Below are 57,491 nucleotides of genomic sequence, written 5' to 3'. Positions count from 1 at the left end.
CGTAAACGGGCTGGTAACGCAGCCCGTTTATCGCATCGGTTTAAAAAGGATAGTTGTGATAGCCCATTTGCTCAGAGACAGCACGTGCGGCACGATGCAGCATGGCAACATATTCGTTTTTGCCTTCTTCCGAGAAACGAATCGTCGGGAATGAGATGCTCAGACCGGCAATGACGACGCCAAAGCGGTCAAACACCGGCACCGCAATGCAACGCAACCCCTCTTCCTGCTCCTCGTTATCTTCACCAAAGCCCTGCACCTTCACCTGGTCGAGCACCTTCAGTAATGCCTCAGCGCTGACGATAGTATTGGCGGTGCTGCGACGAAATTCCACTTCACGCAGGATCTCCTGCACCTCGCTACGATCGCGCCACGCCAGCAAGACTTTGCCAATTGCCGTGGTGTGCAGCGGATTACGGCGTCCAATCCGCGAATACATGCGCAGGTTGTAGAGCGAATCAATTTTGTGAATATAAACGATGCTGTCTTCTTCCAGCGCCCCGAGATGGATGGTCTCTTTGGTCAGACGTGACAGCTCACGCATCTGCACATCAGCGCTGCGAATCAGGTCAACATTTTGCAGCGCCTTGGCACCCAACTCGAATAACTTGAGCGTCAGCGAGTATTTTTCCGTTTCACCTTCCTGTGCCACATAGCCCAGCGACTTCATAGTCTGTAAAAAGCGATAGACGGTGCTTTTTGACATCATCACGCGCTGAGACAGCTCGGTAATGCCATGATCGCGCTCTTCCCCCAGCGCCTGCAAAATACCAAACACCTTCATCACCGAAGAAACGGAATCGGGCTGTTTATCGTTATCAGCGTTCGCCATCGCGTATCCTTTTTTAAGGTTGTTTCAAAAAAAACGGAACAGAAGCGCCAGTATATGCGTTTCAGGCCACAGGCGGCAATGCACAGCACTAAGCGACACATTCACAGATACTTTTTGTCATGTAATACGATGCTTTCCGGCACAGAATTGATTAGCATGATGATATTCACTTACTTCACTTATTCCTTCTATGTCCGCAACCTCACTTCAGGATGGTTTACCCGTTCCACAACGTTATGGCGCAATTATTACTATTGCGCTGGGCATTATGATGGCGGTACTGGATGGCGCGATTGCTAACGTCGCCTTGCCCACCATCTCACGCGAATTAAACGCCAGTCCGGCTGAATCGATATGGATTGTGAACGCCTATCAAATCGCCATCGTTATCTCGCTGCTTTCGCTGTCGTTTCTCGGTGACATGCTCGGTTACCGCCGCGTCTATCAGACTGGCCTGGCGCTGTTTATCGCGACATCGCTATTCTGTGCGCTGTCGTCGTCACTGAATATGCTCACCCTTGCCCGTGTACTCCAGGGATTCGGTGGCGCGGCGCTGATGAGCGTTAACACCGCACTGATACGCATCATCTATCCACAGCGCTTCCTTGGGCGCGGCATGGCGATCAACTCGTTGATCGTGGCCGTGTCCACCGCCGCAGGCCCGACGGTAGCAGCTGCTATTTTGTCGGTTGCCAGCTGGAAATGGCTGTTCCTGATTAACGTACCGCTGGGGATTATTGCTCTGTGGCTGGCGCTGCGTTTCCTGCCGGATAACCAGCAGAAAGCGAAGCAACAGAAGTTTGACGTGGCCAGTGCCATTATGAACGCGCTGTTCTTTGGCCTGTTGATCTCGGCGCTGAGTGGTTTTGCCCAGGGCCAAAATCACTGGCTGACACTGGGTGAAGTCGTGGCGCTGCTGTTGGTCGGCGTGGTGTTTATTCGTCGCCAGTTAGCGATGCCGGTACCGCTGCTGCCGGTGGATCTGCTGCGCATTCCCATCTTCACCCTCTCTCTCGGCACCTCTATTTGTTCATTCTGCGCCCAGATGCTGGCAATGGTTTCACTGCCCTTCTTCCTGCAAAACGTGCTGGGACGTGATGAAGTGGCCACCGGCCTGCTGTTGACTCCCTGGCCGCTGGCAACGATGGTGATGGCCCCGATCGCCGGTCGTCTGATTGAGAAGGTGCATGCCGGTCTGCTGGGTGGACTGGGGCTGGCGATGTTTGCGGCCGGTCTGTTTCTGCTGGCCCTGCTGCCCTCGCAGCCAGCCGATGCTGATATTATCTGGCGCATGATGCTGTGCGGTGCGGGTTTTGGCCTGTTCCAGTCGCCCAACAATCACACCATTATCTCCTCCGCGCCACGTAACCGCAGTGGTGGTGCCAGTGGTATGTTAGGAACCGCACGTTTGCTGGGACAAAGCAGCGGGGCTGCGCTGGTGGCGTTGATGTTCAACCTGTTCAGTGAGAGCGGCACTCATGCCTCGCTGATTCTGGCCGGTGTCTTTTCAAGCGTCGCTGCGGTGGTGAGTATGGCGCGCATGACACAATCGCGTGAAACTGCCGAATCTTAAAAACCGTAGCGGCGCGATTTATTGCGCTGTTTTAAAGGCGCGCGATAAATCGCACCGCTACAGAATATGACGTTACTTCAGATATGCACCGCTGCGTAACGCTTCGATTCGCTTATCCAGCGGCGGATGTGACATAAACAGCTCGCTGAGCGATTTACCTTTACCATTGATACAGAAGGCCATCATGCTGCTCGGCTCCTGCGGTTCATAGCTGGTTTTCAAACGCTGCAACGCGGCAATCATCTTCTCACGACCGACCAGCTTCGCTGACCCCGCATCGGCATGGAACTCACGATGACGCGAGAACCACATAGTGATGATGCTGGCGAGAATGCCGAATACCAGCTCCAGCACGGTAGCTACCGCAAAGTAGACCAGCGGGTTGCCGTTACTGCTTTCTTCACCATCGCGGTTGCCCGACAGGAAACCGGAAGCCACCTGGGCAATGATACGTGAAATGAAGATCACGAAGGTGTTCACGATACCCTGAATCAGCGTCATGGTGACCATGTCGCCGTTGGCAATATGGCTGATTTCATGGGCCAGAACCGCTTCTGCTTCATCGCGACTCATGTTTTGTAACAGCCCGGTGGATACCGCCACCAGCGATGCATCACGACGTGCACCAGTCGCAAAGGCGTTGATATCGGGCGCGTGATAAATGGCAACCTGCGGCATAGCAATGCCGGCCTGCTGAGCCTGGCGGCCAACGGTGTCCATCAGCCAGCGTTCCGTTTCGTTACGGGGTTGTTCAATCACTTCACCACCGACTGAACGTAACGCCATCCATTTGGACATCAGCAGTGAAACAAACGCACCGCCAAAGCCAAACAGACCTGCCATAATCATCAGACCCTGAACACTGCTTGACTGGATTCCTGTCAGACTGAGAATCAGTCCGAAAACCAACATCACCGCCAGGTTGGTGATCAGGAAAAGAGCAATACGCATCATAAACGTTAATCTTCCTCAGTTGTGCTCGCGCTTATACGCGGATATACATCCTAGGGTCATTACGCAGCATTTCAAGCAACCTTAATCTTTAAGTGTCTAAAAAGACATAACTTTACATTCAGTAATGTCTCTGCGCCTGGCAAACATTAAGCAGATTAAGGGATAAAAAAAAGCACCGCATTGAGCGGTGCTTGTGATTTACGCCTAACGATTATTTACTGCCCGCTGCCTGCGGCTGGGATTTCTCCAGCTGCGCCAGGTCATTGGCAATTTTCACCGTTTCATCCAGATACGGATCCGGCTCTTTGTAATCCTTCGGCAGATCGTCGAGACTCTTCAGCTGCGGTTTGCCCTCGGCCTGATAACGCGCGTTGATACGTTCCAGACGCAATGCATCTTCATCATGGTTCTCTTTCTCGCGCTGGACAAGATTGAGAGACACGATATTGCGTTTGTCTTTGGTCGCGTTGAAGCGCGCAATATCTTTCATGATGTACTGGAACTCGCGATCTTTGGCGATGCGATCGTTATGCTCTTTGGTCAGTTCCGGCACCAGCGGCGTGATATCACCGGTTTTGGTGTAGGTCGCCGCACTGACGCTATCCCACGGTAAGGCGTTATCTTCAAACTTCTCACCGGTCTCTGCCGCTTCGACGCCGGTCGGCATCAGCAGATCAGGCGTGACGCCTTTACGCTGGGTGCTGCCGCCATTGATACGGTAGAACTTCTGAATGGTGTACTGGACAGAACCCAGTGCAGGCCATTCCGGACGCAGCATCTGATCATAGATACGGTTCAACGAACGATACTGCTGCACGGTACCTTTACCGAAGGTCGGTTCACCGACAATCAGCGCGCGGCCATAATCCTGCATGGCGGCGGCAAAGATCTCAGACGCGGAAGCACTGAAGCGATCCACCAGCACCACTAATGGGCCTTTGTAGTACACGATGCCGTCATTATCACTGTCCTGACGCACGCGACCATTGTTGTCACGCACCTGCACAACCGGGCCACTTGGAATAAACAGGCCTGAAAGCGATACCGCCTCAGTCAGTGCACCACCGCCGTTGGTACGCAGGTCAATCACGATGCTATCGACATTCTGCTTCTGCAGTTTCTGCAGCTGTACTTTCACGTCATCCGTCAGACCCACGTAGAAGCCCGGGATATCCAACACGCCGACTTTTTCTTTGCCGACGGTCTGCACCGTGCCTTTCACCGCGCGGTCTTCCAGGCGGATTTTCTCACGCGTCAGGGTCACAATGCGGGTTTTGGTCCCTTTGCCAGCAGGCAGGATTTCCAGCCGCACTTTGCTGCCTTTCGGCCCTTTGATTTTGGCTACCACATCATCGAGACGCCAGCCGATGACATCTTCCATCGGTTTACCGGGTTGAGCCACGCCGACAATACGATCGCCTACGCTGATCGATTTGCTCTTCGCCGCCGGACCACCGGCCACCATCGAATTGATTACCGTGTAATCATCATCCATCTGCAACACAGCACCAATGCCTTCCAGTGACAGGCTCATCTCGGTGTTGAATTGCTCGGTGTTACGCGGCGACAGATAGTTGGTATGCGGATCGATTTCGTGTGCAAAGGCGGTCATCGCCAGCTGGAACACGTCTTCACTGTTGCTCTGCGCCAGACGACGAATAGCAAAGTTATAACGCTTGGTCAGCGTGTCACGAATCTCTTTGTCATCTTTACCGGTCAGCTTGAGGCTCAGCTCATCAAATTTGACCTTCGCATCCCACAGCGCATTTAGCTCATCGGTGCTTTTCGGCCACGGTGATTTGCTGCGGTCAATGTCGATGGTGTCATTGCCGGTAAAGTTCATCGGGCGATTTAGCACGCTCAGCGCATACTGATAGCGCTCAAAGCGGCGTTTCTGCGCCAGATTGTATAAATCGTAAAAAACATCCAGCTTGCCGCTGCGCAGTTCATCACCCAGCGTGGTCTTCTTATCGGCAAACTGCGCGATATCTGAAGCCAGCAGCACATTGTGGTTGTAATCGAGCAGATTCAGGTAGCGATCAAAAATTTTCGCAGAAAAATCCTGATTCAGGTCGAACTGACGATAATGCGAACGGGTAAAGCGCGAGGTGACGCGTTCACTGACGGTGGGATGCTGTGGTTCTTCGTGTAACTGGGGAATCTGATCTGCGCGGGTAATGTTATCCGCAGCAAAACTGGGGCCTGCCAGCAGCAGGCCCGCGATCATACCGATCTTAAAAATAGTGTTCATGCCAGGGTCAGCCTCCGTTTCAGAACTGCAAATGTTCTGCGCGCACAATCATTGCCATGCCGGAAGCGAGCTGTACCCGAACGCCATCTTTAGTAATTTCAAGAATGGTTGCGTCCATCGCACTTTTGCCTGCTTTAACTTTAATATTCTGGCCGGGTTGCAAAGTTGAGGTATCAGTGATGGGTTTAGCTCGCGGTGGGCGTGGCGCAGCGTTACGTTCAGCAGAGGCGGCACGCGGTGCCTGCGGACGCGGTTTACGCGGCGCATCACCTTCAGCGGTTTTACGCGGAGCCGGTTTGCGCGGACGACGTTCGCCCGTCTCTTCACCTGCTTCACGTTTCTTCGCTTTTTGTTGCTCGCGCTGTACCTGAACACGCGCTTTCGCTTCTTCCAGCTGTTTGCGCGCATGTTCAACATGTTGCTCATCCAGCACGCCACAGGCGTTGCCGTCGAGGTCAACACGGATGGCACCCGCTTTAATGCCGTAAAGGTAACGCCAGCTTGAGGTATAAAGACGCAAGGCCGAACGCAGTTGCGTCTTGCTCAGGCCCATATCGCCCTGAACACGCTCGACCAGATCCTGAAAGATACCGATTTTGAGCGGACGCGCTTCACCTTCGGCGCTAAAGCAGTGCGGAAAACGCTCCGCCAGAAAGGCGATCACTTCTTTACTGCTATTCAACTTAGGTTGATTTTCCATGAAATTTCCTGATTACAACGGGTTTGCCGACCAGAGCAGGCATGAACAGGCGACATTATAATGACAACATCGCCAAATGCTATGTGATCCAGTCGATTAGCTGCGCGTCAGTTGAAGAAATTTTTCAATGTCGCTGCCCGCCAGTACTTCACAAAGCCCGTCAGTAAGGGCCACCAGCCCCGCTTCATCCTCACTATCGAAGCGAGAATAAACCGTACTGTCGATGTCCAGCACACCGACTAACGTGCCATTCACTTTCAGAGGAATCACGATTTCCGCATTACTGGCGGCGTCACAGGCGATATGACCGGGGAAAGCGTGCACATCTTCCACGCGCTGCACTTTCTCTTCTGCAATCGCCGTGCCACAAACACCCTTGCCTACAGCAATACGCACACAGGCAATTTTGCCCTGGAAGGGACCCAGTACCAGCGTATTCGCTTCAGTCAGCAAATAAAAACCTGCCCAGTTGACGCCTTCCAGGCGTTCAAACAGTAACGCGCTGCAATTACCCAGCGCAGCGAGGAAAGAGGTTTCACCCGCCAGCAGCGCACGCGCATCGCGATTTAAATCCTCGTAAAAGGCTTTTTTGTTCATTGTTTAACCATAATTCGACGCAGCGAAGCCGCGTGTGTCACTCAGTTGTTAAAATAAGCACTAATTATCCAGCGTCACAAGGTGAATCATTGTGTTAGTTACTATACCCTTAGCTTTCTGTGGATCGAACTTCATGCCACCACAGATGTCTCAGCCAGCAACCTGCTGCCTGACATGCCGGTAACTGTAACGAACGATGGGCCACTTGCGTCACCCTATGAAAATTCACGCTATCAGCCAGACGTTGCCCCACGCACGTTATCAGCGTTGTCCGCAATGCGATACCCTTTTTTCCTTACCGGATGTTAAATCGCATCAGGCGGCCTACTGCCCGCGTTGTCACGCTCGTATTCAGAGTGGTTTTGACTGGTCAATGACGCGTCTGACCGCGATGGCGGTCACCATGCTGATGCTGATGCCGTTCGCTTTTAGCCTGCCGCTGGTGGATATCCGGCTGCTGGGTATGCGCATTAATGCCAGCCTGCTGGAAGGGGTGGTACAGATGACGCAGCAAGGCGATGTCATCACCGCATCCATCGTGGCGTTTTGCACCATTGGCGCCCCCATGACGCTGGTGGCGGGCATTAGCTATTTGGGCATCGGTCACGCGCTGGGGATGAATCTGCGTCCGGTATTGCTGATGCTGGAGAAGCTGAAAGAATGGGTGATGCTGGATATCTACCTGGTCGGCGTCGCGGTGGCGTCCATCAAAGTACAGGACTACGCCACGCTGGAAGTGGGTTATGGCATGGTGGCTTATATTGCACTGACGGTACTTAGCGTGCTGACGCTGATTCATCTTAATGTCGAGCAACTGTGGGAGCATTATTATCCGCAGGCAGTCCCCACCTCACCGCCTGAGCAATGGCAGGTTTGCCTGAACTGCCATCACACCGGTATGGCAGATGATCGCGGGCGCTGTACCCGCTGCCATACGCCGCTGGATTATCGCCGCCGCCACAGCCTGCAAAAATCCTGGGCATCATTAATTGCTTCCATCGTGCTGCTCATTCCTGCCAATCTGCTGCCGATTTCGGTGGTGTATGTTAACGGGGCGCGGCGCGAGGACACCATTTTTTCCGGTATTCTCGGCCTGGCTTCCGGCAATATTCCGGTGGCAGCGGTGGTGTTTATCGCCAGTATTCTGGTGCCCTTTACCAAAGTGCTGGTGATGTTAACGCTGCTGCTCAGTATTCATTTCAAATGTGAACAGGGGCTGAAAACCCGCATCCGCTTGCTGCGCGCCGTGACCTGGGTTGGTCGCTGGTCGATGCTGGATCTGTTCGTCATTTCATTAACCATGTCGCTGGTCAATCGTGACCAGCTGCTGGCATTTACCATGGGACCTGCCGCGCTCTATTTTGGCTCGGCAGTGATCCTGACCATTATGGCTGTAGAGTGGCTTGACAGCCGCCTGATCTGGGATGCACATGCAACAGGAAACGCCGACTACACCGACTAGCGCAAATCTGCGAAACAAACGCAAGATTTCGCCGTTCTGGTTACTGCCCATTATCGCCCTGCTGATTGCCGCATGGCTGTTATGGACCAATTATCAGGAACGCGGGACCATCATCACCATCAACTTCCAGACTGCCGACGGTATCGTGCCGGGGCGTACGCCTATTCGCTATCAGGGCGTGGAAGTGGGTACGGTGCAGGGTATCGTGCTGAGCAATGACTATCGTAGCATCCAGATTAAAGCCAGCATTAAAAGCGACATGCGTGATGCACTCCGCGACAACACCCAGTTCTGGCTGGTGACACCAAAAGCCTCGCTGGCCGGGGTCTCCGGGTTAGATGCCCTGGTAGGTGGCAACTACATCAGTATGATGCCGGGCAGCGGTAACCCACAGGAACACTTCACAGCGCTGGATACGCAACCGAAATACCGTGTGAATACCGGTGAGTTATTGATCCACCTGCGTGCACCCGATCTCGGCTCGCTGAATACCGGTTCGCTGGTGTATTACCGCAAAATTCCGGTTGGCCGGGTCTATGACTACAGCATCAACAGTAATACTGATGGCGTGACCATTGATGTGCTGATTGAGCGCCGCTTCATTAATCTGGTGAAAAAACAGAGTCGGTTCTGGAATGTTTCTGGCGTGGACGCAGATATCAGTCTGAGTGGGGCCAAAGTCAAACTGGAGAGTCTGGCGGCACTGGTTAATGGTGCCATTGCCTTCGATTCTCCCAACGAAGGCCAGCAGGCTGACACCGATCAAAACTACCAGCTCTATCCCGACCTCGCACAAAGCCAGCGCGGGGTGCAAGTCAGCCTCGACCTGCCGAGCGGTGATAACCTGAAAGCAGACAGCACGCCGCTGATGTATCAGGGGCTGGAAGTGGGCACCTTAACCAAGCTGAATTTGCTGCCTGGCGGTAAAGTGACCGGGGAATTAACCGTTGATCCCTCCGTCGCCGGATTGATGCGTACGGGCACCCGCATTGAAATGCGCTCGCCAAAAATCAGCCTGACAGATACCAATCTCAGCAGCCTGTTAACCGGCAATACCTTTGAACTGGTGCCCGGAGAAGGTCAGCCGCAGGATCACTTTAGCGTATTACCGGCCAGTGAATCTTTGCTGCAAAAACCGGATGTCCTGACGCTGCAACTTAATGCGCCAGAAACCTACGGTATCGACGCCGGACAACCGGTGATGCTCTACGGCATGAAGATAGGCCAGGTCATCTCACGGGAACTGGACGAAAAAGGCATCAGTTTTGTGGTGGCCATCAATCCGGAATATCGCCATCTGGTACACGGTGACAGCAAATTTATCGTTAACAGCCGCATTGACGTGAAATTCGGCCTTGATGGCATGCAGGTACTGGGTGCCAGTGCACGTGAATGGGTGGATGGCGGTATCCGTCTGGTTCCGGGGGCAAAAGGCAACCCGCAGATGCGTTACCCATTGTATGGCGATGCTGAGCGTGCAGAGGAAGGGATTATTGGCGATCAGCCCCCTGCCACGCTGAAACTGACAGCCAGCAGCCTGCCTGATGTTCAGACCGGTTCTGTGGTGCTGTATCGTAAATTCCAGGTGGGTGAAGTGGTCAATGTTGTGCCGCGCGCCGATGCCTTTGAAATCTCGATTCATATCGAACCGCAGTATCGCAAACTGCTTACCAGCGAAAGCGTGTTCTGGGCCGAGGGGGGTGCCAAGGTGCAGTTGAATGGTAGCGGTCTGACCGTGCAGGCATCACCACTGAATCGTGCGCTGAAAGGTGCCATCAGTTTCGATAACCTGAGCGGTGCGCAAGCGGCAAAAGGGGTGAAACGGGTACTTTATGCTTCGGAAACCGCCGCACGCGCCGTAGGCAGCCAGATTGCGCTGCACACCTATGATGCCAGCAAACTGTCAGCCGGCATGCCGATTCGTTATCTTGGCATTAACGTCGGCCAGGTCGAGTCGCTCTCACTGAGTGCCGACAACAACCAGGTGGTGGCAAAAGCCGTACTGTATCCGGAATACGTACAGGACTTTGCCCGTATCGGCAGCCGTTTCTCGGTGGTCTCTCCGCAGATTTCTGCCGCTGGCGTCAACCATCTTGAGACCCTACTGCAACCTTATGTCAACGTCGATCCGGGCAAAGGTGCCCAGGCGCGCACTTTTGAGCTTCAGGACAGCACCATTACCGATTCACGTTATCTCAATGGTCTGACAATCTTTGTTGACGCGACAGAAGCCGGTTCACTCTCGGTGGGTACACCGGTGCTGTTCCGTGGGGTGGAAGTCGGTACCGTTACCGGCACCTCGCTGGGCAATATGGCGGACCGCGTCCAGGTGGCGCTACGCATCAGTAAGAAATATCAGCATCTGGTGCGCAACAATTCGGTGTTCTGGCTGGCATCCGGCTATAACCTGAATTTCGGCCTGATTGGCGGCGTGGTCAAAACCGGCACCTTCCAGCAATTTATTCAGGGCGGGATTCAGTTTGCCACCCCGCCAACCGTGCCACTGGCACCGCAGGCGGGTGCGAACAAACACTTCCTGTTGCAGGATGAAGCGCCGAAAGACTGGCGCAACTGGGGAACCGCGATTCCCGACCCCGCACAACCCTAAGCAAATCGGGCAGCCTGGCTGCCCGATTCTCTTTCGCGTGTTACACTTCGCGCTCTGTTTGCTATCCCCGGAAGAAACCCGTGTCCGAACGTTTTCCTGAAGATTTCCTCACGCTGATGCGTGCCAGCCTGCCCAACGATGAAGAACTGCAACGTTTTCTCGCCATCAGCCAGCAACCGTTACGCCGCAGCTTGCGTGTGAATACCTTAAAAATCAGCGTGTCTGATTTTCTGGCGTGTACCGCACATTACGGCTGGCGACTGACGCCCATTCCGTGGTGCGCTGAAGGATTCTGGATTGATCGCGACGACGAATCGCTGCCGCTGGGCAGCGTGGCGGAACATCTTAGCGGGTTGTTTTATATTCAGGAAGCCAGCTCGATGCTGCCGGTCACGGCATTGTTTGATGCCGCGCCCGATGCGCGTCAGGTGATGGATGTTGCCGCAGCACCTGGCTCTAAAACCACGCAAATGGCGGCGTTGATGCACAATAATGGCGCGATTCTGGCTAATGAATACTCCGCCAGCCGGGTAAAGGTGTTACATGCCAATATCAGCCGCTGTGGGGTCAGCAATGTCGCCCTGACCCATTTCGATGGTCGTGTGTTTGGTGCGGCATTGCCTGAGCAGTTTGATGCCATCCTGCTGGATGCCCCCTGCTCCGGAGAAGGCGTAGTACGTAAAGATGCCGATGCGCTGCGTAACTGGACCCTGGCCAGCACTGAGGACATCGCCGCCACCCAGCGCGACCTGATTGACAGCGCTTTTCACGCCCTGCAACCTGGCGGCACGCTGATTTATTCCACCTGTACGCTCAACCAGATTGAGAATCAGCAGGTCATCAGCTGGCTGCAGCAACGTTATCCTGATGCTGTCGAAATTATACCGCTGGATGGCCTGTTCGCGGGTGCCGAAAAGGCGCTGACGCCAGAAGGCTTCCTGCATGTGTTCCCGCAAATCTTCGACAGCGAAGGCTTCTTTGTCGCACGTCTGCGTAAAACCACCAGCGTATCGGCATTACCCGTTCCAACTTATAAAGTCGGCAAACTCCCCTTTTCACCTGCCAGCCGGAAATTGACGGCTGAAGTGATGCAGGCAGCAGCAAAAGTTGGCCTGCACTGGGACGATAATTTGCTGTTATGGCAGCGTGATAAAGAATTGTGGCTGTTCCCCGCCGCGCTGGAAAGCTGGCTGGGTAAAGTGCGCTTCTCGCGCATCGGTATAAAACTCGCGGAAACCTTCCCGAAAGGGTATCGCTGGCAACACGAAGCCGTGGTCGCTCTGGCACAGCCGGATAGTTCGCTGGCCTTTGCGCTGACGGAGGCCGAAGCGGAAAGCTGGTATCGCGGTCAGGATATCCATCCGGAGCATCTGCCCGAACGGGATGAGGTGATTGTGACCTGGCAGCAGCAGACACTCGGTCTGGCAAAAAAGGTCGGCAATCGTATCAAGAATAGCTACCCGCGCGAGCTGGTGCGCGATGGTCGTTTGTTTCGGTAAAGGTTACTGCAGCTGCACCAACGTGAGCCGGTTGCCGAATACGGCACCGGTATCGATATAATGTTGATTGGCAGCGTTGAGCGGTTGCTCCAGCGGGGTATGGCCAAAATAAAAATCGCTTGCCCCCTCAATTGCTGCCGAGTTACCGCGCTGATGTCGCCCCAGCCGGTCGCGGCTCCACACCACCTGATGCCAGTCAACTTCTTGCCCCAGTGAGTAGTGACTGGCCGGATAATCCGCATGGGCGATCACCACCACGCGGTCGGCGAGTTGCAGATGCAAAATCAACGGCAATGCAGCACAACGCTTTAGCGCATGACGCGCTGCAATCACCTCACTGCCGCGCAATTGCCAGAACCATTCCCCCCCATTCATCAGCCATAGCATCGGGTCCTCGCCCTGCAACGCCGCGATAGCCATCTGTTCATGATTGCCACGTACACATCGAAACCAGGGTTCATCCAGCAATGCCAGACAACCGGGACTGTCGGGTCCCCGATCGATCAAATCACCGACGGAAATTAATAAATCCTGCTGCGTATCAAACTGATGCAGAATCAATTGTGAATCAAGCTGAGTGCGACAACCGTGTAAATCGCCAACTACCCAGATGTGGCGCCATGCTTCCGCATTGACCGTTTGATAAAACATATTGGTCTCCTGAAAGCTGGTTTACTGGAAGTTTAGTGAATCCGGCTTAAAGTATAGCCTGGCGACCTGCAGGCATCGGAGGGAAGCGTGAACAGCCGTAAACAATTTATTGGCGTACTGGTAGTCATTTTTGTCGGCAGCGTATTGCTGTTGGAAACGCTTGCACGGCTGGTACATTTGCTGGTGGTGGGATAAGGGTGATGTCGCTGCCAGATTCAGCAGCGGCCGCATCCTGCAGCCCTGATGAACGTCCCTTCCGGCGCTTATCTCCGGCACTCATTGAAGGTGTTAGCTCTGCGAGGGACGGCAGCTACTGTAGTTCTTCGGAGTATTCCGATCAAGTTAAATGATATTAACTATCATTCTCACTAAAAACCCTCAACACGACAACTAATCTCTCAATAAATCAGATTGTTAGGATTTGACGATGGACATTGCCCGCTGGAAACGGCGAGATGAAATGGTAAGCATCCACAGCCACATAGCCTCCCCGTTTTTTGCCAGGCTTATACAAACGTAGTTTGAGAGGGAGCCGTTTATGAAAGATTATTATAAGATTGATTTGGAAACCTTTATGCAAAATAACAAACTGTTAATTGCTGAGATTAAAAGCAAAGCACCGGTTTATGCTGATGATATGGGTATGGATGAAGTGCAATATATTAACCGCGAAATAAAACGTGCTCATCTGGAATATATTGAGAGTCTGGGTATAAAAGATCCTTACGAATATTACATTACCCAACACGAAGAAGATCGCTATCTTGCCGACCAACTTATCGCACAACACCGTAAAGCACTGCGCCCCGCTTCTTAACCCCCTGGCATGGTTGCCACACAAACAGCGCGGCAACCTGCTGCTGAGGATAAGTCATTAGCTAGCGCGTGATAAAGAAAATCGCGGCCATAAAGCCCAGAAATAATACCGCAAAGGTAATGAAACCCAGTCGTGGCGATTTAGCCCGACCAACCAGCGCGGAAATAAACACCGATAATAAGGTTAATGTGCCAATCATCACCCAGAGAAGGTATTGCGTATTTGCCATGTAGGATCCTTATAAGCAGGCAACAACAATAAAGCGTCATCTTATACCATTTTTTTGCCCGGCAGGCTCTCAGGATATTTGCGGGTGGACAGCTATCTATGATGCATTGTGGCAACGTACCGCTTCCAGCGCCTCCAGTTGCCGCAATCGTTCGGTGGCCTTTTGGTTGGCTCTGGCTTTAGCAATCCCGTTGCCGATACCAAAATCCCCCACAAAGCCAATCACCGTTAACGCATCAAACTGCCCGGTCTTCGCGATCTGTTGCTGAACGTCATGGCTTTTGGCTATTTCCTGCTGCAATGTTGCGCAATCATCATTTTTAGCTTCTTCATCACTTACCTTTGCGGATTGTGGGTACTGTTTCAGAGCGCATCCGCTAAGCAGCAGGATGATGAAAAAGCAGGCAGGCTTATACATTGCGGTTCTTCTCATCTTGATCGGCGGCATCTGTATGGCTGGTTTGACGTTAAGCTAACATAGCGAAAAGATCCTAATCGAGTAATTAGCATCATCAGACAGGTTTTGTTTATCTCCGGCAGTGTTCCGGGGGAGTCGATCAGGTATCACACAAACCGTGGGTAAAAAAGGAAAAAGGCCGCATTTCTGCGGCCTTTACCAATGATTAGTACCCCACCCGGCGCTTATCTCCGGCACTCTCTATGGCTTAGCTCTTGAAGGGGCAAGTAAATTATCTCAGATTTATCCTAAAAATATAGCCCCACAACCGCAGTTTTACTCGCGTTCGTGAAGTTAGTCACAACCATTTGGTGTCGCGGCGTCAGCGGAGGACTTAGAAGAATTTAATCATTCAGAACAAGGAGCAGAGCAGTTATATACTGATGATTGCCTCTACCGAGGCGGGTTGCTGGCTTTATTCGTAACATTTACCCTTCGAAGGACGGGCAGTAATCAAATATTTCGGACAAAAAAAGACCGAATACGATTCCTGTATCCGGTCCAGGGAAATGGCTCTTGAAGAGCCGTGCGCTAAAAGTTGGCATTAATGCAGGCGAGGTCGCCTTGCCTTTTAAAGGTAGACCACAGGTGATTATTTTCCAGCCAACCATCACATCAGGGAAGGAAAGCTGCCGACTCTGTGATCGCAACGGCAGAATAGCGCAGGAAGGTGGCGTAGCGGGTTGCCACGCCTCTCAGACAGGGATTACTGACTGCACAGCGCCTGAGCGCGGGCGATAATTGGCTCGAGACTCATCTTCTGTCCCGGGTGGGCTTTGTCTTCCGCCTGAATTGAACTGATGGATTCCGTGGTGCCACGGCCCGATTTCAGGTTTGCTTCGGCTTTGTCATTCAACGGGTACTGCAACAGCGTGCTGGGGTTGATGGCGAACAACGCACCATCCTTCTCACAGCTCAGCATTACTTCTTCACGCGTGAACGGCCATTTGTCTTTGCCAATCTCAAAACGGCTGATGGTAATAATCTGTGCCGCCATCGCCTGGCTGCACAGGGTCAGCAGTACACAAGCTGGAATCAGTTTCTTCAGCAAAATGTCGTCCTCATACATTCAATCGGTATAGATGATTCAGGCTGGAGCCAGCGTGGCAAACACGCTAACCAGCCCGATAACAACAACCGCCAACAGCAGTTCAAACTGCGTCAGGCGAATAAAAATCGTGGCTGCGCGACTGCCCGCCAGGCGAAAACGCGGCACCAGCCAGTAACGGTTGATCACCGCAACGGTCACCATCAACATCACTAACAACACCTTAGCAATCAGCAACTCACTCCACGGTGTTTGATGCCATTGCAGCGGTGATCCGGCAATCAGCAGGCTATTGAAAATGCCCGTTAACAACGCCAGTGCTACGGCTAAATGCCCATAGCGGGAAAAACGCATCATGCTGCGGATGGCATCGGTGCGGTGCGCTATCTTGCGGGCTTCACGCATCAGCAGCAGCAGTGGCAGCAGGCCCCCACTCCAGAATGCTGCCGATATCAGATGTAATGCATGATTGGTTTGTTGCAACGTACCCTGCCAGCCATCGTGCATCGCAGCATGCCCTACCCCGGCTAACGTGATCAGCTGCAACAATCCGGTCAACAACAACAATTGCTGTCGCACGTTGCCGCGCAGCAGGAATGCCAGCACGCTGAGTAAGGCAAACATGATCTCCCAGCGCCACACCTGGCCAAAACGCGTCGCTAAAACCGCCAGCCAGGTATCGCTATCTACAACGTTATGCCAGTCACCACTCATCAGGCCCGTTTGCGTCGCGAGCATCAGCACGGCGCTGAATAAACTTACTACCGCACTTAACTTCAGGATGGCTGACAGGCGTTGCGCCAGTATCGGACGGAAACGCTTCGGTGCCAGCAGTGCGGTGTAGAACGCGCTGCCGGTGAGCAACAACGCGGATAGAAAGTGGAATACCCGCAGGCTGATCCACAGCGTACCCAGGCTCATTATTTCACGCTAAATGTATAACTGCCTTTGGTTTTATGACCATCTACCGAGAGCACGTGCCAGTTTACCTGATAGCTGCCGGCAGGCAGCGGCTGACTGAGCGGAACAATCAGCTGATCATGTTGCTTATCATTGAGCATGGCCTTGTCTGCTGGCACGACCTGATTCTGCGCATTACGGATCTCCACGCCACTAAAAGCGGGTTCAACATCTTCCGTAAAGGTCAGCGTTAGCGCTTGCGGTGAGGTTTCAACGGTTGATTTGTCAGCTGGAACCGGCGTTTTAAGGTGAGCATGGGCCAGGGCAAACTGACTAAATGCCAGCGTGGATGATGCCAGCAACAGCGCCGCAATGCGGGTTAAGGTCGTCTTCTTCATCAGGTCATCTCTTTATTGCGGCAATCCACCGCAGGCGTGGCAGCAGGATACGCTGCTGATCTTCGGGTGTCGAGACCTGCAATGCGATCCCTTTTCCCTTGATCCTTAACGATGAAAACATTACTTTTGCCCCTGTTAACAGGAGAAAAGCATGAGTCAAAACCTTGCCCTGCTGTCGCAGGAAGAGAAAGACAAAGTGAATGTCGATCTGGCTGCCGCCGGAGTGGCTTTCAAAGAGCGCTACAATATGCCGGTCGTCGCCGATTTGGTGGAGCGGGAGCAACCGCAAGCGCTACGTGAGTGGTTTCGCCAGCGTTTGATGCATTATCGCCAGGCGTCACTCAGCCTTTCCCGCCTGCCTTACGAACCGAAGCAGAAATAACCTATGTTACGAGTTATCGATACCGAAACTTGCGGTTTGCAGGGTGGCGTGGTCGAGGTGGCGTCGGTAGACGTTATTGACGGACAAATCCTCAATCCGATGAGTGATTTGGTTTGCCCGGATCGTCCTATCAGCCGTGAAGCAATGGCGGTGCATCGCATCACCGAAGCCATGGTGGCGGATAAACCGCCCATTGAACAGGCGATTGGCCGTTATCATGGTAGCGCCCATTATGTCGCGCATAATGCCAGCTTTGATCGTCGGATGCTGCCGGAAATGCCTGGTGAATGGATTTGCACCATGACGCTGGCGCGCCAGCTGTGGCCCGGCCAGAAATATGGCAACCAGGCGCTGCGCCATAGCCTGAAGCTGGATGTGACACCACCCGCTGATTTGCATGCGCACCGCGCGTTGTATGACTGCTATATCACCGCCGCCTTGCTGATTCGCATTATGGAAAAATCCGGCTGGGACGCGGCACAAATGGTGAGTCGCTGCCAACCCGCACCGGTCGCCGATGATGTTTTCCCCTTTGGCAAATATCGCGGACAGAGCATCGGTAGCATTGCACGCAAAGATCCTGGCTATCTGCGCTGGGTGCTGGAGAACGTGCGCGATTTGCGCCCACCGTTGCGGCAGGCGCTGCGTAAATACGTGAAGACGGATCAGTAGTCGCTGTGATCGGGTAACACGCCCTGTGCCAGGCCAATCAGGAAACTAAATTCCAGCGCCACCCCTTCATAGGATTTAAAGCGCCCCGACTTTCCGCCGTGGCCGGAATCCATATCCGTGCACAGCAGCAGCAACGTATCATTGGTTTTGAGCTCACGCAGTTTTGCCACCCATTTCGCCGGTTCCCAGTATTGCACCTGTGAATCATGCAGGCCGGTGGTCACCAGCAGATGTGGATAAGCTTGCGCAGCCACATTGTCATAGGGGCTGTACTGGCTAATGGTGTGATAATACTCCGCCTGTTCGGGGTTGCCCCACTCATCGTATTCCCCGGTGGTCAGGGGAATAGAGGGATCGAGCATGGTCGTCACCACATCAACAAACGGCACCTGCGCCACTACGCCGTGGTAGAGCTGCGGCGCCATATTAATCACCGCCCCCATCAGTAAGCCTCCGGCACTGCCCCCCATGGCATACAGCTGTTGCGGGTGACCAAATCCTTTTGCCACCAGGGCTTCCGTCACATCAATAAAATCAGTGAAGCTATTGATCTTGTTGTGCAGCCTGCCATCGTCATACCACTGCTGCCCCAGTTCACCACCGCCGCGCACATGGATAATCGCATAGACAAATCCACGCTCCAGCAGGCTGATGCGGCTGGTGCCAAAGCTGGCGTCCATACTGCTGCCATAAGCGCCATAGCCGTATACCAGCAACGGATTGTTGCCTGGCTGGAAATGCTGGCGATGATACACCAGCGAAACCGGAACTTCGGTGCCATCACGAACGGTGATCCAGTGATGTTCACTTTTGTAGTCGTCAGGATTAAAGCCCGGTACCGGCGTTTGCTTTAACACCCGACGTTCGCCGCTTTCCATATTCAGTTCGAACAGGGTAGTTGGTGTGGTCATTGACGAGTAACCATAGCGCAACGTATCGCTGTCCGGTGAGGGATTGTAGGCCAGCCAGGTGACATACGTTGGGTCATCAAACGCGATGCCAGTGCTTTCTCCGCTTTCCCAGTGGATCTGCCGCAGGCTGGTAACGCCGCGGGAACGCTCCTCAACCACCAGCCAATGCGTAAACAGCTGAAAATCCTCCAGCACCACCTGCTCGCGCGCCGGGATCAGCGTTTGCCAGCGATGCTCCGCCAGCCAGGCGCTGCGGTATAAACCAAAGTTTTTACCCTCGCGATTGGAGCGGATGTAGAACTGATGATTGTAGTGATCAACGGTGTACTCATGATCGCGTCGGCGCGGACAAAACACCTGGGGCTGTGCATCAGGATACTCCGCATCAATCAGCTGGATTTCACTGGTGGTGGTGCTGAATAACGCGATCAGAATAAAGTGTTCGGAGGTGGTTTTGTGCACGCTAAGGTGGAAGGTATCGTCCTTTTCCTCATAAACCAGCTGGTCATCAGATTGCGGATGACCCAGTTCATGACGCCAGACCTGATAAGCCAGCAAGGTTTGCGGGTGTTTGCGCACATAATAGATAGTACGTGAATCATTGGCCCACGCCAGGCTGGACGATGCATCGCTTAACACCTCGGGGTACCAGCTGCCGCTCTGCAGATTACGAAAACGGACTCCGTACTGGCGGCGTGAGAGGAAATCTTCCGCCAGCGCCATCACCTGATTATCAGGGCTTATTGCCAGCGCGCCCATGGTGTAGAAGTCACTGTGCGATGCACGCTGGTTGCCATCCAGCAGCAGTTGCCACTCCGCATCGGTGCCAGCCTCTTTGGGTTGGCGATAATAAGCTGCGTATTCGTTGCCGCTTTCATAACGGCTTTGGTAACGATAGCCATTTTTGACATAGGGTACGGAATGATCCTGCTGCGGAATGCGGTCAATGATCTCCTTCAGCACCCGCTCCTGCAGGTGTGTCTGTGATGCCATCATCGCTTTGCCGTAATCATTTTCGGCATGCAGATAGTCGAGCACCTCGGGGTTTTGCCGATCATCGTCACGCAACCAGAAGTAATTGTCCGTGCGCGTTTCCCCGTGCAGCGTCATTTGATGGGGGATTTTTTTGGCCTTGGGCTGATTTATCATTGTTCATTTCCCTGAAGAGACAACATTCTGCAAGCGTGGCACCGATTGGGCGCGAAGCCAAGCCATTAGCTGGCAGGAAAATGTAAACGAAGGCCACTGATGTGGCCTGAGCAGGTTAACTGGCGGGGAGTGCCGCTTTCTCCGCAATAAGATCTTTTTGCATTTCCTCACGTACATCCTGGGGGATTTTTAATGCATCCCCCAACGCAGAGAGGTAGCTGCGCTCCATAAAATGGTCGAGATCAATGGCTGCGCAACTGAGGAAGTAGAGTTCCAGTGCCTCTTCCTCATTCTTTACATCCGCAGCCAACCAGTGCGGATCCAGCGGGCGATTCATCGCCTGTTGAATCAGCGCTTCCGCCTGCGCGCCATAGCCAGCCTGCTGAATATTTTGTTCGATGGTCGCACGTTCACGCTCGTCAATATGTCCGTCACTTTTAGCCGCAAATACCAGCGCGGTCACCAGACGTGCTGCGCGCTGGTCCAGCGGTGTTTGCAACTGACCATAACCCGCTTCATTCTGATGGCTTTCACTCACCCGCTGTTTGTATTTGTTCCACAGCACGGCACCCGCTGCCGCGCTACCACCAATAATTAACGCTTTTCCGCCGTATTTGGTCAGCAGCTTGCGTGAAGATTTGCTGGCGATCAGCAATCCTGCCAGCCCACCTAACGCGCCGGGTGCCAGCATGTCACTGAGGCCACTCCCCTGACCCGCGCCTCCCTGCTTTTTCAGTATCGATTGAATTTGCTGCAACCAGTTATTCATCGTTTAACTCCTGTTTAGGATTCCGGTTTCACATGCTGCCGCAGAAGATGTCAGGAAATGTCAGAGCGGAGAAAAGTAAGGCAAACCTTATCAGGGCGAAAAGGTGAGAACGCAAACGTTTTCGTATATACTGCGCGCGCATTTTGACTGCTAAGGTGAAATTATGACGACTCTCGGAACCGCGCTGCGTCCTGCCGCAACGCGTGTCATGCTGTTAGGTTCAGGCGAGCTGGGCAAAGAAGTGGCACTGGAGTGCCAGCGTCTTGGTGTGGAAGTGATTGCTGTCGATCGCTACGCCGATGCCCCGGCCATGCACGTTGCCCATCGCAGCCATGTGATTAACATGCTGGATGGTGATGCACTGGCCGCGCTGATTGCTCAGGAAAAACCCGATTTTGTGGTGCCGGAAATTGAGGCTATTGCCACGGAAAAATTGCTGGAACTGGAGCTTCAGGGACAAAAAGTGGTACCTACCGCACGCGCGGCACGTCTGACCATGAACCGCGAAGGCATTCGTCGTCTGGCGGCGGAAGAACTGGCATTGCCGACGTCCACCTACCAGTTTGCCGATAGCAAAGAAAACTTTGTCGCCGCCGCTGACACCATCGGCTTCCCATGCATCGTGAAACCGGTGATGAGTTCATCAGGCAAGGGTCAGAGCTTTATTCGTGATGCCAGCCAGCTGGACAAAGCATGGGATTACGCTCAGCAGGGTGGTCGTGCCGGTGCCGGTCGCGTGATTGTGGAAGGTGTGGTGAAGTTTGATTTCGAAATCACCCTGCTGACCATCAGCGCTGTGGATGGCATTCATTTCTGCGCCCCGATCGGTCATCGCCAGGAAGACGGCGATTATCGTGAATCCTGGCAGCCGCAGCAGATGAGCGATCTGGCGCTGCAACGCGCCCAGGACATCGCCGAGAAAGTGGTGAAAGCACTGGGCGGCTACGGCCTGTTTGGTGTGGAGTTGTTTGTCTGCGGTGATGAGGTCATCTTTAGCGAAGTCTCACCACGCCCGCACGATACCGGTATGGTGACGCTGATTTCACAGGATCTGTCAGAGTTCGCGTTGCATGTGCGTGCCTTCCTCGGTCTGCCGATTGGCGGCATTCGCCAGTATGGCCCGGCGGCCTCGGCGGTGATCCTGCCGCAGCTGGAAAGCAACAATGTGCGTTTCGTTAATGTCGAAGCGGCGCTGGGTGCTGGTCTGCAACTGCGCCTGTTTGGCAAGCCGGAAATTGCGGGCCAGCGTCGCCTGGGTGTCGCGCTCGCTACGGGTGAAAATACCGATGATGCCATCGCCCGCGCCATTGCCAGCGCGGCTGCGGTGAAAGTCGAAGGTTAATTCCTGAAGCGGTGAGCCTTGTGCTCACCGCTGTTAACTTTATCGCACGGTTGCCGCAAAATTGCGCACGATGTCGGCGACCTCAGATGCCGCTTCAAGTGGTAACAGGTGCCCTTTACCTGGAAGAATATGCAATGGCGCGCCGGGAAAGTGCACGGCGATTTGTCTTTCCACCACTGTCAGTGGGTCAACCTGATCACACTCCCCTGTCACTATCACCACCGGTACCCTTATGGCAGAGGCCACCGCGTGCAAATCCTCTTTTGAACTGCTATCGAGCCAGCCACTGACCGCTAAAGGGTCCATACGCAATGCGTCCTGAATAAGCTGTTGCTTCGCTTCTGTCGCGATCGGCGAGGCAATCAGAATATTTTCCACTGTCCAGCGAGCCGCTTCTTCACTGGCATAAGCCGTACGCATCATTTCCCTCTGCTCATCACTGATAGACATGGGCGCAAGTGGTGATGAGGCAACCAGCACCACACCAGACAGTCCCTGCGGGCGGCGGCTGGCAATCAACTGTGCGACTTTTCCCCCCATAGAATGCCCCACCAGGATATAGCGTTGTAATTCCAGAGTCTGAATCACCGCCTGTACATCATCAGCATGATCCCCAGTGTTATAGCCACTGGCAGGTGCAGCAGAAGCGCCAGCGCCGCGTGCATCAATGGCGACACAACGAAAATCCTCGTTCAAACGAGCCATCACTCCCTGCCATGTCAAAGACGATCCACCCCAGAAATGCAGAAACACCAGGGCAGTCTCCCCTTGACCATATTCTGTAATATTCAGCTCAACACCGTTCGCAATAATTTTCATTTTCCCTCCTGTTTAGAGAAATGTTCATTTTGTTGCGACAGATCTTGCGTCATTACATTTAAATAGGGAATTATCGTCATGGTTCATAGATTACATACTTAAAATACGCATGGGGAATTATGGATCGCTTCACGGAGCTGGCAGTATTCGTGGCCGCAGTGGAAGAAGGCAGCATCGCGGCGGCGGCAAGAAAACTGGGGTTATCAGCAGTGATGGCTGGCCGTTATCTCGCCTCGCTGGAGCAAAGGGTTGCCGCGAGATTGGTTGAACGCACGACGCAGCGGTTAAGTCTGACTGACGCTGGGCAAAAATACATGACCAGCAGCAAACATATTCTTGAAGCCTGGGCAGAGGCCAATCGTGAAGCGGCAGACATACAAAGTAACCCAACCGGAACCTTACGTATCGCAGCCCCTGTGACTTTTGGTACCTTGTATCTCGGCCCGTTGATTGCACAGTTTATGGCCGATTTTCCTGCGGTAAACATTACACTGCAGTTACAGGATCGCTTCATCGATTTAGTGGAGGATGGTATCGATTTGGCGCTCCGTATCGGTCATCTACCCGACTCAGAGTTAATTGCGCGAAAAATTGCGGATTGCCCATTACTGGCCTGTGCCACCCCAGCCTATCTGGCCGTTGCGGGTGCGCCGGCGACACCGGCTGAACTACACGGTCATACGCTGATAGGTTACCTGGGTAACCATAATGCCGCGCCCTGGCATTTTTATGATGATAAACAGGGATGGATTCAGGCAGATGATAAACGACGTTTTCTCGCCAACAATACCGCGATCATGCTGGAAGTCGCGCTGGCACATGCCGGGATCGCTTATGGCCCGGCTTTTGTTTTTAATCGCCATCTTTCAAGCGGTGAGTTAGTCCAGGTTTTACCCGCATGGGCTTGCCCAACGCTGCCAATGCACGCCATTACACCCAATGCAAAGTATGTAAATACCAAAACACGCTTGTTTATTGAACGGCTTAAAACAACGTTTGCCAGCAACAGTGAGAATTGATGTACCGGCAGCGCACTGCCGGTAACGGAGAGCGATTATGGCTTACTTAGCGCCAGCCACCGCCTCTTGCGCCAGGCGCGTAATACGATCCCAGTCGCCTGCTTCCAGCGCATCGTTTGGCACCAGCCAGGAACCTCCGATGCACAGCACGCTTTTCAGCGCCAGATAATCGCGGTAGTTTGCCGGTGAAATGCCACCCGTCGGGCAGAAACGCACCTGCGGGAAAGGTCCGCCGATAGCCTGTAGCGCTTTCACTCCGCCATTCGCTTCTGCCGGGAAGAATTTAAACTCACGCAGGCCGTAATCCATACCGGTCATCAGCTCAGAGACAGTGCTGATCCCCGGGATTAACGGCACTGGCCCTTCTACTGCGGCACGCAGCAACGGCTCGGTAATGCCCGGGCTTATGACGAACTGTGCACCAGCATCGGTCACTTCTTTCAATTGCTGAGGATTGATAACGGTGCCCGCCCCGACAATCGCCTCGGGGACTTCTTTAATCATGGCGCGTAACGCATCCATCGCGACAGGGGTACGCAGGGTCACTTCCAGCACACGCACACCACCCGCAACCAGCGCTTTTGCCATCGGCACAGCGTGTTCGAGTTTGTTCACCACAATGACCGGTACGACCGGTCCGGTTGTCAGGATCTGTTCTGCACTTGTTTTCCAGTTTTTCATCACGTTTCCTAAGGGGGTTTCAGTCAGACCATGAGCCTGGTCTGTGGGATGTTCCTGAGCCGTACCATACAAGATTCGTGTGACTCGCGTCTATTGGCTGCGAAGTATTTTTGAAACCACGGTTCATTCTGCTTAATCGCTACAGCGGTAAAATCTCGCCGGAATCACCAGACAGCTTAACCACCGTGCCATCCTGATATGCCTGGGTACGCTGTGCGCTATCGATATACACCGGGATGCCGCGTGCGGCTGCCAGCAGTGCCGGGTGGGAATGGACACCAATGTCGGTAAAATAAATGCCCTCAATCCAGGCACTATCCAGTGCCATGATTTCGGAAGGCAACAAATAATTAGCGATAATCAGCGTAGGGGTGTGCCGCTGTGGCAAGGTCAATAACGGGTGCCCGAGTAGCAACCGCAGTACCCGTATGCCGACGTCATAAACATCCACATATCTTTCGCGTAAATAAGCATCTTCAATGGCCCGATACTCATCCGCCATCTGGCTGATGGTTGCCAGCCAAAGGTGCTCAACAGGCGCACTTTGTTGGTCCATCTTTTCACACGTCGCATCATAAAGTTCGCTATCTTCCAACATCATCTGATGCGCGGAGAAAATAGCTGCCTCTTTGTCAGATAATTGCTTTCCCGTGGTGGTGACCAATGCCGCCAGCTCCTGTTGCGCGGCCGTTATTGCATCGCTGAGCCGGGCAAGTGCCTGTGGTTTTGCTTCAGCCGTTCGCGTCGGGAGCTGCGGCTTCCCCCGTTCAATACGGCAGACAGTGACAGATAACCACGCTGGCGATTTTTTCTTCGCGTCGTCCACCGCAACGGTCTCCTGCACCTCATCACCGAATTGTGTCGCGGCCAGTGCAGCAAAAGCGTCTATCGCCTGCTGCGCCTGCGGCCCGCGCGCATGCAGGGTAACCACATCGCCACATTTGATAGCCAGTCGTGCCACGTTGTTCATACTCTTCGCGTTGAGCGCGCGATCACCGTTGGCCAGCTGTACATCGGCATCGAATTGACTCAGGCTACGGGCAATCACCGATGCCGGGCGGGCATGGATACCGGTCGGGTTGGTTATGGTCCAGGAAAAGTGCAAAGGATAGTTGCTGGTGTCGCTCACTGGCGCTGGTGTACCGGCCAGCCAGTCGCTCTGATTCAGCTGGGCATATTTAGCCGCCAGCGCCTGGTGTGCCTCGGTGATGACCTGGCCGATGGGCTGACCCGCCGCTGCTGCCACCGCCGCTGCGACAGTGCCTTCCACCAGCGGTGCCGCGCAGACCTGAACCCGGGCCATGGCCTCCTCGCCCAGCAGTTCCATCGCCATATCGGTACTGAGAATTGCGCTTCCCATATCGACCATCACCAATACATCGTCATCCATGACAGCCTCAATGGCCGCCATGATTGCAACCGGGTCAGTGCCTATCGGATTCTCCGGGTCATCCATCCCTGCCGCCACCGCGAACTTCACTTTTCCCTGCGTCATTTGCGACGCCAGCTCAACAACCCCGTCAGCCAGTTTTTTGCTATGAGAAACCACCACGATATTGACCATATGTCATAACCTTATTGAGGACTGCAACTGTTAATCAACAACCTCACAAAGTGTTTTAAACAGCAGATAGCTGGACGTGGCACCTGGGTCCTGATGGCCGATGGATCGCTCGCCAAGATAACTGGCGCGTCCCTTCCCTGCCCTCATCGGAATGGTGCTTTTCATTGCCGCCTCAGCAGCCTGCAAGGTACTACTCAATGCTGTTGCCAATGGTGCTTCCTGCTGGTTTTGCAACGACGTGACAATGGCTGACAGCGTATCCACCATGGTTTTATCACCCGGATGCGCCATACCGCGTGCGCTGATACGATCCGTCCCTTCCCGGTACATGTTGTACAAATCTGTCACCGTCAGTTCTTCTTTCGCCATTACGCACTCGGCGGATTTAATGAAAAAAGTGCCATACAGCGGTCCACTGGCACCGCCAATACTTGATAACAGCACCATGCCGGTATTTTTCAAAATGGTGCCGATATCCTTATCTTCCAGCGTCGGCAGTTTTTCTTTCACCTTTTTGAAGCCACGGTTCATGTTTAACCCGTGGTCGGCATCGCCAATCTCACGATCCAGATTGGTCAGAAACTCCTGTTGTTGTTCAAACACCGCTGCCGACGCATCCAGCCAGTCAATTACCTGTTTCTTGGTTACGACCATTGTTATCCCCCGGAGAGTGATTTCATCCGGTGCCGAAGCGGCCCGTCATCAGCGACCAGGCCGCGACACCGCGTTACATTTTCCAGCGTAGCGCTGGCGTGCTGACCGGAAAATCCCACAACGTCAGCATTTCCTCATCGACTTTCAATAACGTAATCGATACCCCCTGCATGTCGATGGAACTGCAGAAGGTCCCCACCAGATTACGGGCAATATGAATGTTGCGCCCGGTGAGTAGCTCCGCCGTTTTGCGATACACGGCATACAGTTCCGACAACGGCGTGCCCCCCAACCCATTGACCAGCACAATCACACTGTCCTGTTCATTGAGTGGTTCGGTAGTCTGGCTGTTTTCCACCCACTCGCCTTTATCACCGTCCCATTGTCGTAACACACGGCTGTAGGGAGTATTGTCGAGAATTTCGTTAACCATCTCCGTGACCAGCGTATCGCAATCGCTGTACTTCTCCCGACGAATACCCGGCTCACCATGAATACCAATGCCAAACTCGATTTCATCATCGGCCAAATCAAAACTGGCCCTGCCAGCCGCCGGAACGGTACAGGCCGACAACGCCACGCCAATCGACCGTCCCCGGTTGCCAATACGTGTGGCCAGCTGCACGCATTCATCGAGGCTGTAACCTTCTTCAGCCGCCGCCCCAAGTATTTTCTCCGCCAGCACGGTAGTAGCAACACCACGCCGTCCGGCGGTGTACAGGCTATCCTTGACCGCGACATCATCGTCAATCACCGCCACCTGCACCGGAATGCCTTCACCGTGCAGCAATTCAGCCGCAGTTTCAAAATTGAGAATGTCCCCGGTGTAATTTTTAATCAGCAGCAAAATACCGTTATCGCCGTTGACCTTTTGCGCACATTCATACATTTGATCGGGGGTGGGTGAGGTAAAAATATGTCCGGGACAGGCACCGTCGAGCATACCGAAACCAACAAATCCGCCATGCATCGGTTCATGTCCCGAGCCGCCACCGGAAATCAGCGCCACTTTCGGTTTATCTGTACGACGACAGACATAGAAAGGTTCGGTATTTACCATTAATTCCGGATGCGCCAGAGCAAAGCCTTCCAGTTGTTCCCTGACCACATCATCGACTTTATTGATCAACTTTTTCATCAATCCTTCCTCGTATGCCCTCCCCCGCCTGGACCTTACGGACAGGGGAGCTGACGGTTAATGGGTGGTAAAGACAGGAATCAAGATTGTGTATAATAATGAGCCAGCCGCGCCGCCGATTAACGGACCGACGATCGGCACCCAGGCATAGCCCCAGTCGGAACCACCCTTATTTTTTATCGGCAACAACGCATGGGCCAGACGCGGGCCAAGGTCACGCGCCGGGTTGATCGCATAGCCGGTAGGGCCACCTAACGACAGGCCGATACTCCACACCAGCACACCGACCGCATAGGGTCCGAAGCCGCCAGCAATACCATTGTGCGAGTTAAAAATGGCCAACACGCCAAACGTTAGCATTGCAGTGCCGATAATTTCGGTGACCAGGTTCCATTTATAGTCACGAATGGCAGGACCAGTACAAAAGGTGGCGAGGATTAACCCCTTATCGTCGGAAACATCATAGTGGCGCTTGTAGGTGAGCCAGACCAGAATCGCGCCGAGAAACGCCCCGACAAGCTGGCCGATAATGTAAACCGGCACCACGCTTGCAGGAATGCCGCCCTGGAGCCAGACAGCGAGGGTCACCGCCGGATTGAGATGCGCGCCGCTGACCCAGCCGACGGCATAAACAGCGACTGTCACCGCAAAGCCCCAGCCTGCGGTAATGACAATCCAGCCGCTACTTCCTCCTTTGGTTTGTTTTAATACCACGTTGGCCACCACACCGTCGCCAAGCAGAATCAACAGCATGGTGCCGACCATTTCTGATAAAAAGATGTTCATCTTTCTTTCCTTTAATTAACAGGTGATATAGCTGGTCGTCTTATGCAAGAACAAGTTGAGAATAGGAAGGGGAAAAAAGGCTGTAAAAAAGTTTTTTTTGTTCAATCCGGAAACAGTCTTTTTCCGGAGAAGGTTGCAAAAAGAAACATCACGCTGAAGAAAAAACGGGTTATTTGACCGCCATCATACTGTATTCAAAGATGTGAGATACTTCACAGCCCTCAACAGGTAAATTAAAAATCATATTAAATACAATTAATTACAAATAAATCTCACCTGACTAAACTGAGAAAAAATATTTGCCGATCGGTGTCACAAATTGCTACGTCCTTTTCCTGGAAAGAACCAAAATACTCTACATATAGCGCTACGTTCGCGTGACAGACGCGTACCTCAATATTAATCGCTGGATCTTTTTCAGCAGGAAGGCAACGCATGCGTCTCAATATGAAAGCGATATGGCGGGCGTTTGTCGCCAAAGATCCCGGCGAGTTTAACAACCTCACCAGTCTGGATCGTCTCGATATTAAACCCTGGCTGAAGGAGTCCTGGCTGCGTTGTCGGCGACAACAGCGGCATGATCACTGGCCACCACAACTTTATGCCAAAGGCATCACCTTCGACTCGCTGTGCCGCAACAAATCGGAGATGCTTAATATCTCCTCACCGATTATCGAGGATATATTCGAATATCTTGATACGCCGGATTGCGCGATCTTCATTACTGATGAAACCGGTTGTACGCTGCGATTTTACGCCACCCCGGCAATGACCACCCGTCTGGCAGCACTGGGGATCCGTGCCAGTGTCTACTGGCGGGAAGGCATGATGGGCAATAATGCCGTTTCCAGCGCCCTGCTGCTGCACGAAACGGTCAGCGTCAGAGGCTATGAACATTTCAACCGGCATCTGCACGCCTTTACAGTTTGCGCCGCACCGGTTTTTGATAGCGACAGCACCGTGATGGGCGCGGTGGGTCTTGTCCTGCTAACCGGTAATGATACCCTGCCGACACTGGGACTGGCGCTGGTGCACTCCATCGAACAACAAATCACCGCCAGGCTGAATACCGACCTGGTTCTGGCCGAATCCAATCAGCATCTCAGCGAAGTCCATGCGCTGCTGGACGGCGTGGAAGAAGGCGTGCTGGCCTGGGACAATAAAGGCACCATTCTGTATCTCAATATTCACGGCAGCGATTTATTTAATGTTAAAGGGGAAAAGATCCTCGGGAAAAATATCCACGACATTATTAAATTACCGCAAAACATCATTAATGCGATTGAACACAACCGTGAAGTTGATTTGTTTGAAACCGCTATTGAATTTAATGGCAGTTTTATTTCACTGGCGATCTCCCTGAAGATCGTTAAAGGCCCCAATAATAGCTCGGATCGCTATATCGCCCTGCTGCACCCCATCGATCGCATACGTGAACTGGTACATCGCCACAGTGGTGTCTGGGCGCGTCTGACCTTTGACGATCTCGACTATGTGGGCAGTTCCAATGCGATTCGGCGCGTGATGCGTCTGGCACAACAGGCAGCGAAAGGACGCGGTTCGGTACTGCTGCACGGAGAAGAAGGGTTGGGTAAGTCGCACCTGGCGCAGGCGATTCATAATGCCAGCGAGCGTCAGGATAAGCCTTTTATCACCATTAACTGCCAGGCAATCCTGCGTGAAGCGATGACCAGCGAGTTTCTCGGCGGCGTTATTAACGGTGACAAGCATGTGATTTCTAAATTCGAGCTGGCTAAAGGCGGCACATTGCTGCTGGAGAATGTCGAATATCTGACGGCAGAAGTACAGACCGCGCTGCTGCAACTACTGAAAACCGGGTTACTGAGCAAAGCCAACCAGCTGCTGGTGCCTCTGGATGTCCGCCTCATCACCACCACCACGGTCGATATCAATCAATACGTCGATGAAAACCGCTTCCGCCGCCATTTACTGTATGAGTTACAGTCGTTTGATATCCATATCCCGCCGTTACGCGAACGCAGCGAAGATATTCCGCCGCTGATCAAACGTTATCTGAAAATCATGAGTCATGAGGTGGGTAAAAACGTGTCACTGTCTGACGATGCATTGCAACTGTTAACGCGTTACAGCTGGCCGGGCAATGACCGGGAATTGCGTAATGTGCTTGAACGCGCCTTCAGTTACAGCGATGGCGCAATGATTCGGGCAAAAGATATTCCTTCCTCCCTGATTGAAAGGATTCGCGATATTGGTGTCGAGCCGCCAGCCCATGGTCTGCACAGCCTTAATGATATGGAACGGGACGCCCTGATTCAGGCTGCCATCCAGTGTAAGGGGAGAGCCATGAAGATTACCGAGGCACTGAAGATCAGCCGTACCTCGCTGTGGAGAAAGCTAAAAGCCTTCAATATTCATCTGGAAGATTACAAGACCTGAAGGGATATTTGCAGATAAAAAAGCCCGCTTAATCGCGGGCTTATCTGTTTCTTACTCGAATTCGTTCCAGGAACGTCCGTCACGGGTGATCATCGCCACGGAGGCGACCGGTCCCCAGGTACCGGCCTGATACGGCTTCGGTGCATCCGCATCGGCGTTCCATGCATCAATGATGGAATCCACCCATGTCCATGCGGCTTCGACTTCATCGCGGCGCACGAACAGCGCCTGAATGCCACGCATAGTTTCCAGCAGCAGACGCTCATAAGCATCCGCCAGATGCGACTGATTGAAGGTTTCTGAGTAGCTGAGATCCAGCTTGGTGGTCTGCAGTTTGTGTTTGTGATCCAGACCCGGCACTTTGTTCAGGATCTCGATATCCACACCTTCATCCGGCTGCAGGCGAATGGTCAGCTTGTTCTGCGGCAATTCAGCGTAGGAATCTTTGAACAGGTTCATTTCCGGGTTCTTGAAGTACACCACCACTTCAGAACACTTGGTTGGCAAACGCTTACCGGTACGCAGGTAGAACGGTACGCCCGCCCAGCGCCAGTTGTCGATATCGACACGAATAGCCACGAAGGTTTCTGTAGCGCTCTGCTTGTTGGCACCCTCTTCTTCCAGGTAGCCTGGTACTTTTTTACCCTGGACGAAACCGGCGGTGTATTGGCCACGCACGGTTTTTTCACGCACGTTAGTCTGATCGATGCGACGCAGCGAACGCAGCACCTTCACTTTTTCGTCACGAATCGCATCGGCACTCAGGTCTGATGGCGGCGACATGGCGATCATGGTGAGGATCTGCAACAGGTGGTTTTGGATCATGTCACGCATCTGGCCCGCTTTATCAAAGTAGCCCCAGCGGCCCTCGATACCCACCTCTTCAGCCACCGTAATCTGCACGTGGTCGATGGTGCGGTTGTCCCAGTTGTTGACGAAGATCGAGTTAGCAAATCGCAGCGCCAGCAGGTTCAGTACCGTTTCTTTGCCCAGATAGTGGTCGATACGGAACACCTGGCTCTCTTCGAAGTATTTGCCCACGCTGTTGTTGATCTCCTGAGAGGTTTCCAGCGAGGTGCCAAGCGGCTTCTCCATCACCACACGCGCCGGTTTGGCGTTCAGTTTGGCTGAACCCAGACCATCGCAGATAGCACCAAAGGTGCTCGGCGGCATGGCGAAGTAGTTAATGGTGACGCGATTTTTCTGGTCGAGCATTTTGCCCAGACGAGAAAAGTGCGAAGTATCGTTGACGTCGAGGTTACAGAAGTCGAGACGGCTGCTGAGTTTGTCCCACAGCGCTTCATCGATCTTCTCTTTCATGAAGGTTTCCAGCGCTTCACGCACCACTTTGGTGTATGCGTCTTTGTCCCACTCCGCGCGGCCTACGCCGATAATGCGCGTGGTGTCGTGAATCTGACCGGCTTTCTCCAGCTGATACAGTGAAGGCAACAGTTTCCGGCGTGCAAGATCGCCTTTGGCACCGAAAATCACCAGATCGCATGCCTGGGCTGTTTGTGTTACCGCCATTTTCCTCTCCTCGTTGCAGGATATACCCGGTCGAGCGTCCTCATTTACCGGGTCCTTATTGTAATTTTCTTACAGCACAATGTACTTTTTTCCCTGTGCCGGAACAACCCGGGCACAGGCTTACGTGTGATAACTCTGAACGCGATTGATGAATAACGTGTGTTGTCACGTGCGCTTTTGACGCTTTTTCTGTTTCTGCTTTTGTCGGGGCAAAACCCATCACGGGTCAAAGTATGACAAAAAAATCGCGTTTACATTTATCCGCAACTGCGTGCGACTGCAGTTTACACGGTATATTGTTGTTAACAGAGCGCCCTTTCATCCATAAATGAAATTGGCAAAAGTGATGAGTGGTCATCGGGTTATCAATATGCTTGAACAGATTCAGGCGCAATTGCAGGCGCTGAGCAAATCGGAACGTAAAGTCGCGGAGCAAATCCTTGCCGCCCCCCAGCAAGCCATGCATTCCAGCATCGCCACGCTGGCCGCAGCCGCCGGGGTAAGTGAGCCCACAGTGAATCGCTTTTGCCACCGCATGGGTACGCGAGGCTTTCCCGATTTTAAGCTGCAACTGGCACAGAGTCTGGCGAAAGGCCCAAACTGGGTCAGCCGGGACGTGGAAGAAAATGACAGCGTTGAGAGCTACAGCCATAAAATCTTTGATTCGGCGCTGGCCGGTCTCAATCGCGTGCGCCAGCAGCTGGATATGGCGGTGATTCAGCAGGCGGTTCAGGCGCTGACGCATGCCAATAAAATTGCTTTTTTTGGTCTCGGCGCCTCCGCCGTGGTCGCCCATGACGCCACCAATAAATTCCTGCGTTTTAATCTGCCGGTCATCTGGTCGGAGGATATTGTGATCCAGCGCATGAGTTGCATAAATAGTGGACCAAATGACGTTTTTGTTCTCATATCACATACTGGTCGAACCAAAAATATGATAGAACTGGCTCGCCTGGCGCGTGTAAACGCTTCCACCGTTTTGGCTATCACGTCCCCCGGTTCACCGCTTGCGGCAGAAGCCACACTGGCACTGACACTCGATGTTCCGGAAGATACTGATATCTATTTGCCGATGGTTTCCCGCCTGGCGCAATTGACCATGGTCGATGTCCTGGCAACGGGTTTTACCCTTGAGCGCGGCACCTCTTTCCGCGAGAATCTAAAACGGGTTAAAGAGGCGCTGAGAGATTCGCGCCTGGAGAAGCAAGTGCAGACAGAAATCAATGCACGGCAAAATAATTAACATCACATTCACAATGTGAGTCGAATCACAGCCCATCGATCATATAGAATATGTGACCACAACGTGTCCAGATGACAGGGACACGATACTTAGTCAACGGAGTCCTTCATGTCCAGACGTCTCAGAAGAACCAAGATCGTTACAACCCTCGGCCCGGCAACCGATCGCGACAATAACCTCGAAAAAATCATTGCGGCGGGTGCGAACGTTGTACGACTCAACTTCTCCCATGGTTCCCCGGAAGATCACCAGCTACGCGCCAATAAAGTGCGTGAAATTGCGGCCAAGCTGGGTCGCCATGTCGCCATTCTCGGCGACCTGCAGGGTCCGAAAATTCGTGTATCGACCTTCAAAGAAGGCAAAGTATTCCTCAATGTTGGCGACCGCTTCCTGCTGGATGCCAGCCTGAGCAAAGGTGAAGGCGACAAAGAGAAAGTCGGTATCGACTACAAAGGTCTGCCTGCTGACGTGGTGCCAGGCGACATTCTGCTGCTGGATGATGGGCGCGTGCAGTTGAAGGTGCTGGAAGTTCAGGGCATGAAAGTCTTCACCGAAGTCACTGTGGGTGGCCCGCTTTCCAATAACAAAGGCATCAACAAACTGGGCGGTGGCCTGTCAGCCGAAGCGCTGACCGAGAAAGATAAAGCCGATATCCTCACTGCGGCGAAAATTGGCGTAGACTACCTGGCCGTTTCTTTCCCACGCTGTGGTGAAGATATGAACTATGCGCGTCGTTTAGCGCGTGATGCCGGTTGCGAAGCCAAACTGGTCGCGAAAGTGGAACGCGCAGAAGCGGTAGCGACCCAGGAAGCCATGGATGACATCATCCTCGCTTCTGACGTGGTGATGGTAGCGCGTGGTGACCTCGGCGTGGAAATTGGCGATCCGGAACTGGTCGGCATTCAGAAAGCGTTGATTCGCCGTGCGCGTCAGCTGAACCGCACCATTATCACCGCAACGCAGATGATGGAATCGATGATCACCAACCCGATGCCGACCCGTGCTGAAGTGATGGACGTGGCGAACGCCGTGCTCGACGGTACCGATGCGGTGATGCTGTCAGCTGAAACCGCAGCAGGTCAGTACCCGGCAGAAACAGTTTCGGCAATGGCGAAAGTGTGTCTTGGCGCGGAAAAAATCCCGAGCGTTAACGTGTCCAAGCACCGCCTTGAAGTGCAGTTCGACAACATCGAAGAAGCGATTGCGATGTCCGCGATGTATGCTGCGAACCACCTGCAAGGGGTTACCGCCATCATCACCATGACCGAATCAGGCCGTACCGCGCTGATGACATCACGTATCACTTCGGGCCTGCCGATCTTCGCCATGTCACGTCACGAGCGTACGCTGAATCTGACCGCGTTATACCGTGGTGTGACGCCGGTATTTTTCGACAGTAACAACGACGGTGTTGCCGCCGCTCACGACGCCATCAATCTGCTGCGTGACAAAGGTTTCCTCGTCTCCGGTGACCTGGTGATTGTGACCCAGGGCGACGTGATGGCGACCACCGGCACCACCAATACCAGCCGGGTGCTGCGCGTAGACTAAATACGCCCACTGACAGCGGCTGTAACAACAAGGAAAACGCGACTGCCCCGGCAGTCGCGTTTTATTTTCTCTGACAAGGAGGCCAGATGGCCCGCTTTCAACCCATAACCCAACTCACCGGCCGCGTGCTGTTATTTCCGCTGGCGCTGGTGTTATTTGAGTTTGCCACCTATATCGCCCACGACATGATTCAACCCGGGATGTTGCTGGTCACCAGTGAATTCAATGTCGGGCCGGAATGGGTTTCCACCTCGCTGACGGCCTATTTGATGGGTGGAGTGGTACTGCAATGGTTGCTCGGTCCACTCTCCGACAAATATGGCCGCCGTCCGGTGTTACTGTTCGGCATTTTGTTTTTTGCCGCTGCCTGCATGCTCACCACCCTGGTACAGAACATCGAGCAATTTGTCACTCTGCGCTTTATTCAGGGCATCAGTCTGTGCTTTATCGGCGCGGTCAGCTATGCCGCCGTCCAGGAGGCTTTCGCCGAAGCGCTGGCCGTGCGCATGATGGCGTTAATGGCGAATGTGGCGCTGCTCGCCCCGCTGGCAGGTCCACTGGCCGGTGCAGCCTGGCTTAGCGTCGGTGACTGGCGCAGCATGTTTTGGTTGTTTGCCGCCTGTAGCATCGTGGCCTTCGTGGTGCTGTGGCGCATCATGCCTGAAACCGCCGGTGACCGCAGTCACTCCATTGCCCTGCCAAACCTGGCGCGCGGCTATGGTCGTCTGGCACGCGATAAGCAGGTGATGTACGGCTCCTTCGCGATTGGTCTGGTGTTTATCCCGATACTCACCTGGGTCGCCCTGTCGCCGGTGATTCTGATGCATGATGAAGGTCTGTCGCGTCTGCATTACGCCTTGCTGCAATTGCCGGTGTTTCTGGCAATGATCGCCGGGAACCTGACGCTGGGGAAACTGGCGGGACGGGTCCCGATTGAGCAACCGGTGAAATTCGCCGCATGGCCGATTCTGATTGGCCTGAGCATTGCGTTGCTGGCAAACCTGCTGAATAGTCACAGCTATCTGTTGCTGACGGCGGGGCTAAGTCTGTATGCCTTTGGTGCCGGGATGGTCAACGCCGGTTTGTACCGTCTCACCCTCTACGCCAGCAATGAAGGTAAAGGCAGTATTGCCGCGATGCTGGGCATGATCAGCATCCTGACGCTGGCTATCGGTATCGAACTGGCAAAAAGCGCTTATTTCAGCGGCGGTACACCGTGGTTTAGCGCGATTAACTTCGCCAGCGGAGTGATGTGGTTTGGTCTGGTGACGTTGTTTCTGCGGGAACGTAAGCGCCGCAGCCAGGTTACTGAAGTCTGATTAATTAACAGGCGTTGTATTGGATGATCGGATCGGATAATTCAACGCCAGATATTGGGTGATATTTTCAGCAAAAAATTTACCTTAAAAAAAATGATGAAAAGATTTCATAGACATCTGTTGAACTTTATTTTTGGCTAATTTATCACCTATTTTTCTCATAACGCAAATGGCCCATTAATTCGTCTCGCAAATTAAATCTCGTTCTGAATGATGAAGACAAATTAATTCGCGATAAAAATTAATTCTCCCATCCCAACCGGCATAGCCTTCCTGAACATTAGCTTACCTGTTCAACTAACTTGTTTCTTAAACAGACAATTATCCGGCCCCGCCCCTCTGATTCTCCAGAGCGATCGATTATTATCGTCAGAACCTAAACTTTTATTAGTTAATTTTTCTGAACTCTGATCGCACGCTTTCTTAGCGAAAAACTTACACTTGCCTGACATTTCCCTGCACATTAGTCTGTGCGCGCAGTTTAAGGATTAGTTTAATTAAACACGGGATATAACATGAACAAGAATGCTGTTGCGGTAATGATGATGGCCGCGCTTTCAGGGACCGCTTATGCGGAGTCTGCACAATTCACACCAAACTTTTCACCGGAAAGTCTGAGTGTCGCCACTTCGGTGGGTATGCTGGGCGGTAAATCCAAAGAGCTGGTTTATGATGCCAGCAACGCACGTAAAGTCAGCCAGCTGGACTGGAAAATTAAAAATGTCGCCATCCTGAAAGGCGATATCTCCTGGGATGCATGGTCCTTCCTGACCCTGAATGCGCGTGGCTGGACTTCTCTGGCTTCCGGTTCCGGTCATATGGATGATTACGACTGGCAGAATGCTAACCAGTCAGGCTGGACCGATCACTCATCACATCCGAGCACCGATGTGAATTACGCCAACGAATACGACCTGAACGTGAAAGGCTGGTTCCTGCAGGGCGATGATTATAAAGTCGGTGCAGTGGCGGGTTATCAGGAGACGCGTTTCAGCTGGACGGCAACCGGTGGCTCTTACAATTACGACAATGGCGAACTGGTGGGTGACTTCCCGAATGGCCAGGCAGGAATTGGTTACAGCCAGCGTTTCTCCATGCCGTATATTGGTCTGGTCGGTCATTACCGTATCAATGATTTCGAATTTAACGCCCAGTTTAAATTCAGTGATTGGGTTCGTGCACACGATAATGACGAACACTATTTGCGTGACCTGACCTTCCGCGAGAAAACCTCAAACTCCCGTTACTATGGTGCGTCTGTGGATGCGGGTTACTATGTCACCGAAAATGCCAAAGTATTTGCTGAATTTACTTACAGCAAATACCAAGAAGGTAAAGGCGGTACTCAGGTTATCGACACGTCAACCGGTGAGTCAGCGTCTTTCGGTGGTGATGCAGCGGGTATTTCTAACAAAAACTACACCGTTACGGTAGGTCTGCAATATCGCTTCTAATCACTAAACCTGTCGGGTTCATCCCGACAGGTTTTTTCGCTTATTTGCGGGGATAAAGATCTTTACGCACATAGGGTTCAATATCCCCCTCTTTACGCGTCTTCAGCAGCTTGAGAATCCATGTATATTGCTCCGGGTGTGGACGAACAAAGATTTCCACTTCTTCATTCATACGACGCGCCAGCGTTTTATCATCCGCTTCCAGCAAATCATCCATTGGCGGCCGCACATAGACTTCAAGACGATGTGTGGTGCTGTTATACACCGGGAACAACGGCACCACGCGCGCCCGACACACCTTCATCAGGCGGCCAACTGCCGGTAATGTCGCTTTGTAAGTGGCAAAAAAATCAACAAACTCGCTGTGCTCCGCCCCGTGATCCTGATCCGGCAGATAATAACCCCAGTAGCCCTGACGCACAGAACTGATAAAGGGTTTGATGCCATCGTTACGCGCATGCATACGCCCACCAAAACGACGACGCACCGTATTCCAGACATAATCCATCAATGGGTCGCTCTGGTTATGGAACATCGCTGCCATCATCTGCCCTTCAGATGCCAGCAGCATCGCCGGAATATCGACACCCCAGCCATGCGGAACGAGGAAAATGACGTTTTCATTATTGGCCTGTAGCTGGTCGATGATGTCGCGACCAAACCAGTCAACACGCTGACGCACCCGCTCCGGGTTGCGTATACCGAGTTCCGCCATCATCACCATCGCCTGCGGGGCGGTAGCAAACATTTCATCGACGATGGTTTCGCGCTCGGCTTCGCTCAGTTCCGGCAGGCAGTAATACAGATTGATCAACGCGCGGCGACGCGCGCTTTTTGCCAGCTTACCTGCCAGCTTACCCAGGCCACCCAATAGGGGATCACGCACTTTTGCGGGTAACATAGCCATACCGGCCAGCGCACCAATCGCCAGCCAGTTGCCCCAGTATTTCGGCTTCAAAAAAGAACGTTGAAAAACGGGAATAAACTCAATGTTATTTTTTTTACGGGTTTCCATGCACTCGCCTCTGACAATGACCGGTCAATAATAGTGACGATGACTAATTTTGCAATCTTCGTGCGCCAGATAGCAAAAAACCGACGAATAATCCGTCGGTTTTGCGTTTTTGCCCGTGATAATGCGTTACTGCTGCAGTGCCAGTTGCGGCAGGTAAGTTTTCACATCTGCCAGATAGCTGCTGCGATCTTTACCCGTCAGCCCTTCCATACGCGGCAGTTTCGCCGTGAGTGGGTTAACGGCCTGATTGTTAATCCAGATTTCAAAGTGCAGATGCGGCCCGGTTGAGCGTCCGGTATTGCCGGAAAGTGCGATACGATCGCCACGCTTCACCTTCTGCCCTGGCTTCACCAGCACTTTGCTCAGGTGCATGTAGCGCGTCATGTACTGGCGGCCATGACGGATCGCCACGTAATTACCCGCTGCACCGCCGTTCTTCGCCATCACTACTTCGCCATCACCCACCGCTAATACCGGCGTACCAATCGGCAGCGCAAAATCGACACCGCGATGCGGCGCGATGCGGCCGGTGACCGGGTTCAGACGACGTGGGTTAAAGTTGGACGATACACGGTATTGCTTCACCGTCGGGAAACGCATAAAGCCACGCGCCAGGCCGGAACCGTTACGATCGTAGAATTTGCCGTCTTCGGCACGGAAGGCATAGTAATCTTTGCCGCCGGTATGCAGGCGCACACCCACCAGCTGGCTCTGGGCGCTCTTGCCGTCGAGCATCTCGCGCGACATCAGCACACTAAACTGATCGCCAGCACGCAGCTTGCGGAAATCCATCTGCCACTGCATCGCCTTGATCACGTTACTGATTTCCGTGCTGGTCAATCCGGCGCTGCGGGCGCTGGCAGCAAAACTACCGTGCACTTCGCCTTTCATCACGCTGTTTTGCCATTCGCCTTTTTGCAGCTCCTGCTGCATTTTAAAGCTGCCGTCATCCTGCCGCTGATAAGTGCGGGTTTCGCGGCGATCAAGCTCCCAGCTGAAGTTCTGCAACTGTCCGTCGGCGTTCAGGGTCCAGCTCAGCTGCTGACCGACGCGCAGACCTCGCAGATCTTTATCGCTGCTGACCAGTGCATTGATGTCACCGAGGTCGATACCATACTGGTTGAGGGCGCTACTCAGCGTATCGCCTGCAGAGACCGTATAATCGTGCACGTTGGGATTGTCCGGCACGTCTTTATCGATATCGTCTGCAGGGATGTCTTCTTCCGGCTCTGGCGTCGATTGATCGACCGGCTCACTGTCTTCCGGCAGCAGATTCTGCAATTCGAATTTGTCCAGTGGGACATTTTTGACGATCGGCGTAGAATCATCGGTGGGATGATAAACGTAAGGCCGCCAGACAGCGACGGCCAACGTAATAACAGTTAATGACCCCAGCATAACGCGGTGGGGGCGCGGCAAATTATTAAATGCGAGGGCGACAGAGCGGGCTATCTGCTGCACTTTTACCTATTCCTCTATGCTCCATTCAGGCAGCTTGCATACTGGCTCGACAGCTGTGAGAGGAATTTCACGTAGCTGTCTTTGGTTAAGCTGATTCCCATGCCCAATGGATCCAACGTACCTTTACGCACATTCGTCCCTCGTGACACGGCATCGATGACCGCCGGCCTGAATTGTGGTTCAGCAAAAACGCATGTGGCTTTCTGCTCAACCAACTGTGTTCGTATTTGATTTAAACGCTGTGCGCCCGGTTGGATCTCAGGATTAACGGTAAAATGCCCTAATGGTGATAAACCGTAATGTTTCTCAAAGTAGCTATAAGCATCGTGAAAAACGAAATAACCCTTATTCCGCACCGGAGCAAGCTGCGCGCCAATGTGTTTGTCCGTATCCGCTAATTCTGCTTCGAAATGCTGCAGGTTGGCGTCTAGTTTGGCCTTGCTTTGCGGCATAAGTTCCAATAATTTTCCGTGGATTGCAACCGCAGATTGCCTTGCGATCTCTGGGGACATCCACAGATGCATATTAAACTGACCGTGATGATGTTCATCAGCGGCATCATGGTCAGCGGAATCTGCTGCACCATGTCCCTGATCATGCGCATGATCATGCTCATCATCGTCATCAGCACCGGTAATCAGCAGTGGTTTTACCCCGGCAATTTCGGCAATTTCCAGATTTTTGTTCGCCGGAAGTTCCGCGGCTGACTTGGTCAGAAAGGCTTCCATTTCCGGGCCAACCCAAACCACTAAGTCTGCGTTTTTTATACGTTTTACATCTGAAGGACGTAGTGCATAATCATGCTCAGACGCACCATCCGGCAGCAGCACTTCCACCGGCGTTACACCATCGGCAATCGCCGCGGCGATAAATCCAATCGGTTTAATTGAGGCAACGACCGCAGCGGATGCTGGCAGAGCAAATGAGGCCGCAATCGCGACCGCAGGAAGGGTAAAAGCAAGGCGCTTTTTATTGTGTAACATAATGCGACATTCCATCGTGACCAGGTGATGGAATGTGATATTATAACATTCGAAATTCTGTGCAACCTGTAAATATCATGCCTTCACTTGTTACGCTCGAAAATATCTCCGTGAAATTCTCCCAACGTCCTGTCCTGGCGGGTGTCAGCCTATCACTGGAGCCGGGAAGAATTTTGACATTGCTTGGCCCGAATGGTGCCGGGAAATCGACCCTTGTGCGTGTCGTGCTGGGCTTGCTGACGCCTGACACCGGCAGCGTAAAACGAAGCGCCAGTTTACGTATCGGCTATGTGCCGCAGAAATTGCATATTGACCCTACCCTGCCGATCACTGTCGAACGCTTTATGCGTCTGTCGCGTGGCAGCCGCGCGGACGCCATCTTACCGGCGTTAAAACGCGTGCAGGCCGGGCATCTGCTGCATGCACCTTTACAGAAATTATCCGGCGGTGAAACGCAACGCGTGTTGCTGGCCCGGGCGCTACTCAGCGACCCGCAACTGCTGGTGCTGGATGAACCCACTCAGGGGGTCGATGTGAATGGACAGGTCGCGTTGTATGACCTGATTGATCAGCTCCGACGCGAGCTGAACTGCGGTGTGCTGATGGTTTCACATGACCTGCATCTGGTGATGGCAAAAACTGACGAAGTACTGTGCCTCAATCACCATATCTGCTGTTCCGGCACGCCGGAGGCGGTCTCGCAGCATCCGGAATTTATCGCCATGTTCGGTCCTCGCGGTGCTCAGCAGCTGGCTATTTATCGCCATCATCATAATCATCGTCACGATTTACAGGGACGAATTGTTCTGCGCAAAGGAAATGGCCCGTCATGATTGAACTGTTGTTACCCGGCTGGCTGGGTGGTGTGTTTCTGGCACTGGCAGCCGGTCCGCTGGGCGCGTTTGTCGTTTGGCGTCGTATGTCCTATTTTGGTGATACCCTCGCCCACGCCTCACTGCTCGGTGTGGCCTTCGGCCTGCTGTTTAACGTCAATCCCTATTATGCAGTGATTCTGGTGACGGTTTGCCTGGCGCTGGGGCTGGTGTGGCTGGAGCGTCGTCCGCATCTGGCGATCGATACCCTGCTCGGTATTATGGCGCACAGTGCGTTATCGCTGGGTCTGGTGGTAGTCAGCCTGATGTCCGGCGTGCGCGTCGATTTAATGGCGTATCTGTTTGGTGATTTGCTGGCGGTTACGCCACAGGATCTGTGGATGATGGGCGCTGGCGTGGTGATTGTGCTGGCGGTGATGGCGTGGCAATGGCGCTCGCTGCTGTCTATGACCATCAGCCCGGAACTGGCGCAGGTGGATGGTGTCAACATTCAGCGCACGCGCCTGATGCTGATGCTGGTGACGGCGCTGACGATTGGTGTGGCGATGAAATTTGTCGGGGCGTTGATTATCACTTCGCTGCTGATCATCCCGGCCGCTACCGCACGCCGCTTCTCACGTTCGCCAGAGCAAATGGCTGGCTTTGCGGTGATTATCGGCATTCTGGCCGTCACCGGCGGTTTGTGCTTTTCCGCGCTTTACGATACCCCAGCAGGCCCGTCAGTGGTGCTCTGCGCCGCCATCCTGTTTATCATCAGCATGGCGAAGAAACCGGCGGCCTGACGCCGGTTTACTGTTCTTCGCGGGTAATCCCGAAGTGACGATACGCATGCTGCGTTGCCATACGGCCACGCGGCGTGCGCTGAATAAAGCCCTGCTGAATCAGGAAGGGTTCAATCACATCTTCGATAGTTTCACGCTCTTCGCCAATCGCTGCCGCCAGGTTATCCAGTCCAACCGGGCCACCCATGAACTTATCAATAATCGCCAGCAACAGCTTGCGATCCATGTAGTCAAAGCCCTGGCTATCCACGTTGAGCATATCCAGCGCGCTGGCAGAAACCTCACCGCTCATATCACCATTGGCCCGCACCTCAGCGAAATCCCGCACACGGCGCAACAGGCGGTTGGCAATACGTGGCGTCCCGCGTGAGCGACGTGCGATTTCCAGTGCACCCTCTTCGCTAAGCGCCAGGCCCAGACAGGCGGCGCTGCGGCCAACGATATGTTGCAAATCCGCCACATTATAAAATTCCAGCCGCTGCACAATCCCGAAGCGATCGCGCAGTGGTGAAGTCAGCGAACCGGCGCGGGTGGTGGCACCAATCAGGGTAAAAGGTGGGAGATCCAGTTTGATGGAACGCGCCGCTGGCCCTTCACCGATCATGATATCCAGCTGATAATCTTCCATCGCCGGATACAGCACCTCTTCCACTACCGGGGAGAGGCGATGGATCTCATCGATGAATAACACATCATGGGGTTCGAGGTTGGTCAGCATCGCCGCCAGATCGCCCGCCTTCTCCAGCACCGGTCCGGAGGTGGTCCGCAGATTGACGCCCATCTCGTTGGCGACAATATTCGCCAGCGTGGTTTTACCGAGGCCTGGCGGGCCGAAGATCAACAGATGGTCGAGCGCATCACCGCGCAGCTGCGCCGCCTTGATAAAGATCTCCATCTGCTCACGCACCTGCGGCTGGCCAACATATTCAGACAGCAGCTTAGGTCGAATGGCGCGGTCGAGGTTCTCTTCTTCGTTAACACTGCTGGCGGAGACCAGACGATCGGCTTCAATCATGCTTTACCTCAAATGGCTGCGCGCAGGGCTTCGCGGATCAGGGTTTCGCAGTCCGCATCGGGTCGGCCAATCTTACTTACCATACGGCTGGCTTCCTGCGGTTTATACCCCAGCGCTACCAAGGCCGCAACCGCTTCTGCTTCCGCATCGTTGGTATCTGGCACGGCAGATGGCGTGGTCAGGGTAAAGGCGTTGTCGCCACCGAACAGATCGCCGTGCATCCCTTTGAAGCGGTCCTTCATTTCCACCACCAGGCGCTCGGCAGTTTTCTTGCCAACACCCGGCAACTTCACCAGCACCGCAATCTCTTCTTTCTCCACTGCCGTCACGAACTGCTGTGCCGACATGCCGGAGAGAATTGCCAGCGCCAGCTTTGGCCCGACGCCATTCACTTTGATCAGCTCGCGGAACAGCGCACGCTCCTGTTTGCTATTAAAACCAAACAGCAACTGCGCATCTTCGCGCACCACAAACTGGGTGAAGATAATCGCTTCCTGGTTTAGCTCAGGCAGCTCATAAAAGCAGGTCATTGGCATATGCACTTCATAACCGACGCCGTGCGCCTCAATTAACACCAGCGGCGGCTGTTTTTCCAGAATATTGCCTCGTAAACGACCAATCACCTGAGCACTTCCTTAATCTATGAGTAAGCCTGTTTATATACCATAAAAAAGGCTGGATGAATATCCAGCCTTAGGTTTTCATCTAGCCCGACCGCAAACGCCCTCGTGTCAGCACCAGCTTGCTATCACTCATCCGCGCCGCGTTCTGACTGACGTGGCAATGGGTGATGGCGATGGCCAGGGCGTCGGCCGCATCCGCCTGTGGATTGGCCGGTAACTTCAGCAAAGTGCGCACCATATGCTGCACCTGGCTTTTTTCCGCGCTACCCATGCCGGTCACCGTTTGTTTGACCTGGCGTGCCGCGTATTCAAATACCGGCAGATCGAGATTGACCGCTGCCACGATGGCGGCCCCACGTGCCTGCCCCAGCTTGAGTGCTGAATCGGCGTTTTTCGCCATAAATACCTGTTCGATGGCAAAAAAATCAGGCGAGAACTGGGTGATGATTTCGCTGACGCCAGCATAAATCAGCTTGAGACGGGATGGCAGGTCGGTAACGTTAGTGCGGATACAGCCGCTGCCCAGATAACTGAGCTGGCGGCCGGTCTGGCGGATAACACCGTAGCCGGTGACGCGCGAACCAGGGTCGATCCCAAGGATTATCGCCATGATGCGTCTCCGGCAATCTGGGGTTGAGAAAACGCCATTACAGCGTTTCCGCCACCTCATCGGAAATTTCGCCGTTATGGTAAACTTCCTGCACGTCGTCGCAATCTTCCAGCATATCGATCAGACGCAGCAGTTTCGGTGCGGTTTCCGCATCCATTTCAGCTTTGGTCGACGGGATCATGGATACTTCCGCGCTATCAGCTTTCAGGCCAGCGGCTTCCAGTGCATCACGCACCGCACCCAGTTCTTCCCAGGCCGTGAACACGTCGATAGCACCATCGTCGTAGCTCACCACATCTTCCGCACCCGCTTCCAGCGCAGCTTCCATCACGCTGTCTTCATCCTTGCCCGGTTCGAAGGAGATCACCCCTTTCTTGCTGAACAGGTAAGAAACGGAACCGTCAGTACCGAGGTTACCACCGGTTTTGGTGAAGGCATGACGCACTTCGCCGACGGTACGGTTGCGGTTGTCACTCAGACATTCAACCATCACCGCAGAACCGCCCGGACCGTAACCTTCATAAATGATGGTTTCCATGTTGGAATCATCTTCACCACCCACGCCGCGTGCAATCGCACGGTTCATGGTGTCACGGGTCATGTTGTTGGACAGGGCTTTGTCCATTGCAGCGCGCAGACGCGGGTTGGAACCGGCATCGCCACCACCCAGTTTCGCGGCAGTCACCAGCTCGCGAATGATTTTGGTGAAGATTTTACCGCGCTTTGCATCCTGCGCCGCCTTGCGGTGCTTTGTATTCGCCCACTTACTATGTCCAGCCATAAAAATTTCTCTCCGATCTCAAATCTTATGCAGGGTATCTTTCTAACCTGACTGTTCAATATTTGCGGTGCAGTTCTGTTTGACCGCACCCAATTCATTAAATTTTAATGAATGTGCCGCCAGAAAAACGCGTGGCGGCTTGCATTCAGATAAATTCTTCTATTGCCTGGCGGTTACTCCAGGACTTAGTCAGGGCTGCTGCATCAGTGGGCATCAGCCAGCGCGCGGCGAGGTGCTCACTCAGGATGACCTCGCGCTCTGCGGGCAGCGCCAACCGGAACCAGTGTTCACGATTGTGTGTCGTGCCCGGCGCGTAGCGATGGCGATAGTGCGGGAAGATCTCAAACTCGATTTGTTTATGGCAATCTTCCAGTGGCAGCTGTTCGGTTACCACATCAATCGCCAGTTCTTCCTGCACTTCACGCTGTGCAGCCTGAAGCGGGGTTTCCCCGGCTTCAAGACTGCCGGTGACCGATTGCCAGAAGCTCTCGTCATCGCGGCGTTGCAGCATCAGCACCCGGCCGGAGTCCTGAGCAAAAATCACCACCAGAACCGAAACCGGATGCTTATAGCCCATTATTTATTCTCGAGCTTGTCTTTCTTTGGAGCCAGCTGGATCCCGAGATCGGCCAGCGCGGCTGGATTGGCTTCGCTGGGCGCTTCCGTCATCAGACAAGCCGCTGCCGTGGTTTTCGGGAAGGCAATCACGTCACGGATGTTATCGGTACCGGTCAGCAGCATGGTGACGCGGTCCAGACCAAATGCCAGACCCGCATGTGGCGGGGTGCCGAATTTCAGTGCATCCAGCAGGAAGCCAAACTTCTCACGCTGTTCTTCTTCCGCAATACCGAGAATGCTGAACACCACCTGCTGCATTTTGCCGTTGTGGATACGCACCGAACCGCCGCCCACTTCATAACCGTTGATCACCATATCGTAAGCATTGGCGATGGCCTGCTCCGGGTTTTCCGCCAGTTGCTCAGCCGTCATCTCTTTCGGCGAGGTAAACGGATGGTGCATCGCTGCCAGACCACCTTCGTCATCCGCTTCGAACATCGGGAAGTCGATGACCCACAGCGGTGCCCAGGCTTTGTCATCGGTGATTTGCAGGTCACGACCCACTTTCAGACGCAGTGCGCCCAGCGCATCGGAAACCACTTTGGCGCGATCGGCACCAAAGAAGATCACATCGCCATCCTGCGCGCCGGTGCGCTCAAGAATCGCGGCCACAATCTCAGCGTTGAGGAACTTCGCCACCGGGCTTTGTACACCTTCAAAACCTTTTGCCAGCTCGTTGACCTTCATCCACGCCAACCCTTTGGCACCGTAGATTTCAACAAACTTGCCGTACTCATCAATCTGCTTACGGCTCAGGGTGGCACCACCCGGCACACGTAGCGCGGCGACACGGCCTTTGGCATCGTTGGCCGGGCCAGAGAATACCTGGAATTCGACGTTTTTCAGCAGATCCGCAACATCCACCAGCTCCATCGGGTTACGCAGATCTGGCTTGTCAGAACCGTAACGACGCATCGCTTCGGCGAAGGTCATTTGCGGGAAGCTGCCAAGGTCCACGCCTCGGATATCCATCCACAGTTCACGGATCAGACGCTCCATCACTTCACGCACCTGTTCGGCGCTCATAAAGGAGGTTTCCACGTCGATCTGGGTAAATTCAGGCTGACGATCGGCACGCAAGTCTTCGTCACGGAAGCACTTCACGATCTGATAGTAACGGTCAAAACCGGACATCATCAGCAGCTGTTTGAACAGCTGCGGTGACTGCGGCAGTGCATAAAATTTGCCTTTATGCACACGGCTCGGCACCAGATAGTCACGCGCACCTTCCGGTGTGGCTTTGGTCAGCATCGGGGTTTCGATATCGAGGAAACCTTCGTTGTCCATAAAACGGCGGACAAAGCTGGTGATTTTTGCGCGGGTTTTCAGGCGCTGAGCCATCTCCGGACGACGCAGGTCCAGGTAGCGGTATTTCAAACGTGCTTCTTCGCTGTTGATCTGGTTGGAATCCAGCGGCAGCGGCTCAGCACGGTTAATAATGTTCAGGTCATGGGCAAAGATTTCAATCTCGCCAGTCGCCATTTCGCTGTTTTTATTCTTCTCATCACGCGCACGCACGGTGCCAGTGATCTGGATACAGAATTCGTTACGCAGCTCAGACGCCAGCTGGAAAGCCTCCTGACGATCGGGATCGAAGAACACCTGGACGATGCCTTCACGGTCGCGCATATCGATAAAAATCAGGCTACCCAGATCGCGACGGCGGTTTACCCAGCCGCAAAGAGTGACTTGCTGACCCACATGAGACAGATTGAGCTGTCCGCAATATTCTGTACGCATAACGTATCCTTTTAACTTCGCCGCTGCAGCCAGGCAGCATCAGGCCGCGTAACCTTCTGAGATGCTGCCGCAAAAAAGGCGGCTATTATAATGGAAAAAGCCTGACAGGATAAGTAGAGCCGCGCCAAAGCGCTTAAAACATCTGCTTTTGTCACAGGTTGTTATCCCAGTGTGACTAAAACAGGTTAACCTGTCGCTGATTTTTCCGTATGGGGTTCGTTTTGACGCTACGTATTGGCTTACCGCAGTGGCAGCATGCACACTGGAAACAATTTGGTCTGGCAACGCTGGCAGATTATGCGCAGCTGTTCGATTGTGTCGAAGGTAATACCACGCTTTATGCATTACCAAAGCAGGAAGTGGTGCTGCGCTGGCGCGACATGACCCATGACGATTTCCGCTTCTGCTTTAAATTCCCGTCCACCATCAGCCACCAGGCGGCGCTGCGTAACTGCGATGATTTGCTGGCGGAGTTTTTGCGTCTGCTGGACCCGTTAGCCAACCGTATCGGCCAATACTGGCTGCAACTCCCCGCCGCCTTTTCCCCGGCGCAACTGAATGATTTGTGGCACTTTCTGGATAGCCTGCCGCGTCGCTTCAGTTATGGTGTGGAAGTGCGCCATGCGGCGTTCTTTGCCAAAGGCGAGGCCGAACGTGCGCTTAATCGCGGCTTGCAACAACGCGGCGTGAATCGGGTGATTCTGGATAGCCGCCCGGTACATGCCTCGCAATCACAAACCGCCGTGGCCATCCATGCGCGGGAAAAAAAGCCTCGCGTACCGCCACATGCGGTGCGCACCGGCAACCAGCCGATGGTGCGTTTTATCGGCAGTGATAGTGTTGATGAATCTGTGCCCATGTTTCAGCCGTGGCTGGCAAAATTGCCCGGCTGGTTGGTGGAAAGCGATCCGATGTTGTTTATTCATACCCCCGATATGGGTGAGGTTTTTCCACTGGTTGCCGCCTTGTGGCCCCAGTTGCAACAGCTGGAACCCCGGCTGCCTGCGCTGCCCATCTGGCCTCAGCAATCCAGCCTGTTCTGACGCCTCGGGCTACACTCATGGGAAACGGGTGCAGCCTGCGGCAGTTTCTGCCAGAATAGCGCCCTTTCCGTTTTCTCTCCGGATATTTCATTATGTCTGACCGCGATACGCTATTTTCCGCACCCATCGATAAACTGGGTGACTGGACCTTTGACGAGCGCGTGGCTGAAGTCTTTCCCGATATGATTCAGCGCTCGGTGCCCGGTTATTCCAACATCATTTCGATGATTGGTATGCTGGCAGAACGCTTTGTGCAGCCCAACAGCAAGGTCTACGATCTGGGCTGTTCGCTCGGTGCTGCCACGCTCTCAGTCCGCCGTAATATTCATGTGCCGGGTTGTGAGATCATTGCTGTTGATAACTCGCCGGCGATGGTTGAACGTTGTCGCCGCCATATCGATGCTTTCCGTGCCGATACGCCGGTGCAGGTGCTGGAGGCGGATATTCGTGATATCCACATCGAAAACGCCTCCCTGGTGGTGCTCAACTTTACGTTGCAGTTCCTGGAACCCGATGCCCGAGTGCTGCTGTTGCAAAAAATTGCCCAGGGCCTGAATCCTGGCGGGGCACTGGTGCTGTCGGAAAAATTCAGCTTTGAAGATGCTGAAGTCGGCGAGCTGCTGTTCAACATGCACCACGACTTCAAACGCGCCAATGGCTATAGCGAACTGGAAATTAGCCAGAAACGCAGCATGCTGGAAAACGTTATGTTGACCGATAGCGTCGAAGCACACAAAGCGCGGCTTAAACAGGCGGGTTTTTCCCACGCCGAGCTGTGGTTCCAGTGCTTTAACTTTGGTTCGCTGGTGGCACTGAAATGATTGATTTTGGTCGATTCTATCAGCAAATCGCCACTGGCCCGCTTGCCAGCTGGCTGGAAGTGTTACCCTCCCAGGTGGCGGCCTGGCAGCGGGAAAATCTGCACGGTCATTTCCGTAACTGGGAAAAATCGGTTGAGCATCTTCCCGCACTTGTCCCGCAGCAGCTCGATTTACTGCATAGCGTCAGTGCACAACAGGATGATCTAACCGAACGTCAGCGTGCCGGGATTGAAAAGCTGTTACGTAATCTCATGCCGTGGCGCAAAGGGCCGTACTCACTCTACGGCACAGAAATCGATACCGAATGGCGTTCAGACTGGAAGTGGCAGCGTGTACAGCCACACATTTCCCCGCTGGCCGGACGCACGGTGCTGGATGTCGGCTGTGGCAGTGGCTACCACATGTGGCGCATGGTCGGTGCCGGTGCACAGTTGGTGGTCGGTATCGATCCCATGCAGTTGTTCCTGTGTCAGTTCGAAGCAGTACGCAAGCTGTTGGGTGACGATCGTCGTGCGCATTTGCTGCCGCTGGGTATTGAGCAACTGCCTGCGCTACAGGCGTTCGATACCGTGTTTTCGATGGGGGTGCTGTATCACCGCCGTTCGCCGCTGGACCATCTGCTGCAGCTGAAAAATCAGCTGGTCAGTGAAGGGGAGCTGGTGCTGGAAACGCTGGTGATTGAAGGGGATGAGAACGCGGTACTGGTACCTGGCGAACGTTATGCGCAGATGCGCAACGTCTACTTTATTCCTTCCGCTGCCGCATTAAAAAGCTGGCTGGAGAAGTGTGGCTTCATCGATGTGCGTATCGTTGATTACGCTGTCACCTCGGTGGAAGAACAACGCCGGACCGACTGGATGACCAGCGAATCGCTGGCCGAATTCCTTGATCCGCTTGATAGCAGCAAAACGGTGGAAGGCTATCCAGCACCGCTGCGCGCGGTACTGGTCGCACGTAAGCCCTGATCTTTAACGCCGCGACAGCGCCAGCTTCGCGGCGAAACCGATAAATACGCAGCCAGTCAGACGATCCATCACTTTCAACACGGTAGGACGACGCAGGTGCGCAGCAAAGTAGTGGCTGCCACCAATCAGCACCGCATTCCACACCAGACCAATCGCCATATGGGTCAGCGCCATCAGGGTACACCACAACGGTACTGACGCACCGGCCGGGATAAACTGCGGCAGGAAAGTGACGTAAAACACCCCCACTTTTGGATTCAGCATGTTGCCCAACAGCCCACGACTAAAACAGGCGAAATAACTTTGTTCTTTTGTGGTGGTAACCTGCCCGTCATCCGTCTGAGTACGCGGATTCAGCAACAACTTCACACCCAGCCACAGCAGATACGCTGCCCCCACCCACTTCAACAGGTTATAAGCCATTTCTGAAGCCAACAGCAACGCACCCAAACCCAGGCCCACCATCACGCCCCACACCAAACATCCCAGCGTGACACCGAACGCGGTAGCCGAGGCACGTTTCCAGCCCTGGGCCGCCGCAGTACGCAGCACCAGTGCGGTATCAAAGCCTGGTGTCAAGGTGAGGATGGTGATAGCAAACAGAAATGAAATCAGTAAAGTCATGGCGTGCTCCCTGTAAATTTGCCGCTATCTTAACGCTGCAACCAGGGGAAGACGATAGTTACCTCCCGTGAGTAACTGAGAATAATTCTCAACTTGCCACCAATGGTTAAATTACCGTCATTTTTCTATGTCAGTTTGATGCCAGTCTCTTTTCTCACCCAAAGGAGTTATGGCTATGAGTAAGTTTATTTTCTCTTCACCACGGAAATATGTGCAAGGCGCTGGCGTGCTGGATGAACTGGGATCCTCTATCGCAGAGCTGGGTACACACGCTTTTCTGGTGGCCGACGATATCGTTTGGCAGCTGATTGGCGAGCGGACACAGCAGGCTTTAAAGGCCACCAGCATTGAATTCAGTCGTCAGCCGTTTAATGGCGAAGCCTCCAGCAATGAGATCAACCGCCTGGCACAACTGGCGAAATCTACCGGCAGCGATGTGATTGTCGGCCTCGGTGGCGGTAAAACGCTGGATACGGTGAAAGCCGTGGCTGATGAACTCAAATTGCCGGTCGCCATCGTCCCCACCGTAGCCTCCACCGATGCACCATGTAGCGCGCTTTCCGTGATCTACTCCGACAGCGGCGTGTTTGAAAGTTATCGCTTCTATAGCAAAAACCCGGATTTGGTACTGGTCGATACCGCGGTCTGTGCCAGCGCTCCCGTGCGTCTCTTCGCCTCCGGTATTGCCGATGGTCTTGCTACCTGGGTAGAAGCACAGGCGGTGTTGCGTTCACATGCCAAATCGATGGTCAATGGCGATCCTACCATCGCCGGACTGGCGATCGCCCGTGCCTGTGAGGAAACGCTGCTGACCTGGGGATTCAGCGCTTACACCGCCGTCAGCGAAAAACGTGTAACGCCAGCGGTTGAAGCTGTCGTAGAGGCCAATACCCTGCTCTCCGGCCTTGGCTTTGAGAATGCCGGTCTGGCTGGTGCACATGCCATTCACAATGGTTTTACCGCTATCGACGGGGATATCCACCATCTGACCCATGGTGAAAAAGTGGCTTATGGCACCCTGACCCAGATGGTGCTGGAGCAGCGTCCGGATGAAGAGATCGCGCGCTACATCCGCTTCTATCGTTCGATTAATATGCCGACCACCCTGAAAGAACTGCATCTGGAGCATGAGTCCTGGGAGAATCTGGTGCGGGTGGGTGCGCTGGCAAATAGCGAAGGCGATACGCTGAAGAACCTGAATCCGCATCTGGCACCGGAAGACATCGCCAATGCCATTCTGGCGGTTGATGCGTTCAGCAAAACCGTTAAATAATCCAACCTGTGTAGCGGCGTGATTTATCACGCTTCTTTGGCAACAATGCCGGGATAAAAACGCGCAATAAATTGCGCCGCTACACATTCATCATCACTGTTCTTCAGTAGGCTTATCCCAATACTGATATTTGTAAGCCGAGCTGAGATGACGCTCGATGGTTCCTTTCTCAAACACTTCGGTTTCGTGCAAATAACTGAGCGTGCAATTTCCTACCTCATCCCACAACTGACATTCATCCACCGATCGGATGGTGCTGACCGGTGTGGTCGCCGTGCCATTCAGACGTAACTCACGCCACTGATTGTCATAGGTATAGGTATCTTTGCTGCGTGCGCTGATGGCGCTGATCACCAGCCCCTGTGGATTCCAGTTGTAGGTACTCTCACCGTTAGTCAGCGCATCGCTGCCACGTGCGACGCTTCTTTCTACGCGGAAATGTTTGTCATAACGGTAAGTGGTATCGGTGAAGCCGTTTTTGCCCATACTGGTAAATTTGTCAGAGGAACTGATGATGTTACCCCGCTGCCCCATCTGCCAGTTAATGGTGCCCTGCCGGTTATCCACCACGACTTCTTTCCCCTCTTTAAGGACTTTCACCAGATAGGCGTACTCCGCCACCCAGCCGCCCTGCACACGTGCAATATGTTGTTCCATGCTCAGCACGACATTACTTTCGCTTTTATCATAAGTAATATCCGCCACCATCAAATCACCACAGGGATCAAACTGCCCCAGAATACGTTTCTGTGAATCAACGTCTTTACCAAATTCACCGGCAATCACCTGGCGCACAGCGCCTTTCGCATTCCCCCCCAGCATAATCCAGTTGTTGCTATTGGTGATGTTCTTGCTCAACGGCGGACAGACGGTGCTGACAGCCAGCGCAGCGCCACTGAGCGGGAAAAGCAGCAGTAAAACGGCACAAGGGATGGATTTCATGATGGTTATCCGTGAATAGCCTTAACTTTCAATGTAAGCATCTTTTTTCATGATGCGCTACGGTCAGCTTGCGGAGATCATCACAAAGGAGGAAGGAGGCTCATCACACAACAGTAAAAGACGAATCACCAGGATTTATTTAAAGTTTACTTTAAATATTTAACCCCGATTTATATCCGCTATTTAATGTTAGTTTCTGCCATTGCTGGATTTCATAGATTTTAAAACTAAAAAAACTCTTCTGAACAAAGTCAAGTCTGATTAACCCACTATAGTGAGGCTATTCATGAGATTAAGCTCACTGCCGCCCATTTATAATCCCTAAGGCAATCTTAATGAGAACAGCCGTACCCTACTATCCTAACTCTACGGAGGGTTTAAGCATGATTCAATCAGCCAGCGACATTCAGAAACGCAGCGATGAAAAGCGTGGTATGAAGCCCAAAACCTATAAACTCCCCCTGAATACCATCGATCGAATCGAGTTGCTCGCGAGTCATTCCGGGATATCTCAGGCAGCCATCATCGCCAATGCTATTGATATTTACGAGCAGTCGCTAAAACGACAATAACGCGCCATATTCTGTTCCTGACGCGTAGCGGTGCGATTTATCGCGCGGGTTATTATTGACGCGAAAAGATATTGCGCGATAAATCACGCCGCTACGTTTCATACTTTATCCATCATTAAAAGTGATGACGGGATGCCATTCCGGGTAAGATTATCGTGGCTTACTCCTTATTATCTTCTCACCCTCTTCTGTGAGTCTGACCTCGTAATAGCGTGTCATATCACTCACTACCACAACGAAATCAATTAAACCTTCCCGCATCAATGGTGCCAGGCTCCGGCAAGTGACCTCTTTACGTTTTCTTCGTACATTATCATGTCTGACTTCCACACCGACTGCTTTATCACCTCGTAACTTATAATCCGTTCCGTTTCGCATGCGATTCAGAGTTACGAGTTTCTCCTGTGAAATCATGGTCATATCCATCTACCCCAGCCAAAAGTACTACATTGATGACACACGAATGTTGTGGTTGATAAATCATCCGTGCTTTTAGTTGTAATAAGTTCTTTTCTCTGCACTTCATGGTAATGACAATATGGAGATTATGTGAGTTTAATATTAGCGGGTTGACGGATTTATATTTTTATGATTCGTCATATTTGATGCTACGCGCAGTTAGGGGACATCGACGTGGTATAACCAGGTTCCACTGAGGTTAATGCTTATTTTAGACAAAAAGAACCCCAGCAAGAAAAACTGGGGTTTGGTACTTGCAAACATCACGTCATGCTTTCGGCGTGCTGCGCGGCAAAATTGGCGCGATTTCAGGCTACCCGGACGGTGTTCATCTGCATCATGCTTTTCATGGCTTCCACCACATCACCATCAACACAGTAGCGACTGAATTCATCGGTTTCCGCTTCAGAACACATCGACACCCCAGCTTTGCGGTAGCGCATCGGGGAGGCGACTAAGCGGCTTGCCGAGCTATGAACTTCCTGGATGCCACCATCCAGAAACTTCTGCAGGTTGCTAAGACGCACCCCTGCCCCGGCCATAATGATTGGACCCACGTTTTGCTCATTAAGTTCCCGCAATAATGGAATTCCGGTTTCCGCGCTTTGCTGCTGACCCGAAGTCAGAATGCGCGCAATACCCAAATCACTCAGTACCTCAAGCGCACGTTTTGGGCTATGGCACAAGTCAAAGGCGCGATGGAAGGTCACTGCCATGCCGTCACACAACGCCATAATCTGGCGCATACGGGCGACATCCACATGCGCATCTTCATCCAGCATGCCAATAACCAGACCGGGGAAACCCAGTTCACGCATCAGCGCCACATCCGATTTCATCACTTCGAACTCGTGGGCGGTATAACAAAAATCACCGCCGCGCGGCCGGACAATCGGATGCACCGGAATTGTCACCTGCCGTCGTGCCGCTTCCAGCACGCCCGCAGAAGGTGTCAGCCCGCCTTCACGGGGTGCGCTGCAGAGTTCCACTCGGTCAGCACCGGACAGCTGCGCAGTCATTGCACAGTCGATGCCATAGCAGCATATTTCCAGTTTCGTCATACTTTTCTCCTTTCACATGACTTCTGGCTCGGGAAGATTGCTTAAGTTAGTCTGCTCAATGAAGACAGTTTACGTGGAAAACTAACTATGGCATTCAATTTTGACCAATGGATAGACCGCCGTCACAGCGATAGTTTGAAATGGCACAAATATGGCGATCAGGATGTACTGCCATTATGGGTTGCCGACACCGATTTTCGCTCCCCGGAATGCGTGATTACTGCGATAAAAAACCGGGCAGAGCACGGTGTTTTTGGTTACGGCGCTACGCCAACCGGATTGATTGATATCACGATTTCCCGTCTGGCGCAGCGCTATGGCTGGCATATCCAGCCGGAATGGATTGTGTTATTGCCGGGAGTCGTCAGTGGCCTGAATCTTTCGGTCCGCGCATTTACCGACCCCGCACAAAGCACCGTCGCTCCAGACCCGATTTATCCCCCGTTTCGCGCTGCGGCTAAACTGGCGGATCGACGTCAAATCCACTTGCCGCTGCAGTTAGAAAATCAGCGCTGGCTAATGAATCTGGCGGTGGTCAATGAACAGATGCAGGGTAATGAACGTTTGCTAATGCTGTGCAATCCGCAAAATCCGGGCGGCACCGCTTATCGACGTGACGAGTTGCAGGCACAGCTGGCCTTTGCGCAACAATATGATTTGATCGTCTGCTCTGATGAAATTCATTGCGACCTGATCCTTAGCCCCGGCGTGCAGCACGTTCCTTTTGCATCACTCAGCGAAGACGCGTCACAGCGCAGCATCACGCTGATTTCACCATCGAAAACCTTCAACATTGCCGGGCTGGGCGCATCAATGGCGATCATCCCTAACCCGGAATTACGTAAACGTTTTAATCAGACGCGTCAGGGGATTGTGCCCGCGGTGGATATTCTGGCA

54 protein-coding genes (1 of these 54 cut by a window edge) are annotated in these 57,491 nt (G+C 53.3%); 22 read left to right on the top strand and 32 right to left on the bottom strand.

The genetic code is table 11. The features are described 5' to 3' along the window. Positions 1–40: 40 nt before the first annotated feature. Positions 41–832 (bottom strand): DNA-binding transcriptional regulator KdgR, encoded by a 792-nt coding sequence (gene kdgR, locus RCF31_RS02040; RefSeq protein ID WP_313688416.1) that lies wholly within the window; start codon positions 830–832, stop codon positions 41–43. 190 nt (positions 833–1,022) lie between these two features. Between kdgR and RCF31_RS02035 the strand changes: the two genes are divergently transcribed. Then, positions 1,023–2,405 (top strand): MFS transporter, encoded by a 1,383-nt coding sequence (locus tag RCF31_RS02035; protein WP_416412330.1) that lies wholly within the window; start codon positions 1,023–1,025, stop codon positions 2,403–2,405. Positions 2,406–2,477: 72 nt separating this feature from the next. Here the strand turns inward: RCF31_RS02035 and htpX are convergent, their stop codons facing one another. The 4 genes from htpX to RCF31_RS02015 form a co-directional block, all read right to left on the bottom strand. Then, the gene (gene htpX, locus RCF31_RS02030; protein ID WP_021182993.1) at positions 2,478–3,359 is read right to left on the bottom strand and encodes a protease HtpX; all 882 of its coding nucleotides are present in this window, start codon (positions 3,357–3,359) and stop codon (positions 2,478–2,480) included. Positions 3,360–3,570: 211 nt separating this feature from the next. Further along, positions 3,571–5,610 (bottom strand): carboxy terminal-processing peptidase, encoded by a 2,040-nt coding sequence (gene prc / locus RCF31_RS02025; RefSeq protein ID WP_299451537.1) that lies wholly within the window; start codon positions 5,608–5,610, stop codon positions 3,571–3,573. 19 nt (positions 5,611–5,629) lie between these two features. Beyond that, a complete protein-coding gene (gene proQ, locus RCF31_RS02020) occupies positions 5,630–6,310 on the bottom strand; it encodes an RNA chaperone ProQ (protein WP_084875314.1) in 681 nt (226 codons plus the stop codon). A gap of 96 nt (positions 6,311–6,406) precedes the next feature. Then, positions 6,407–6,907, bottom strand: a complete 501-nt coding sequence (locus RCF31_RS02015) for a GAF domain-containing protein (protein WP_084875316.1) — start codon at positions 6,905–6,907, stop codon at positions 6,407–6,409. Between the two features lie 217 nt (positions 6,908–7,124). Between RCF31_RS02015 and yebS the strand changes: the two genes are divergently transcribed. The 3 genes from yebS to rsmF all read left to right on the top strand — a co-directional run bounded on the left by yebS (position 7,125) and on the right by rsmF (position 12,476). Further along, positions 7,125–8,369, top strand: a complete 1,245-nt coding sequence (yebS, locus tag RCF31_RS02010; RefSeq protein WP_416412329.1) for a membrane integrity lipid transport subunit YebS — start codon at positions 7,125–7,127, stop codon at positions 8,367–8,369. Next, complete coding sequence (locus RCF31_RS02005; RefSeq protein ID WP_416412328.1) at positions 8,338–10,977, top strand: MlaD family protein; 2,640 nt, start codon at positions 8,338–8,340, stop codon at positions 10,975–10,977. The genes yebS and RCF31_RS02005 overlap by 32 nt, the downstream gene beginning before the upstream one ends. Before the next feature lie 116 nt (positions 10,978–11,093). Beyond that, positions 11,094–12,476, top strand: coding sequence for a 16S rRNA (cytosine(1407)-C(5))-methyltransferase RsmF (rsmF, locus tag RCF31_RS02000; RefSeq protein WP_416413195.1), 1,383 nt, complete (start codon positions 11,094–11,096; stop codon positions 12,474–12,476). A gap of 3 nt (positions 12,477–12,479) precedes the next feature. Here the strand turns inward: rsmF and RCF31_RS01995 are convergent, their stop codons facing one another. Further along, positions 12,480–13,127 carry a metallophosphoesterase gene (locus RCF31_RS01995; protein WP_299451544.1) on the bottom strand — a complete coding sequence of 216 codons (648 nt, stop codon included), beginning with the start codon at positions 13,125–13,127 and terminating at the stop codon, positions 12,480–12,482. Between the two features lie 538 nt (positions 13,128–13,665). On the opposite strand from RCF31_RS01995, the gene RCF31_RS01990 reads away from it, so the two are divergent. Further along, a complete protein-coding gene (locus RCF31_RS01990) occupies positions 13,666–13,944 on the top strand; it encodes a DUF6388 family protein (protein WP_299451546.1) in 279 nt (92 codons plus the stop codon). 61 nt (positions 13,945–14,005) lie between these two features. On the opposite strand, the gene RCF31_RS01985 is transcribed toward RCF31_RS01990, so the two are convergent. The 5 genes from RCF31_RS01985 to copC all read right to left on the bottom strand — a co-directional run bounded on the left by RCF31_RS01985 (position 14,006) and on the right by copC (position 16,975). After that, complete coding sequence (locus RCF31_RS01985) at positions 14,006–14,173, bottom strand: hypothetical protein (RefSeq protein WP_167379245.1); 168 nt, start codon at positions 14,171–14,173, stop codon at positions 14,006–14,008. Between the two features lie 96 nt (positions 14,174–14,269). Further along, on the bottom strand, positions 14,270–14,590 hold the full coding sequence (locus RCF31_RS01980; protein WP_416412327.1) for a hypothetical protein: 321 nt from the start codon (positions 14,588–14,590) through the stop codon (positions 14,270–14,272). A 745-nt stretch (positions 14,591–15,335) separates the two neighbouring features. Beyond that, complete coding sequence (locus RCF31_RS01975; RefSeq protein WP_416413194.1) at positions 15,336–15,683, bottom strand: YebY family protein; 348 nt, start codon at positions 15,681–15,683, stop codon at positions 15,336–15,338. 33 nt (positions 15,684–15,716) lie between these two features. Continuing rightward, positions 15,717–16,598, bottom strand: coding sequence for a copper homeostasis membrane protein CopD (copD, locus tag RCF31_RS01970; protein WP_416412326.1), 882 nt, complete (start codon positions 16,596–16,598; stop codon positions 15,717–15,719). Beyond that, complete coding sequence (copC, locus tag RCF31_RS01965) at positions 16,598–16,975, bottom strand: copper homeostasis periplasmic binding protein CopC (RefSeq protein WP_416412325.1); 378 nt, start codon at positions 16,973–16,975, stop codon at positions 16,598–16,600. Before copC ends, copD begins: the two co-directional genes overlap by 1 nt. 151 nt (positions 16,976–17,126) lie before the next feature. Between copC and RCF31_RS01960 the strand changes: the two genes are divergently transcribed. Further along, the gene (locus tag RCF31_RS01960) at positions 17,127–17,357 is read left to right on the top strand and encodes a DNA polymerase III subunit theta (protein ID WP_084875343.1); all 231 of its coding nucleotides are present in this window, start codon (positions 17,127–17,129) and stop codon (positions 17,355–17,357) included. 3 nt (positions 17,358–17,360) lie between these two features. Beyond that, the gene (gene exoX, locus RCF31_RS01955; RefSeq protein WP_416412324.1) at positions 17,361–18,029 is read left to right on the top strand and encodes an exodeoxyribonuclease X; all 669 of its coding nucleotides are present in this window, start codon (positions 17,361–17,363) and stop codon (positions 18,027–18,029) included. Here exoX and RCF31_RS01950 read toward each other — a convergent pair. Both RCF31_RS01950 and RCF31_RS01945 read right to left on the bottom strand, forming a co-directional pair. Then, entirely contained in the window at positions 18,023–20,086 is a 2,064-nt protein-coding gene (locus RCF31_RS01950; RefSeq protein ID WP_416413193.1) for a prolyl oligopeptidase family serine peptidase, read from the bottom strand. The two genes, exoX and RCF31_RS01950, sit on opposite strands and share 7 nt — an antisense overlap. 118 nt (positions 20,087–20,204) lie before the next feature. After that, positions 20,205–20,858, bottom strand: coding sequence for a tellurite resistance TerB family protein (locus tag RCF31_RS01945; protein ID WP_416412323.1), 654 nt, complete (start codon positions 20,856–20,858; stop codon positions 20,205–20,207). 163 nt (positions 20,859–21,021) lie between these two features. Here RCF31_RS01945 and purT point away from each other — a divergent pair, with 163 nt between their 5' ends. Next, positions 21,022–22,200 carry a formate-dependent phosphoribosylglycinamide formyltransferase gene (gene purT, locus RCF31_RS01940; protein WP_299451563.1) on the top strand — a complete coding sequence of 393 codons (1,179 nt, stop codon included), beginning with the start codon at positions 21,022–21,024 and terminating at the stop codon, positions 22,198–22,200. 39 nt (positions 22,201–22,239) lie between these two features. Here the strand turns inward: purT and RCF31_RS01935 are convergent, their stop codons facing one another. Next, positions 22,240–23,019, bottom strand: coding sequence for an alpha/beta fold hydrolase (locus RCF31_RS01935; protein ID WP_416412322.1), 780 nt, complete (start codon positions 23,017–23,019; stop codon positions 22,240–22,242). Positions 23,020–23,138: 119 nt separating this feature from the next. On the opposite strand from RCF31_RS01935, the gene RCF31_RS01930 reads away from it, so the two are divergent. Next, a complete protein-coding gene (locus RCF31_RS01930) occupies positions 23,139–24,038 on the top strand; it encodes a LysR family transcriptional regulator (RefSeq protein ID WP_416412321.1) in 900 nt (299 codons plus the stop codon). Between the two features lie 42 nt (positions 24,039–24,080). On the opposite strand, the gene RCF31_RS01925 is transcribed toward RCF31_RS01930, so the two are convergent. The 5 genes from RCF31_RS01925 to RCF31_RS01905 form a co-directional block, all read right to left on the bottom strand. After that, a complete protein-coding gene (locus RCF31_RS01925) occupies positions 24,081–24,719 on the bottom strand; it encodes a bifunctional 4-hydroxy-2-oxoglutarate aldolase/2-dehydro-3-deoxy-phosphogluconate aldolase (protein ID WP_084875359.1) in 639 nt (212 codons plus the stop codon). A gap of 139 nt (positions 24,720–24,858) precedes the next feature. Further along, on the bottom strand, positions 24,859–26,283 hold the full coding sequence (dhaM, locus tag RCF31_RS01920) for a dihydroxyacetone kinase phosphoryl donor subunit DhaM (protein ID WP_416412319.1): 1,425 nt from the start codon (positions 26,281–26,283) through the stop codon (positions 24,859–24,861). A 30-nt stretch (positions 26,284–26,313) separates the two neighbouring features. Continuing rightward, positions 26,314–26,937, bottom strand: a complete 624-nt coding sequence (gene dhaL, locus RCF31_RS01915; protein ID WP_416412318.1) for a dihydroxyacetone kinase subunit DhaL — start codon at positions 26,935–26,937, stop codon at positions 26,314–26,316. 73 nt (positions 26,938–27,010) lie between these two features. Beyond that, the gene (gene dhaK / locus RCF31_RS01910) at positions 27,011–28,075 is read right to left on the bottom strand and encodes a dihydroxyacetone kinase subunit DhaK (protein WP_416412316.1); all 1,065 of its coding nucleotides are present in this window, start codon (positions 28,073–28,075) and stop codon (positions 27,011–27,013) included. Between the two features lie 57 nt (positions 28,076–28,132). After that, complete coding sequence (locus RCF31_RS01905) at positions 28,133–28,861, bottom strand: MIP/aquaporin family protein (protein WP_299451573.1); 729 nt, start codon at positions 28,859–28,861, stop codon at positions 28,133–28,135. A gap of 435 nt (positions 28,862–29,296) precedes the next feature. Between RCF31_RS01905 and dhaR the strand changes: the two genes are divergently transcribed. Next, positions 29,297–31,279: a dihydroxyacetone kinase operon transcriptional regulator DhaR gene (dhaR, locus tag RCF31_RS01900; RefSeq protein WP_416412315.1), complete on the top strand. Its 1,983-nt coding sequence runs from the start codon at positions 29,297–29,299 to the stop codon at positions 31,277–31,279. A gap of 51 nt (positions 31,280–31,330) precedes the next feature. On the opposite strand, the gene zwf is transcribed toward dhaR, so the two are convergent. Then, the gene (gene zwf, locus RCF31_RS01895) at positions 31,331–32,806 is read right to left on the bottom strand and encodes a glucose-6-phosphate dehydrogenase (RefSeq protein WP_299451576.1); all 1,476 of its coding nucleotides are present in this window, start codon (positions 32,804–32,806) and stop codon (positions 31,331–31,333) included. A 364-nt stretch (positions 32,807–33,170) separates the two neighbouring features. On the opposite strand from zwf, the gene RCF31_RS01890 reads away from it, so the two are divergent. The 4 genes from RCF31_RS01890 to RCF31_RS01875 all read left to right on the top strand — a co-directional run bounded on the left by RCF31_RS01890 (position 33,171) and on the right by RCF31_RS01875 (position 38,373). Then, positions 33,171–34,049, top strand: coding sequence for a MurR/RpiR family transcriptional regulator (locus RCF31_RS01890; RefSeq protein WP_416413192.1), 879 nt, complete (start codon positions 33,171–33,173; stop codon positions 34,047–34,049). A gap of 108 nt (positions 34,050–34,157) precedes the next feature. Beyond that, on the top strand, positions 34,158–35,600 hold the full coding sequence (gene pyk / locus RCF31_RS01885) for a pyruvate kinase (RefSeq protein ID WP_084875375.1): 1,443 nt from the start codon (positions 34,158–34,160) through the stop codon (positions 35,598–35,600). A gap of 86 nt (positions 35,601–35,686) precedes the next feature. Continuing rightward, positions 35,687–36,919 (top strand): MFS transporter, encoded by a 1,233-nt coding sequence (locus tag RCF31_RS01880; RefSeq protein WP_084875376.1) that lies wholly within the window; start codon positions 35,687–35,689, stop codon positions 36,917–36,919. A 515-nt stretch (positions 36,920–37,434) separates the two neighbouring features. After that, positions 37,435–38,373 (top strand): omptin family outer membrane protease, encoded by a 939-nt coding sequence (locus RCF31_RS01875; RefSeq protein WP_416412312.1) that lies wholly within the window; start codon positions 37,435–37,437, stop codon positions 38,371–38,373. A gap of 40 nt (positions 38,374–38,413) precedes the next feature. Here RCF31_RS01875 and lpxM read toward each other — a convergent pair whose 3' ends face one another. The 3 genes from lpxM to znuA all read right to left on the bottom strand — a co-directional run bounded on the left by lpxM (position 38,414) and on the right by znuA (position 41,832). Further along, on the bottom strand, positions 38,414–39,388 hold the full coding sequence (lpxM, locus tag RCF31_RS01870) for a lauroyl-Kdo(2)-lipid IV(A) myristoyltransferase (protein ID WP_084875380.1): 975 nt from the start codon (positions 39,386–39,388) through the stop codon (positions 38,414–38,416). Positions 39,389–39,514: 126 nt separating this feature from the next. After that, the gene (gene mepM, locus RCF31_RS01865) at positions 39,515–40,849 is read right to left on the bottom strand and encodes a murein DD-endopeptidase MepM (RefSeq protein ID WP_416412310.1); all 1,335 of its coding nucleotides are present in this window, start codon (positions 40,847–40,849) and stop codon (positions 39,515–39,517) included. A 14-nt stretch (positions 40,850–40,863) separates the two neighbouring features. Continuing rightward, positions 40,864–41,832, bottom strand: coding sequence for a zinc ABC transporter substrate-binding protein ZnuA (gene znuA, locus RCF31_RS01860; RefSeq protein ID WP_416412309.1), 969 nt, complete (start codon positions 41,830–41,832; stop codon positions 40,864–40,866). 77 nt (positions 41,833–41,909) lie between these two features. Here znuA and znuC point away from each other — a divergent pair, with 77 nt between their 5' ends. Next, complete coding sequence (znuC, locus tag RCF31_RS01855) at positions 41,910–42,665, top strand: zinc ABC transporter ATP-binding protein ZnuC (protein ID WP_299451585.1); 756 nt, start codon at positions 41,910–41,912, stop codon at positions 42,663–42,665. After that, complete coding sequence (gene znuB, locus RCF31_RS01850) at positions 42,662–43,447, top strand: zinc ABC transporter permease subunit ZnuB (RefSeq protein WP_299451586.1); 786 nt, start codon at positions 42,662–42,664, stop codon at positions 43,445–43,447. The genes znuC and znuB overlap by 4 nt, the downstream gene beginning before the upstream one ends. A gap of 7 nt (positions 43,448–43,454) precedes the next feature. Here znuB and ruvB read toward each other — a convergent pair whose 3' ends face one another. The 6 genes from ruvB to aspS all read right to left on the bottom strand — a co-directional run bounded on the left by ruvB (position 43,455) and on the right by aspS (position 48,834). Then, entirely contained in the window at positions 43,455–44,462 is a 1,008-nt protein-coding gene (gene ruvB, locus RCF31_RS01845; protein WP_084875393.1) for a Holliday junction branch migration DNA helicase RuvB, read from the bottom strand. Positions 44,463–44,470: 8 nt separating this feature from the next. Beyond that, a complete protein-coding gene (gene ruvA / locus RCF31_RS01840; protein WP_299451588.1) occupies positions 44,471–45,085 on the bottom strand; it encodes a Holliday junction branch migration protein RuvA in 615 nt (204 codons plus the stop codon). A gap of 82 nt (positions 45,086–45,167) precedes the next feature. After that, positions 45,168–45,695, bottom strand: coding sequence for a crossover junction endodeoxyribonuclease RuvC (gene ruvC, locus RCF31_RS01835; RefSeq protein WP_416412305.1), 528 nt, complete (start codon positions 45,693–45,695; stop codon positions 45,168–45,170). Positions 45,696–45,732: 37 nt separating this feature from the next. Beyond that, complete coding sequence (locus tag RCF31_RS01830; RefSeq protein WP_299451590.1) at positions 45,733–46,476, bottom strand: YebC/PmpR family DNA-binding transcriptional regulator; 744 nt, start codon at positions 46,474–46,476, stop codon at positions 45,733–45,735. 145 nt (positions 46,477–46,621) lie between these two features. Beyond that, on the bottom strand, positions 46,622–47,053 hold the full coding sequence (gene nudB / locus RCF31_RS01825) for a dihydroneopterin triphosphate diphosphatase (RefSeq protein ID WP_416412303.1): 432 nt from the start codon (positions 47,051–47,053) through the stop codon (positions 46,622–46,624). Continuing rightward, positions 47,053–48,834, bottom strand: coding sequence for an aspartate--tRNA ligase (gene aspS / locus RCF31_RS01820; protein WP_299451594.1), 1,782 nt, complete (start codon positions 48,832–48,834; stop codon positions 47,053–47,055). Before aspS ends, nudB begins: the two co-directional genes overlap by 1 nt. A 221-nt stretch (positions 48,835–49,055) precedes the next feature. On the opposite strand from aspS, the gene RCF31_RS01815 reads away from it, so the two are divergent. From RCF31_RS01815 to cmoB, 3 genes are all read left to right on the top strand, one after another. Continuing rightward, entirely contained in the window at positions 49,056–49,877 is an 822-nt protein-coding gene (locus RCF31_RS01815; RefSeq protein ID WP_313684135.1) for a DUF72 domain-containing protein, read from the top strand. 92 nt (positions 49,878–49,969) lie between these two features. After that, positions 49,970–50,698 (top strand): carboxy-S-adenosyl-L-methionine synthase CmoA, encoded by a 729-nt coding sequence (cmoA, locus tag RCF31_RS01810; protein WP_084875409.1) that lies wholly within the window; start codon positions 49,970–49,972, stop codon positions 50,696–50,698. Continuing rightward, positions 50,695–51,663: a tRNA 5-methoxyuridine(34)/uridine 5-oxyacetic acid(34) synthase CmoB gene (gene cmoB / locus RCF31_RS01805; protein ID WP_416412301.1), complete on the top strand. Its 969-nt coding sequence runs from the start codon at positions 50,695–50,697 to the stop codon at positions 51,661–51,663. The genes cmoA and cmoB overlap by 4 nt, the downstream gene beginning before the upstream one ends. 3 nt (positions 51,664–51,666) lie before the next feature. Here cmoB and RCF31_RS01800 read toward each other — a convergent pair whose 3' ends face one another. Next, positions 51,667–52,287 (bottom strand): LysE family translocator, encoded by a 621-nt coding sequence (locus tag RCF31_RS01800; protein ID WP_416412300.1) that lies wholly within the window; start codon positions 52,285–52,287, stop codon positions 51,667–51,669. Between the two features lie 175 nt (positions 52,288–52,462). Between RCF31_RS01800 and RCF31_RS01795 the strand changes: the two genes are divergently transcribed. Further along, the gene (locus RCF31_RS01795; protein ID WP_416412299.1) at positions 52,463–53,560 is read left to right on the top strand and encodes a glycerol dehydrogenase; all 1,098 of its coding nucleotides are present in this window, start codon (positions 52,463–52,465) and stop codon (positions 53,558–53,560) included. Between the two features lie 93 nt (positions 53,561–53,653). On the opposite strand, the gene RCF31_RS01790 is transcribed toward RCF31_RS01795, so the two are convergent. Then, the gene (locus RCF31_RS01790) at positions 53,654–54,502 is read right to left on the bottom strand and encodes a hypothetical protein (RefSeq protein WP_084875420.1); all 849 of its coding nucleotides are present in this window, start codon (positions 54,500–54,502) and stop codon (positions 53,654–53,656) included. Positions 54,503–54,885: 383 nt separating this feature from the next. Here RCF31_RS01790 and RCF31_RS01785 point away from each other — a divergent pair, with 383 nt between their 5' ends. After that, on the top strand, positions 54,886–55,074 hold the full coding sequence (locus RCF31_RS01785; protein WP_084875423.1) for a ribbon-helix-helix protein, CopG family: 189 nt from the start codon (positions 54,886–54,888) through the stop codon (positions 55,072–55,074). A 767-nt stretch (positions 55,075–55,841) separates the two neighbouring features. On the opposite strand, the gene cutC is transcribed toward RCF31_RS01785, so the two are convergent. Continuing rightward, positions 55,842–56,594, bottom strand: a complete 753-nt coding sequence (cutC, locus tag RCF31_RS01780) for a copper homeostasis protein CutC (protein WP_084875425.1) — start codon at positions 56,592–56,594, stop codon at positions 55,842–55,844. An 87-nt stretch (positions 56,595–56,681) separates the two neighbouring features. Here cutC and RCF31_RS01775 point away from each other — a divergent pair, with 87 nt between their 5' ends. Next, a protein-coding gene (locus tag RCF31_RS01775; RefSeq protein ID WP_416412298.1) for a MalY/PatB family protein crosses the window boundary here: on the top strand, positions 56,682–57,491 show its 5' portion. Its footprint extends 336 nt past the window's final position; only the first 810 of its 1,146 coding nucleotides appear in the window; the start codon lies at positions 56,682–56,684; its stop codon lies beyond the right edge, outside the window.

This window comes from Pantoea sp. App145 (assembly GCF_047947045.1).
In the GTDB taxonomy this organism is placed as follows: Bacteria; Pseudomonadota; Gammaproteobacteria; order Enterobacterales; family Enterobacteriaceae; genus Pantoea.
Note: the sequence above shows the minus strand (reverse complement) of the source record. Positions and strands in the feature narration are given on the sequence as shown.

What these genes read in the sequence shown, in the direction of transcription:
- kdgR (WP_313688416.1), bottom strand. Translation starts at nt 832, where the DNA reads ATGGCGAACGCTGATAACGATAAACAGCCCGATTCCGTTTCTTCGGTG.
- RCF31_RS02035 (WP_416412330.1), top strand. Translation starts at nt 1,023, where the DNA reads ATGTCCGCAACCTCACTTCAGGATGGTTTACCCGTTCCACAACGTTAT.
- htpX (WP_021182993.1), bottom strand. Translation starts at nt 3,359, where the DNA reads ATGATGCGTATTGCTCTTTTCCTGATCACCAACCTGGCGGTGATGTTG.
- prc (WP_299451537.1), bottom strand. Translation starts at nt 5,610, where the DNA reads ATGAACACTATTTTTAAGATCGGTATGATCGCGGGCCTGCTGCTGGCA.
- proQ (WP_084875314.1), bottom strand. Translation starts at nt 6,310, where the DNA reads ATGGAAAATCAACCTAAGTTGAATAGCAGTAAAGAAGTGATCGCCTTT.
- RCF31_RS02015 (WP_084875316.1), bottom strand. Translation starts at nt 6,907, where the DNA reads ATGAACAAAAAAGCCTTTTACGAGGATTTAAATCGCGATGCGCGTGCG.
- yebS (WP_416412329.1), top strand. Translation starts at nt 7,125, where the DNA reads ATGAAAATTCACGCTATCAGCCAGACGTTGCCCCACGCACGTTATCAG.
- RCF31_RS02005 (WP_416412328.1), top strand. Translation starts at nt 8,338, where the DNA reads ATGCAACAGGAAACGCCGACTACACCGACTAGCGCAAATCTGCGAAAC.
- rsmF (WP_416413195.1), top strand. Translation starts at nt 11,094, where the DNA reads ATGCGTGCCAGCCTGCCCAACGATGAAGAACTGCAACGTTTTCTCGCC.
- RCF31_RS01995 (WP_299451544.1), bottom strand. Translation starts at nt 13,127, where the DNA reads ATGTTTTATCAAACGGTCAATGCGGAAGCATGGCGCCACATCTGGGTA.
- RCF31_RS01990 (WP_299451546.1), top strand. Translation starts at nt 13,666, where the DNA reads ATGAAAGATTATTATAAGATTGATTTGGAAACCTTTATGCAAAATAAC.
- RCF31_RS01985 (WP_167379245.1), bottom strand. Translation starts at nt 14,173, where the DNA reads ATGGCAAATACGCAATACCTTCTCTGGGTGATGATTGGCACATTAACC.
- RCF31_RS01980 (WP_416412327.1), bottom strand. Translation starts at nt 14,590, where the DNA reads ATGTATAAGCCTGCCTGCTTTTTCATCATCCTGCTGCTTAGCGGATGC.
- copD (WP_416412326.1), bottom strand. Translation starts at nt 16,598, where the DNA reads ATGAGCCTGGGTACGCTGTGGATCAGCCTGCGGGTATTCCACTTTCTA.
- copC (WP_416412325.1), bottom strand. Translation starts at nt 16,975, where the DNA reads ATGAAGAAGACGACCTTAACCCGCATTGCGGCGCTGTTGCTGGCATCA.
- RCF31_RS01960 (WP_084875343.1), top strand. Translation starts at nt 17,127, where the DNA reads ATGAGTCAAAACCTTGCCCTGCTGTCGCAGGAAGAGAAAGACAAAGTG.
- exoX (WP_416412324.1), top strand. Translation starts at nt 17,361, where the DNA reads ATGTTACGAGTTATCGATACCGAAACTTGCGGTTTGCAGGGTGGCGTG.
- RCF31_RS01945 (WP_416412323.1), bottom strand. Translation starts at nt 20,858, where the DNA reads ATGAATAACTGGTTGCAGCAAATTCAATCGATACTGAAAAAGCAGGGA.
- purT (WP_299451563.1), top strand. Translation starts at nt 21,022, where the DNA reads ATGACGACTCTCGGAACCGCGCTGCGTCCTGCCGCAACGCGTGTCATG.
- RCF31_RS01935 (WP_416412322.1), bottom strand. Translation starts at nt 23,019, where the DNA reads ATGAAAATTATTGCGAACGGTGTTGAGCTGAATATTACAGAATATGGT.
- RCF31_RS01930 (WP_416412321.1), top strand. Translation starts at nt 23,139, where the DNA reads ATGGATCGCTTCACGGAGCTGGCAGTATTCGTGGCCGCAGTGGAAGAA.
- RCF31_RS01925 (WP_084875359.1), bottom strand. Translation starts at nt 24,719, where the DNA reads ATGAAAAACTGGAAAACAAGTGCAGAACAGATCCTGACAACCGGACCG.
- dhaM (WP_416412319.1), bottom strand. Translation starts at nt 26,283, where the DNA reads ATGGTCAATATCGTGGTGGTTTCTCATAGCAAAAAACTGGCTGACGGG.
- dhaL (WP_416412318.1), bottom strand. Translation starts at nt 26,937, where the DNA reads ATGGTCGTAACCAAGAAACAGGTAATTGACTGGCTGGATGCGTCGGCA.
- dhaK (WP_416412316.1), bottom strand. Translation starts at nt 28,075, where the DNA reads ATGAAAAAGTTGATCAATAAAGTCGATGATGTGGTCAGGGAACAACTG.
- RCF31_RS01905 (WP_299451573.1), bottom strand. Translation starts at nt 28,861, where the DNA reads ATGAACATCTTTTTATCAGAAATGGTCGGCACCATGCTGTTGATTCTG.
- dhaR (WP_416412315.1), top strand. Translation starts at nt 29,297, where the DNA reads ATGCGTCTCAATATGAAAGCGATATGGCGGGCGTTTGTCGCCAAAGAT.
- zwf (WP_299451576.1), bottom strand. Translation starts at nt 32,806, where the DNA reads ATGGCGGTAACACAAACAGCCCAGGCATGCGATCTGGTGATTTTCGGT.
- pyk (WP_084875375.1), top strand. Translation starts at nt 34,158, where the DNA reads ATGTCCAGACGTCTCAGAAGAACCAAGATCGTTACAACCCTCGGCCCG.
- RCF31_RS01880 (WP_084875376.1), top strand. Translation starts at nt 35,687, where the DNA reads ATGGCCCGCTTTCAACCCATAACCCAACTCACCGGCCGCGTGCTGTTA.
- RCF31_RS01875 (WP_416412312.1), top strand. Translation starts at nt 37,435, where the DNA reads ATGAACAAGAATGCTGTTGCGGTAATGATGATGGCCGCGCTTTCAGGG.
- lpxM (WP_084875380.1), bottom strand. Translation starts at nt 39,388, where the DNA reads ATGGAAACCCGTAAAAAAAATAACATTGAGTTTATTCCCGTTTTTCAA.
- znuA (WP_416412309.1), bottom strand. Translation starts at nt 41,832, where the DNA reads ATGTTACACAATAAAAAGCGCCTTGCTTTTACCCTTCCTGCGGTCGCG.
- znuC (WP_299451585.1), top strand. Translation starts at nt 41,910, where the DNA reads ATGCCTTCACTTGTTACGCTCGAAAATATCTCCGTGAAATTCTCCCAA.
- znuB (WP_299451586.1), top strand. Translation starts at nt 42,662, where the DNA reads ATGATTGAACTGTTGTTACCCGGCTGGCTGGGTGGTGTGTTTCTGGCA.
- ruvB (WP_084875393.1), bottom strand. Translation starts at nt 44,462, where the DNA reads ATGATTGAAGCCGATCGTCTGGTCTCCGCCAGCAGTGTTAACGAAGAA.
- ruvC (WP_416412305.1), bottom strand. Translation starts at nt 45,695, where the DNA reads ATGGCGATAATCCTTGGGATCGACCCTGGTTCGCGCGTCACCGGCTAC.
- RCF31_RS01830 (WP_299451590.1), bottom strand. Translation starts at nt 46,476, where the DNA reads ATGGCTGGACATAGTAAGTGGGCGAATACAAAGCACCGCAAGGCGGCG.
- nudB (WP_416412303.1), bottom strand. Translation starts at nt 47,053, where the DNA reads ATGGGCTATAAGCATCCGGTTTCGGTTCTGGTGGTGATTTTTGCTCAG.
- aspS (WP_299451594.1), bottom strand. Translation starts at nt 48,834, where the DNA reads ATGCGTACAGAATATTGCGGACAGCTCAATCTGTCTCATGTGGGTCAG.
- cmoA (WP_084875409.1), top strand. Translation starts at nt 49,970, where the DNA reads ATGTCTGACCGCGATACGCTATTTTCCGCACCCATCGATAAACTGGGT.
- cmoB (WP_416412301.1), top strand. Translation starts at nt 50,695, where the DNA reads ATGATTGATTTTGGTCGATTCTATCAGCAAATCGCCACTGGCCCGCTT.
- RCF31_RS01800 (WP_416412300.1), bottom strand. Translation starts at nt 52,287, where the DNA reads ATGACTTTACTGATTTCATTTCTGTTTGCTATCACCATCCTCACCTTG.
- RCF31_RS01795 (WP_416412299.1), top strand. Translation starts at nt 52,463, where the DNA reads ATGAGTAAGTTTATTTTCTCTTCACCACGGAAATATGTGCAAGGCGCT.
- RCF31_RS01790 (WP_084875420.1), bottom strand. Translation starts at nt 54,502, where the DNA reads ATGAAATCCATCCCTTGTGCCGTTTTACTGCTGCTTTTCCCGCTCAGT.
- RCF31_RS01785 (WP_084875423.1), top strand. Translation starts at nt 54,886, where the DNA reads ATGATTCAATCAGCCAGCGACATTCAGAAACGCAGCGATGAAAAGCGT.
- cutC (WP_084875425.1), bottom strand. Translation starts at nt 56,594, where the DNA reads ATGACGAAACTGGAAATATGCTGCTATGGCATCGACTGTGCAATGACT.